52 protein-coding genes, 6 tRNA genes and 1 pseudogene (2 of these 59 only partly in view) are annotated in these 57,671 nt (G+C 52.0%); 22 read left to right on the forward strand and 37 right to left on the reverse strand.

Annotation, left to right across the window (positions count from 1 at the left end; genetic code table 11):
• The 10 genes from dacA to leuS form a co-directional block, all read right to left on the reverse strand.
• Nucleotides 1-776, reverse strand: partial view of a D-alanyl-D-alanine carboxypeptidase DacA gene (gene dacA, locus LOZ86_RS06435; RefSeq protein ID WP_039482846.1) — the 5' portion only. It extends 436 nt beyond the left edge of the window; the window shows 776 of its 1,212 coding nt (coding positions 1-776); it begins with the start codon at nt 774-776; its stop codon lies beyond the left edge, outside the window.
• A gap of 166 nt (nt 777-942) precedes the next feature.
• Nucleotides 943-2,064 carry an endolytic peptidoglycan transglycosylase RlpA gene (gene rlpA / locus LOZ86_RS06440; RefSeq protein WP_039512397.1) on the reverse strand — a complete coding sequence of 374 codons (1,122 nt, stop codon included), beginning with the start codon at nt 2,062-2,064 and terminating at the stop codon, nt 943-945.
• A gap of 13 nt (nt 2,065-2,077) precedes the next feature.
• Nucleotides 2,078-3,190 carry a peptidoglycan glycosyltransferase MrdB gene (mrdB, locus tag LOZ86_RS06445; RefSeq protein WP_039482841.1) on the reverse strand — a complete coding sequence of 371 codons (1,113 nt, stop codon included), beginning with the start codon at nt 3,188-3,190 and terminating at the stop codon, nt 2,078-2,080.
• A gap of 9 nt (nt 3,191-3,199) precedes the next feature.
• Nucleotides 3,200-5,104 (reverse strand): peptidoglycan DD-transpeptidase MrdA, encoded by a 1,905-nt coding sequence (mrdA, locus tag LOZ86_RS06450; RefSeq protein WP_039482839.1) that lies wholly within the window; start codon nt 5,102-5,104, stop codon nt 3,200-3,202.
• Nucleotides 5,105-5,137: 33 nt separating this feature from the next.
• Nucleotides 5,138-5,608, reverse strand: coding sequence for a 23S rRNA (pseudouridine(1915)-N(3))-methyltransferase RlmH (gene rlmH / locus LOZ86_RS06455; protein WP_005976291.1), 471 nt, complete (start codon nt 5,606-5,608; stop codon nt 5,138-5,140).
• A 1-nt stretch (nt 5,609) separates the two neighbouring features.
• Nucleotides 5,610-5,927 carry a ribosome silencing factor gene (rsfS, locus tag LOZ86_RS06460; RefSeq protein WP_039482837.1) on the reverse strand — a complete coding sequence of 106 codons (318 nt, stop codon included), beginning with the start codon at nt 5,925-5,927 and terminating at the stop codon, nt 5,610-5,612.
• A 194-nt stretch (nt 5,928-6,121) separates the two neighbouring features.
• Nucleotides 6,122-6,811 carry a nicotinate-nucleotide adenylyltransferase gene (gene nadD, locus LOZ86_RS06465; protein ID WP_039482834.1) on the reverse strand — a complete coding sequence of 230 codons (690 nt, stop codon included), beginning with the start codon at nt 6,809-6,811 and terminating at the stop codon, nt 6,122-6,124.
• On the reverse strand, nt 6,778-7,803 hold the full coding sequence (gene holA, locus LOZ86_RS06470; RefSeq protein ID WP_039482830.1) for a DNA polymerase III subunit delta: 1,026 nt from the start codon (nt 7,801-7,803) through the stop codon (nt 6,778-6,780). Before holA ends, nadD begins: the two co-directional genes overlap by 34 nt.
• A complete protein-coding gene (gene lptE / locus LOZ86_RS06475) occupies nt 7,800-8,354 on the reverse strand; it encodes an LPS assembly lipoprotein LptE (protein ID WP_039482829.1) in 555 nt (184 codons plus the stop codon). The genes holA and lptE overlap by 4 nt, the downstream gene beginning before the upstream one ends.
• Before the next feature lie 14 nt (nt 8,355-8,368).
• A complete protein-coding gene (gene leuS, locus LOZ86_RS06480; protein ID WP_230242972.1) occupies nt 8,369-10,951 on the reverse strand; it encodes a leucine--tRNA ligase in 2,583 nt (860 codons plus the stop codon).
• A gap of 309 nt (nt 10,952-11,260) precedes the next feature.
• Between leuS and LOZ86_RS06485 the strand changes: the two genes are divergently transcribed.
• Complete coding sequence (locus LOZ86_RS06485) at nt 11,261-11,743, forward strand: zinc ribbon-containing protein (protein WP_010298779.1); 483 nt, start codon at nt 11,261-11,263, stop codon at nt 11,741-11,743.
• Between the two features lie 153 nt (nt 11,744-11,896).
• Here LOZ86_RS06485 and LOZ86_RS06490 read toward each other — a convergent pair whose 3' ends face one another.
• From LOZ86_RS06490 to miaB, 9 genes are all read right to left on the reverse strand, one after another.
• On the reverse strand, nt 11,897-12,622 hold the full coding sequence (locus LOZ86_RS06490) for an amino acid ABC transporter ATP-binding protein (protein ID WP_039482825.1): 726 nt from the start codon (nt 12,620-12,622) through the stop codon (nt 11,897-11,899).
• Nucleotides 12,622-13,296: a glutamate/aspartate ABC transporter permease GltK gene (gene gltK, locus LOZ86_RS06495; protein ID WP_039482823.1), complete on the reverse strand. Its 675-nt coding sequence runs from the start codon at nt 13,294-13,296 to the stop codon at nt 12,622-12,624. Before gltK ends, LOZ86_RS06490 begins: the two co-directional genes overlap by 1 nt.
• A 3-nt stretch (nt 13,297-13,299) precedes the next feature.
• The gene (locus LOZ86_RS06500) at nt 13,300-14,040 is read right to left on the reverse strand and encodes an amino acid ABC transporter permease (RefSeq protein ID WP_010285409.1); all 741 of its coding nucleotides are present in this window, start codon (nt 14,038-14,040) and stop codon (nt 13,300-13,302) included.
• Nucleotides 14,041-14,258: 218 nt separating this feature from the next.
• On the reverse strand, nt 14,259-15,155 hold the full coding sequence (locus LOZ86_RS06505; protein WP_039482821.1) for an amino acid ABC transporter substrate-binding protein: 897 nt from the start codon (nt 15,153-15,155) through the stop codon (nt 14,259-14,261).
• A gap of 407 nt (nt 15,156-15,562) precedes the next feature.
• Complete coding sequence (gene lnt / locus LOZ86_RS06510) at nt 15,563-17,092, reverse strand: apolipoprotein N-acyltransferase (RefSeq protein WP_039482818.1); 1,530 nt, start codon at nt 17,090-17,092, stop codon at nt 15,563-15,565.
• 7 nt (nt 17,093-17,099) lie between these two features.
• Nucleotides 17,100-17,978, reverse strand: a complete 879-nt coding sequence (gene corC, locus LOZ86_RS06515; RefSeq protein WP_010298789.1) for a CNNM family magnesium/cobalt transport protein CorC — start codon at nt 17,976-17,978, stop codon at nt 17,100-17,102.
• Nucleotides 17,979-18,102: 124 nt separating this feature from the next.
• Complete coding sequence (gene ybeY, locus LOZ86_RS06520; RefSeq protein ID WP_039482815.1) at nt 18,103-18,582, reverse strand: rRNA maturation RNase YbeY; 480 nt, start codon at nt 18,580-18,582, stop codon at nt 18,103-18,105.
• A complete protein-coding gene (locus tag LOZ86_RS06525; RefSeq protein WP_039482812.1) occupies nt 18,579-19,637 on the reverse strand; it encodes a PhoH family protein in 1,059 nt (352 codons plus the stop codon). Before LOZ86_RS06525 ends, ybeY begins: the two co-directional genes overlap by 4 nt.
• 333 nt (nt 19,638-19,970) lie before the next feature.
• Entirely contained in the window at nt 19,971-21,395 is a 1,425-nt protein-coding gene (gene miaB / locus LOZ86_RS06530; protein ID WP_039482809.1) for a tRNA (N6-isopentenyl adenosine(37)-C2)-methylthiotransferase MiaB, read from the reverse strand.
• 227 nt (nt 21,396-21,622) lie between these two features.
• On the opposite strand from miaB, the gene ubiF reads away from it, so the two are divergent.
• Complete coding sequence (gene ubiF, locus LOZ86_RS06535) at nt 21,623-22,789, forward strand: 3-demethoxyubiquinol 3-hydroxylase (RefSeq protein ID WP_230242973.1); 1,167 nt, start codon at nt 21,623-21,625, stop codon at nt 22,787-22,789.
• Nucleotides 22,790-22,811: 22 nt separating this feature from the next.
• Here ubiF and LOZ86_RS06540 read toward each other — a convergent pair whose 3' ends face one another.
• The 11 genes from LOZ86_RS06540 to nagB form a co-directional block, all read right to left on the reverse strand.
• Nucleotides 22,812-23,408, reverse strand: coding sequence for a hypothetical protein (locus LOZ86_RS06540; protein WP_039482805.1), 597 nt, complete (start codon nt 23,406-23,408; stop codon nt 22,812-22,814).
• 134 nt (nt 23,409-23,542) lie between these two features.
• A tRNA-Gln gene (locus LOZ86_RS06545) sits at nt 23,543-23,617 on the reverse strand.
• 6 nt (nt 23,618-23,623) lie between these two features.
• Nucleotides 23,624-23,700 (reverse strand) — tRNA-Met (locus tag LOZ86_RS06550).
• A gap of 53 nt (nt 23,701-23,753) precedes the next feature.
• Nucleotides 23,754-23,828, reverse strand: a tRNA-Gln gene (locus tag LOZ86_RS06555).
• A 35-nt stretch (nt 23,829-23,863) separates the two neighbouring features.
• A tRNA-Gln gene (locus tag LOZ86_RS06560) sits at nt 23,864-23,938 on the reverse strand.
• A 56-nt stretch (nt 23,939-23,994) separates the two neighbouring features.
• Nucleotides 23,995-24,079 (reverse strand) — tRNA-Leu (locus LOZ86_RS06565).
• Between the two features lie 8 nt (nt 24,080-24,087).
• A tRNA-Met gene (locus LOZ86_RS06570) sits at nt 24,088-24,164 on the reverse strand.
• A 219-nt stretch (nt 24,165-24,383) separates the two neighbouring features.
• Entirely contained in the window at nt 24,384-26,048 is a 1,665-nt protein-coding gene (gene asnB / locus LOZ86_RS06575) for an asparagine synthase B (RefSeq protein WP_039482803.1), read from the reverse strand.
• A gap of 203 nt (nt 26,049-26,251) precedes the next feature.
• Complete coding sequence (gene nagC / locus LOZ86_RS06580; RefSeq protein ID WP_039482800.1) at nt 26,252-27,475, reverse strand: DNA-binding transcriptional regulator NagC; 1,224 nt, start codon at nt 27,473-27,475, stop codon at nt 26,252-26,254.
• A 96-nt stretch (nt 27,476-27,571) separates the two neighbouring features.
• Nucleotides 27,572-28,717, reverse strand: coding sequence for an N-acetylglucosamine-6-phosphate deacetylase (gene nagA / locus LOZ86_RS06585; RefSeq protein WP_230243153.1), 1,146 nt, complete (start codon nt 28,715-28,717; stop codon nt 27,572-27,574).
• An 18-nt stretch (nt 28,718-28,735) separates the two neighbouring features.
• A complete protein-coding gene (gene nagB, locus LOZ86_RS06590) occupies nt 28,736-29,536 on the reverse strand; it encodes a glucosamine-6-phosphate deaminase (protein WP_039482795.1) in 801 nt (266 codons plus the stop codon).
• A gap of 343 nt (nt 29,537-29,879) precedes the next feature.
• On the opposite strand from nagB, the gene nagE reads away from it, so the two are divergent.
• Together nagE and glnS are read left to right on the forward strand one after the other, a co-directional pair.
• A complete protein-coding gene (gene nagE / locus LOZ86_RS06595) occupies nt 29,880-31,376 on the forward strand; it encodes an N-acetylglucosamine-specific PTS transporter subunit IIBC (RefSeq protein ID WP_230242974.1) in 1,497 nt (498 codons plus the stop codon).
• 190 nt (nt 31,377-31,566) lie between these two features.
• Nucleotides 31,567-33,225 carry a glutamine--tRNA ligase gene (gene glnS, locus LOZ86_RS06600; protein ID WP_039482790.1) on the forward strand — a complete coding sequence of 553 codons (1,659 nt, stop codon included), beginning with the start codon at nt 31,567-31,569 and terminating at the stop codon, nt 33,223-33,225.
• Between the two features lie 63 nt (nt 33,226-33,288).
• Here the strand turns inward: glnS and fur are convergent, their stop codons facing one another.
• Together fur and fldA are read right to left on the reverse strand one after the other, a co-directional pair.
• Nucleotides 33,289-33,738: a ferric iron uptake transcriptional regulator gene (gene fur / locus LOZ86_RS06605; protein WP_230242976.1), complete on the reverse strand. Its 450-nt coding sequence runs from the start codon at nt 33,736-33,738 to the stop codon at nt 33,289-33,291.
• 329 nt (nt 33,739-34,067) lie between these two features.
• Nucleotides 34,068-34,595: a flavodoxin FldA gene (fldA, locus tag LOZ86_RS06610; protein ID WP_010285453.1), complete on the reverse strand. Its 528-nt coding sequence runs from the start codon at nt 34,593-34,595 to the stop codon at nt 34,068-34,070.
• An 887-nt stretch (nt 34,596-35,482) separates the two neighbouring features.
• Between fldA and LOZ86_RS06615 the strand changes: the two genes are divergently transcribed.
• Nucleotides 35,483-37,150: a methyl-accepting chemotaxis protein gene (locus LOZ86_RS06615; protein WP_039482787.1), complete on the forward strand. Its 1,668-nt coding sequence runs from the start codon at nt 35,483-35,485 to the stop codon at nt 37,148-37,150.
• 164 nt (nt 37,151-37,314) lie between these two features.
• Here LOZ86_RS06615 and ybfE read toward each other — a convergent pair whose 3' ends face one another.
• Both ybfE and ybfF read right to left on the reverse strand, forming a co-directional pair.
• On the reverse strand, nt 37,315-37,596 hold the full coding sequence (gene ybfE, locus LOZ86_RS06620) for a LexA regulated protein (RefSeq protein ID WP_010285457.1): 282 nt from the start codon (nt 37,594-37,596) through the stop codon (nt 37,315-37,317).
• A 289-nt stretch (nt 37,597-37,885) separates the two neighbouring features.
• Complete coding sequence (gene ybfF, locus LOZ86_RS06625) at nt 37,886-38,653, reverse strand: esterase (RefSeq protein ID WP_039482784.1); 768 nt, start codon at nt 38,651-38,653, stop codon at nt 37,886-37,888.
• Nucleotides 38,654-39,051: 398 nt separating this feature from the next.
• Here ybfF and seqA point away from each other — a divergent pair, with 398 nt between their 5' ends.
• On the forward strand, nt 39,052-39,591 hold the full coding sequence (seqA, locus tag LOZ86_RS06630; protein ID WP_039482782.1) for a replication initiation negative regulator SeqA: 540 nt from the start codon (nt 39,052-39,054) through the stop codon (nt 39,589-39,591).
• A gap of 47 nt (nt 39,592-39,638) precedes the next feature.
• On the forward strand, nt 39,639-41,282 hold the full coding sequence (gene pgm / locus LOZ86_RS06635) for a phosphoglucomutase (alpha-D-glucose-1,6-bisphosphate-dependent) (RefSeq protein WP_039319251.1): 1,644 nt from the start codon (nt 39,639-39,641) through the stop codon (nt 41,280-41,282).
• A 202-nt stretch (nt 41,283-41,484) separates the two neighbouring features.
• Here pgm and LOZ86_RS06640 read toward each other — a convergent pair whose 3' ends face one another.
• On the reverse strand, nt 41,485-41,913 hold the full coding sequence (locus LOZ86_RS06640) for an EamA family transporter (RefSeq protein ID WP_010309405.1): 429 nt from the start codon (nt 41,911-41,913) through the stop codon (nt 41,485-41,487).
• 82 nt (nt 41,914-41,995) lie between these two features.
• Nucleotides 41,996-42,145: pseudogene (locus LOZ86_RS06645) on the reverse strand (winged helix-turn-helix domain-containing protein); the annotation flags it as partial.
• A 265-nt stretch (nt 42,146-42,410) separates the two neighbouring features.
• On the opposite strand from LOZ86_RS06645, the gene LOZ86_RS06650 reads away from it, so the two are divergent.
• The 10 genes from LOZ86_RS06650 to LOZ86_RS06695 all read left to right on the forward strand — a co-directional run bounded on the left by LOZ86_RS06650 (nt 42,411) and on the right by LOZ86_RS06695 (nt 50,516).
• Nucleotides 42,411-42,617, forward strand: a complete 207-nt coding sequence (locus LOZ86_RS06650) for a YbfA family protein (RefSeq protein ID WP_039482777.1) — start codon at nt 42,411-42,413, stop codon at nt 42,615-42,617.
• 272 nt (nt 42,618-42,889) lie between these two features.
• Nucleotides 42,890-43,849 carry a YbgA family protein gene (locus LOZ86_RS06655; protein ID WP_039482775.1) on the forward strand — a complete coding sequence of 320 codons (960 nt, stop codon included), beginning with the start codon at nt 42,890-42,892 and terminating at the stop codon, nt 43,847-43,849.
• A gap of 21 nt (nt 43,850-43,870) precedes the next feature.
• Nucleotides 43,871-45,349 (forward strand): deoxyribodipyrimidine photo-lyase, encoded by a 1,479-nt coding sequence (gene phrB, locus LOZ86_RS06660; RefSeq protein ID WP_230242977.1) that lies wholly within the window; start codon nt 43,871-43,873, stop codon nt 45,347-45,349.
• Nucleotides 45,342-46,085: a type 2 GTP cyclohydrolase I gene (locus LOZ86_RS06665; protein WP_039482768.1), complete on the forward strand. Its 744-nt coding sequence runs from the start codon at nt 45,342-45,344 to the stop codon at nt 46,083-46,085. Before phrB ends, LOZ86_RS06665 begins: the two co-directional genes overlap by 8 nt.
• Nucleotides 46,086-46,241: 156 nt before the next feature.
• Complete coding sequence (pxpB, locus tag LOZ86_RS06670) at nt 46,242-46,898, forward strand: 5-oxoprolinase subunit PxpB (protein ID WP_039482765.1); 657 nt, start codon at nt 46,242-46,244, stop codon at nt 46,896-46,898.
• Nucleotides 46,892-47,836, forward strand: a complete 945-nt coding sequence (gene pxpC, locus LOZ86_RS06675) for a 5-oxoprolinase subunit PxpC (RefSeq protein WP_039482763.1) — start codon at nt 46,892-46,894, stop codon at nt 47,834-47,836. Before pxpB ends, pxpC begins: the two co-directional genes overlap by 7 nt.
• A complete protein-coding gene (pxpA, locus tag LOZ86_RS06680) occupies nt 47,826-48,563 on the forward strand; it encodes a 5-oxoprolinase subunit PxpA (protein WP_039482761.1) in 738 nt (245 codons plus the stop codon). Before pxpC ends, pxpA begins: the two co-directional genes overlap by 11 nt.
• Nucleotides 48,564-48,592: 29 nt before the next feature.
• Nucleotides 48,593-49,240 (forward strand): pyroglutamyl-peptidase I, encoded by a 648-nt coding sequence (pcp, locus tag LOZ86_RS06685; protein WP_095698879.1) that lies wholly within the window; start codon nt 48,593-48,595, stop codon nt 49,238-49,240.
• A 43-nt stretch (nt 49,241-49,283) separates the two neighbouring features.
• A complete protein-coding gene (nei, locus tag LOZ86_RS06690) occupies nt 49,284-50,075 on the forward strand; it encodes an endonuclease VIII (RefSeq protein ID WP_039482757.1) in 792 nt (263 codons plus the stop codon).
• Between the two features lie 15 nt (nt 50,076-50,090).
• Complete coding sequence (locus LOZ86_RS06695; RefSeq protein ID WP_039482756.1) at nt 50,091-50,516, forward strand: bleomycin resistance protein; 426 nt, start codon at nt 50,091-50,093, stop codon at nt 50,514-50,516.
• A gap of 57 nt (nt 50,517-50,573) precedes the next feature.
• Here LOZ86_RS06695 and LOZ86_RS06700 read toward each other — a convergent pair whose 3' ends face one another.
• Nucleotides 50,574-51,860, reverse strand: coding sequence for a citrate synthase (locus LOZ86_RS06700; RefSeq protein WP_230242980.1), 1,287 nt, complete (start codon nt 51,858-51,860; stop codon nt 50,574-50,576).
• A gap of 652 nt (nt 51,861-52,512) precedes the next feature.
• On the opposite strand from LOZ86_RS06700, the gene sdhC reads away from it, so the two are divergent.
• The 5 genes from sdhC to sucA all read left to right on the forward strand — a co-directional run.
• Nucleotides 52,513-52,902 carry a succinate dehydrogenase cytochrome b556 subunit gene (gene sdhC, locus LOZ86_RS06705; RefSeq protein WP_039275597.1) on the forward strand — a complete coding sequence of 130 codons (390 nt, stop codon included), beginning with the start codon at nt 52,513-52,515 and terminating at the stop codon, nt 52,900-52,902.
• Nucleotides 52,896-53,243 carry a succinate dehydrogenase membrane anchor subunit gene (sdhD, locus tag LOZ86_RS06710; RefSeq protein ID WP_010284997.1) on the forward strand — a complete coding sequence of 116 codons (348 nt, stop codon included), beginning with the start codon at nt 52,896-52,898 and terminating at the stop codon, nt 53,241-53,243. The genes sdhC and sdhD overlap by 7 nt, the downstream gene beginning before the upstream one ends.
• The gene (gene sdhA, locus LOZ86_RS06715; protein WP_039482751.1) at nt 53,243-55,009 is read left to right on the forward strand and encodes a succinate dehydrogenase flavoprotein subunit; all 1,767 of its coding nucleotides are present in this window, start codon (nt 53,243-53,245) and stop codon (nt 55,007-55,009) included. Before sdhD ends, sdhA begins: the two co-directional genes overlap by 1 nt.
• A 16-nt stretch (nt 55,010-55,025) precedes the next feature.
• Nucleotides 55,026-55,742 (forward strand): succinate dehydrogenase iron-sulfur subunit, encoded by a 717-nt coding sequence (locus LOZ86_RS06720; RefSeq protein WP_039482749.1) that lies wholly within the window; start codon nt 55,026-55,028, stop codon nt 55,740-55,742.
• Between the two features lie 275 nt (nt 55,743-56,017).
• On the forward strand, nt 56,018-57,671 hold the 5' portion of the coding sequence (gene sucA, locus LOZ86_RS06725; protein ID WP_039482747.1) for a 2-oxoglutarate dehydrogenase E1 component. It continues 1,154 nt past the right edge of the window; the window shows 1,654 of its 2,808 coding nt (coding positions 1-1,654); it begins with the start codon at nt 56,018-56,020; its stop codon lies beyond the right edge, outside the window.

Genomic DNA, 57,671 nt, shown 5'->3' on the forward strand with positions numbered 1-57,671 from the left:
TCTGTTGCCGAGGCGACCAGATTAAAGCCGGCTGACGACGTATGGCCCGTTTTGATGCCGTCAACATTCAGGCTGGAATCCCACAGCAAACCGTTACGGTTAGGCTGGCGAATATTGTTGAACGTGAACTCTTTCTCTTTGTAGGTCGCGTACTCTTCTGGCACATCGCGGATCAGCGCCTGACCGATCAGGGCCATATCGCGTGCCGAACTGAACTGGCCCGGAGCATCAAGACCGTGCACGGTTTCAAAATTGGTATTTTTCAGCCCCAGCGCTTTCACGTAACCGTTCATCAGGTTAACGAAAGCATCCTGACTGCCGGCAACATAGTCGGCCATCGCGACGCAGGCATCGTTACCGGATTGCAGGATAATACCGCGGTTTAACTGGGAGACAGGAACGCGGTCGCCCGGCTTCAGGAACATCAGGGAAGAGCCCTGGAAGGTTGGGTTGCCTGTTGCCCAGGCATCTTTACCGACGGTAACGATGTCGTTCGGGCTGATTTTTCCTGATTTAATGGACTGACCAATCACGTAGCTGGTCATCATTTTCGTTAAGCTGGCCGGATCGCGGCGCGTGTCGGCATTCATTTCCGCCAACACTTTCCCAGAGTTGTAATCAATCAGGATGTAGGATTCAGCATCGATTTGCGGGACGCCAGGGATCATCGTTTTAAGATTGATATCTTCGGCATAGGCAAAGGAAGAGGCACTAATGGCGAGCAGTGCGCCAAGCGCAGTACGTTTAGTAAAACGAGACGTGTTTACAGTATTCATGATTGGAACAACAACATCCGTGGGTATGAGTTAAAAAACGAGCCACACTATAGCAGATGGGAAATAGGCAGGCATCAGACATTACGTTACGTGATTTTGCAAAAGGGCGGTATGTTCAATGCCATAGCCGCCGTTTTCGCTGAGTGAGTCTGCCGATTATCCGTTACTAGAGGGTGCTGGGTGCGGCGGTAATAAACGACTGCTGCTGAGCTTCGACTGACAAACGTTGTTGAAGTTCAGCGGCTTGCTGACGATTCTGGAATGGCCCCAGTTGGATGCGATACAGGCCGCCGCTCGCGCTGACTTTTCCGGCCACGCGGAAGCGTTCGCTCAGGCTGCGCTGCCAGGTTTGCGCGCGCTGCTGATCGCTCAATGCACCGACCTGAACCACATAGCGACCCGTGGCAGATGGCGTTGCAGCAGCGGGAGCGGCAACTGTTGCCGCTGGCGCGACGTTCATTGGCGCAGCGGATGACGATGTTGCCGCCGCCGTTGGCGTCACCGTGGACTCAACCACGCCAGTGCGCAGCGCGGATGGTGCTCCCAGAAAACCACCGCTGTGCGACGGCGCGCTGCTCTGTGGCTGCGTGCTATCTGTTGGCGTGCTCAGGTTGCTATTGCTGATTGGGCGTACGGCGCTGTTGGGCGTTGGCGACGTTGTTTCCATCATCGGTGTGCCCAGCCCGCTGGCGCCGAAGCTCGGGCGTTCCGGTAGGGAGAAGCTTTGCTTGGCGACGGTGGTGCCCACGGTTCCGGGACCGGAGAGCGTGCCATCTGGCGCGACGTTGATGAAATCTACTTTTACTTTGGTATTGTTCGAAATGTTCAGCCGATCGCCTGCGGCCTTCGACAGATCGATAATTCTGCCCGGCGTATACGGCCCGCGATCGTTCACGCGTACAACCAGACGGCGGCCGTTACTCAGGTTGGTCACGCGGACATAGCTTGGCAGCGGCAGCGTTGGGTGGGCGGCGGTTATCGCATTAGGATCAAACGTCTCGCCGATTGACGTGCGGTTGCCGCTGGCTTCTTCGCCGTACCACGTCGCTAAACCTGTCTCGCTAAAATTTTGCGGGTTTTTGACAATTTTATAGCTCTTGCCTTTGATGCTGTAGTCTTGCTGCGTGCCCTGATTGTAGGGTTCATAACGTGGTTCTGCGCCACCGATTTCTTCCGTCGGTCCGCTGTAAACCTGAGTCACAGGCGGCGCAGGCTGCCGCTGTTCCGTTGTGGTACAGGCCGCAAGCGCCAGAGTTGCTACGCCGACCCAAAGCCAATCCTTACGCATTGCTCACCTCGTGTTATAAATTCTTAGATAGCAGTTTGCGGTGAGTATGTATCGACATGACGATACCGAACCCCGCCATTAAGACGACCAGCGCCGACCCACCGTAGCTGACTAACGGCAGCGGCACGCCAACAACGGGAAGTATACCGCTGACCATCCCGATATTGACGAACACATAGAAAAACAGAATCAACATCAGCCCGCCGACCATCACCCGGCCGAACGAGGTTTGCGCATTCGCGGCAATGACCAGACCGCGCATGATCATGAACAGATACATGGCGAGCAGAATCAATACGCCAATTAACCCAAGCTCTTCTGACAGTACGGCAAAGATAAAGTCGGTGTGGCGCTCTGGAAGAAACTCTAACTGAGACTGTGTGCCATGCAGCCAGCCTTTCCCAGACAGACCGCCTGAGCCTATCGCAATTTTCGACTGAATAATATGGTACCCGGCCCCGAGCGGATCGCTTTCTGGATCGAGCAGCATCATGACCCTGGCGCGCTGATAGTCATGCATCAGGAAAAACCAGAGTATAGGAATAAAAGCGGCGAGTAGCAGGACGGCGATGCCAATTAAGCGCCAGCTCATACCCGCGAGGAAAAGCACAAATAGCCCTGATAGCGCGACCAGAATCGAGGTGCCTAAGTCGGGCTGTGCGGCAACCAACAGCGTAGGGACAAAAATCAGCACCAGCGCGATTGCCGTATTTTTTAGCGACGGTGGGCACATATCACGGTTGATAAAACGCGCGACCATCAGCGGTACGGCGATTTTGGCAATTTCTGACGGCTGAAAACGGATAAAACCCAGATCCAGCCAGCGCTGCGCGCCTTTACTGATTTGCCCAAAAATATCCACGATGAGCAGTAAAATCACGCATACGATGTAGAGGTAGGGAGCCCAGCCTTCATACACGCGCGGGGGAATTTGCGCCATCACGATCATTACCGTAAACCCCAGCACGATTTGAACGACTTTTCGCTCCATCATGCCGACGTCTTGCCCGCTGGCGCTCCATAAGACAAATAGACTATAGCCTAGCAGTGCCAGGATGCAGAGAAGAAACGGGAGATCGATGTGGATTTTCGCCCAGAACGATCCCTTTTGTTGGCTATCGGTCATGACTGTCTGTTACTCACTCTCGCTACCCGGTGGCGCAGGAGGCGCACTGGGTAAATCGGTATTGTTATCACCTAGCAGAATATGATCAAGGATCTGGCGGGTGATGGTGCTAACGGTCGGGCCTGCGCCACCGTTTTCCAGAATAATCGACATCGCTACTTTAGGGTCTTTATACGGGGCAAACGCAACCATTAATTTATGGTCACGCAGATGTTCTGCGATCTTGTGCGCATTATAGGTTTCGTTTTCTTTCAGGCCGAAAACCTGTGCCGTACCGGATTTTGCCGCAATTTTATAAGGCGCATCATCGAAACTTTTGTGGGCGGTGCCGTTAGGGCGGTTAGCCACGCCATACATACCGTCCTTCGCCACTTCCCAATAGCCAGAGTGGATGTTGCCAATTTGCTGATTCTCGGTCTGGCGGAAAGGCACAATCTTGCCATTTTCCCGCGAGCTATAAAGCAGGTGAGGCGTTTTGACCTGGCCGTCGTTGATCAGCGTCACCAGTGCCTTATTCATTTGGATAGGCGTTGCGGTCCAATAACCTTGACCAATTCCGACCGGAATCGTATCCCCTTGATACCAAGGCTTTTTGAACCGGCCTAATTTCCACTCGCGCGTTGGCATATTGCCTTTGCTTTCTTCCGAAATATCGATACCGGTTCTCTCGCCGTAACCAAATTTGGTCATCCATTCGGACAGGCGATCGATGCCCATGTCATAAGCGACCTGATAGAAGAAGGTATCCGCGGACTCTTCCAGTGACTTGGTGAGATTAAGGCGGCCATGTCCCCATTTTTTCCAGTCGCGGAAGCGTTTCTCGGAACCGGGTAATTGCCACCAGCCGGGATCGAACAGGCTGGTATTAGTGGTGATCACGCCCGCCGTCAGGGCGGAAACCGCGATGTAAGGTTTAACGGTGGAGGCGGGGGGATAAATCCCCTGTGTTGCGCGATTGATCAGCGGACGATCGGGGTCGCTTTGTAGTTTTGCGTAATTTTTGGTGGAAATCCCGTCGACGAAGAGGTTGGGATCGTAACTGGGGGTGGAAACCATCGCCAGAATACCGCCGTCGCGTGGATCGGTGACAATCACGGCGGCACGACTGCCTTCCAGCAGTTTCTCGATGTAGATTTGCAGGCTCAGATCCAGCGTCAGATAAATATCACGTCCAGCCTGCGGTGGCTGTTCGTGGAGCTGGCGGATCACGCGGCCACGGTTGTTAACTTCAACTTCTTCATAGCCAGGCTTGCCGTGCAGCAGATCTTCGTAATGACGTTCAATACCTAGCTTACCGATGTCACGCGTGGCGGCGTAATCGGCAATCTTTTCTTCTTTGGTCAGCCGTTCTACTTCTTTATCGGTGATTTTGGAAACATAACCCGTGACGTGCGTCAGGGCAGAGCCGTAAGGATAATAGCGGCGCTGGTAGCCTTTAACTTCAACACCGGGGAAACGGTATTGGTTGACGGCAAAACGGGCAACCTGAATCTCATCCAGCCCGCTTTTTACGGGGATGGAAGTAAAACGGCGTGAACGCTTACGCTCTTTTTCAAAGTTTTCCAGATCGCTATCGGTCAGGTCGACGACGGGGCGCAGGGCTTCGAGCGTATCTTTAAGGTTGTCGACTTTGTCGGGTACCAGTTCTAACTGATAGATAGTGCGATTCAACGCCAGCGGAGTGCCGTTACGGTCATAGATGATGCCGCGACTCGGCGCGATAGGAACCAGCTTGATGCGGTTCTCATTAGAGCGTGTGCGGTAGTCATCAACGCGCACAATTTGCAGATGATAAAGATTAGCGACTAATACACCGGAAAGCAGCAAAATGCCCAGAAATGCGACCAAAGCACGACGCACAAACAGAGCGGACTCAGCCGTATAATCACGAAAGGGTTTACGTTCTACTTTCATCCAGCGTTATTTCACAAGTTTCATCGTATCGTCTTACTCCCGATGGTAAGGGTGATTAGTCGTAATGCTCCATGCACGGTACAGGCTCTCCGCCACCAGTACACGAACGAGCGGATGCGGCAGCGTTAATGGCGAGAGTGACCAGCTTTGTTCCGCTGCGGCTTTGCATTCTGGGGAAAGCCCTTCAGGCCCACCAATCAGCAGGCTGACGTCGCGCCCGTCCTGTTTCCAGCGCTCCAGCTGTTGTGCCAACTGCGGCGTCTCCCAGCGAGTCCCTGGAATATCCAGCGTCACAATGCGGTTGCCTTTGCCCACCGCTGCTAGCATCTGTTCGCCTTCGCGCTCCAGAATGCGTTTGATGTCCGCATTTTTACCCCGTTTCCCCGCCGGAATTTCGAGTAATTCGAAAGGCATGTCCTTTGGGAAACGGCGCAAATAATCGGTGAAACCAGTCTGCACCCAGTCAGGCATTTTGGTGCCAACGGCGACCAGTTGCAGTTTCATGCTAGCCCCACAGTTTTTCCAGTTCGTACAACTGGCGGCTTTCTTCTTGCATGACATGAACCATCACGTCACCCAAATCGACCACAACCCAATCTGAGGCGTTTTCACCTTCGACACCGAGTGGGATCAAACCCGCGGCGCGTGAGGATTGTACGACGTGATCGGCAATGGAGGCGACATGACGTGTAGAAGTACCCGTACAGATAACCATGTAATCGGTGATGCTGGACTTACCCTGGACGTTGAGTGCAACGATATCCTGAGCTTTTAAGTCATCGACCTTATCAATAACGAAGTCTTGGAGTGCTTGGCCTTGCAAAGGTTCCCCCTCAATGGCGTTTTGTCAGTAACTGACGAACGCGTGCGGCGCTGAATTGTTTAGGAAAAACGTGAATCACCGAGTCATTGCCGAAAATTTTCGCTTTTCCCAGTGATTGAAACCAGCCGCGGAGTATATCACGCACTTTTGTCGAGTGGTACAAAGCCCGTGGCTGATGGACGGGAAAACCTGCGCTATTGGTACAGGCCGTGTTCGTTGATGTAACGGAGTACGGCGGGAGGTAATAAATCGTGACAGTCCAGACCTTGCTGTCGACGTTGGCGAATGTCCGTTGCGGAAATGGTGACTAGCGGCGTGTCTGCTAAAAAAATCCGCCCATGCGGTTGCTGATGCAGATCGTTCGGTGTGTGCGTCAGATGATCGTCCAGCCACTGTTGTAATTCGGGCGTTTCCAGCGTTGAGCGATATCCGGGCCGAGCGCATACCAGCAAATGACAAACGTTGAGTAGGTCCTGCCAGCGGTGCCAATGGTGTAGCGTTAGCAACGAGTCCTGCCCGATGATAAAGCCCAGCGGCGCATCACCGCCTTTTTCAGCCCGAAATGCCTCCAATGTATCAATGGTGTAGGAGGGCGTTTGCCGTTGTAGCTCACGATCGTCCACGGTAAATAGCGGGTTGCCTTCGATGGCCAGCTCAGCCATATGGAAACGCTGCCGGGAACTGGCTTCGGGCTGCTGCCGATGTGGCGGAACATTATTGGGCATCAGGACGACCTGAGTCAGCCCCACAAGCTTTGCCAGTGCTGTTACTGGCTGAAGGTGACCGTAATGAATCGGGTCAAACGTGCCGCCAAAAAACGCGGTCAGCGATGGCGCTGCGGGTGAGGTATTCAGATGAATGCCTCCGGCAAGGCTTTGCCGCATAGCAGCATGGCAAGCGATTCAAGTTCAGACCAAACGGACTGACCATAGTCTTGCTTTAAGGTTATTTCTACCTGCGTCAGCAATCGGACGGCCTGCTGTAGCTGCTGAAGAGAGAGCCGCTGTAATGCCTGAGTGAGCAGGTCACGTCGGTTTTGCCACACTTTTTGCTGGTCGAATAGCGTACGCAGCGGCGTGTCTGACATGCGCCGTTTCAGCGCCAGAAGCTGTAGCAGTTCACGCTGTAGCGTGCGTAGCAAAATGACAGGTTCGCAATCTTCCTGTTTTAGCTGCTGCAAAATGTGCCAGGCGCGTTTGCCTTTTCCTGCCAGCAGCGCATCAAGCCAATGGAACGGTGTGAAGTGGGCTGCATCATTGACTGCGCTTTCCACTCGCGGCAGAGTCAGCTTGCCATCGGGATAAAGCAGCGCTAACCGCTCTAACGCCTGAGACAGCGCGAGAAGGTTGCCTTCATAGCAATAGCAAATGAGCTGCGTGGCCTGTTCATCCAGCGTCAACTTCATGGCTTTCGCACGCTGAGCAACCCAGCGAGGGAGCTGTGCCTGTTCTGGCGTCAGACAATTGATATAGACGCTGTCTTGCGCCAGCGCTTTAAACCAGACGCTGTTTTCCTGCGCTTTGGTCAGCTTATGACCGCGCAGAATCAGCAAAATATCGGGGTGCAATAATCCAGAGAGCTTAACCAGATTTTCACCCATCGCGGCGTTTGGGCCGTTTTCCGGCAAAACCAGTAAGAGCGATTGGCGTGAGGCGAACAGGCTGAGCGCCTGACAGGTGCTGAAAATCGCATCCCAGTCGGTATGAAGATCCAGGATGAAGCTGAAATGCTCGCTGAATTCGTGCTGTTGAGCGACCCGTTTGATGCTGTCGAGACTTTCCTGCAGCAAGAGCGGGTCTGAACCAAAGACCAAATAACAACCGCGCAGCCCCTCATGGAGCTGCGCGGTGAGTTGTTCGGGGTAAAGCCGAATCATGAACGCGTGGCGGCAGTCGTTGAATTGGTGGACTGCAGCCGATTTTTGACTTCCTGACTACCATTGATGGTCAGCAATTTTCGCACCAACTGCTGGGCAGCCTGCTCACGCATTTCCTGACGAACGATGTCCTGCTCGGCATCTTTCGCCAGAGCCGCCAGCGGGTTATCAAAGAACGTGCGGAACACCGTCACGCTGAGCGGATAAATATCTTCACCCGGCATCAGCACCTGCGCTTGCAACGTTAGCACCATCTGGTACTCCGCTGTTTTACCGTCCTGAAAAATAGAGACGGTATCGCGCGTTTCGTTTGAGCCCAGTACCCGCAGAGACGGGATATCCTGACGCGCCGCATCATCAACGATTTTCACATCACTGAGACGGAGCTGCTCACGTACCGCACGCGTTAGCGGACCATAAGGATCGCTGCTGTCGAGCACCAGTGTTTGTAACTGCGCAGGCACTTGTGTCGTGCCGCGCAGATGAAAACCGCAGCCAGCGGTGATTAACACCGCTAACCCCAGCAACAACGTGAATAGACGATGTCGCACAGTTCCTCCTTGCCTTAACCTACAACCAGGTTAAGCAGTTTGCCAGGGACATAAATCACTTTACGAACCGTGACGCCGTCCAGATATTTCGCGACCAGCGGTTCCTGTGCAGCGCGTTCGCGAACCTGTTCTTCGCTTGCGTCAGCAGCAACGGTGATTTTACCACGTACTTTACCGTTAACCTGAACAACGACCAGCTTGGAATCTTCAACCATTGCGCTTTCATCTGCAACCGGCCACGGCGCCGTATCGACGTCGCCTTCACCTTGCAGTGCCTGCCACAGCGTGAAGCAGACGTGCGGCGTGAACGGATACAGCATACGAACGACGGCCAGCAGCGTTTCCTGCGTCAGCGCGCGATCTTGATCGCTATCCTGCGGCGCTTTTGCCAGCTTGTTCATCAGTTCCATGATGGCAGCGATCGCGGTGTTGAAGGTCTGGCGACGGCCGATATCATCGGTCACTTTAGCGATCGTTTTGTGCAGATCGCGGCGCAGTGATTTCTGATCTTCCGTCAGTGTAGCGATATCCAGAGCTGTTACCGCACCTTTCTCTGTATGCTCGAAGGCTTGTCTCCAGACGCGTTTCAGGAAGCGGTTTGCGCCTTCTACGCCGGATTCCTGCCATTCCAGCGTCATTTCTGCCGGAGAAGCAAACATCATGAACAGACGAACGGTATCTGCACCGTATTTCTCTACCATGACCTGTGGGTCGATGCCGTTGTTTTTAGACTTCGACATTTTGCTCATGCCCGCGTAAACCACGTCACGGCCTTCGTTATCGACGGCTTTGACGATGCGTCCTTTCTCATCACGATCAACGGTCACGTCGGTCGGAGAAACCCAGATGCGCTCGCCGTTATTACCGAGATAATAGAAGGCATCAGCCAGCACCATGCCCTGACACAGCAGGCGTTTGGCGGGTTCATCAGACGTAACCAGACCCGCATCGCGCATCAGTTTGTGGAAGAAGCGGAAATACATCAGGTGCATGATGGCGTGTTCGATACCACCAACGTATTGGTCAACGGGCAGCCAGTAGTTGGCGGCAGCCGGATCCAGCATTCCCTGATCGTACTGCGGGCAGGTGTAGCGCGCGTAGTACCAGGATGATTCCATAAAGGTGTCGAATGTGTCGGTTTCACGCAGTGCTGGCTGACCGTTAACGGTCGTCTTCGCCCATTCAGGGTTCGATTTCAGCGGGCTGGTGATGCCGTCCATCACGACATCTTCCGGCAGGATTACCGGCAGTTGATCTTCTGGCGTTGGGACGACGGTGCCGTCTTCCAGCGTCACCATTGGGATTGGTGCGCCCCAGTAACGCTGACGGGAGACACCCCAATCGCGCAGGCGATAGTTGACTTTACGCTCGCCGATGCCTTTTTCTACCAGCTTATCGGCAATGGCGTTGAACCCGGCTTCGAAATCCAGACCGTCAAACTCACCAGAGTTGAACAGGCTACCTTTTTCCGTCATTGCTTGAGCAGACAGATCGGGCTCGCTGCCGTCGGCATTCAGAATAACCGGCTTGATGGACAGATCGTATTTGGTGGCAAATTCCCAGTCGCGCTGGTCGTGGCCCGGAACGGCCATGACTGCGCCTGTACCGTATTCCATCAGGACGAAGTTGGCGACCCAGATAGCGACTTTCTCACCGTTTAGCGGGTGAATCGCATACAGGCCAGTGGCCATGCCTTTTTTCTCCATCGTCGCCATATCGGCTTCGGCAACTTTGGTATTACGGCATTCTGCAATGAAATCGGCCAGCGCTGGGTTGGTTGCAGCTGCTTGTGCTGCAAGAGGGTGACCGGCGGCAACAGCAACGTAGGTCACGCCCATGAACGTATCCGGGCGCGTGGTGTAAACGCTCAGTTTCTCGTCACTGTCCGCCACATCAAAGGTGATTTCCACACCTTCAGAACGGCCGATCCAGTTACGTTGCATGGTTTTGACCTGCTCAGGCCAGCTTTCCAGCGTATCCAGATCGTTCAGCAGTTGGTCTGCGTAAGCGGTGATTTTGATAAACCACTGTGGAATTTCTTTGCGTTCGACTTTGGTATCGCAACGCCAGCAGCAGCCATCGATAACCTGTTCGTTCGCCAGTACGGTCTGGTCGTTTGGACACCAGTTAACGGCGGAGGTTTTTTTATAAACCAGGCCTTTCTCGTACAGCTTGGTGAAGAACCACTGTTCCCAGCGGTAGTAGTCTGGTTTACAGGTCGCGACTTCACGATCCCAGTCATAGCCAAAGCCCAGCAGTTTGAGCTGGTTTTTCATGTAGTCGATGTTGGCGTAGGTCCAGGGGGCCGGCGCGGTGTTGTTTTTAACCGCTGCGCCTTCTGCTGGCAGACCAAAGGCATCCCAACCGATCGGTTGCAGAACGTTTTTGCCCAGCATGCGCTGATAGCGGGAGATCACGTCGCCGATGGTGTAGTTACGGACGTGCCCCAGATGTAGTCGGCCAGAAGGGTAAGGCAGCATGGAAAGGCAATAGTATTTTTCCTTGCCGGGCTGTTCGGTGACTTTAAAGGTCTGCTTCTCTTGCCAGTGAAGCTGGACGTCCGCTTCTATCTCTTCTGGGCGGTATTGCTCTTGCATGGCTGCCAAGGGTCCTGTTTAGTGAAGAATCGCTACGTGAGTAGCCTCTTCCGATTCATAACAAAAGATCCGCATAGCATAGCCGTAAGCGGCGCGTGCAACAACACCCAGCGCCCGACTGAGGAATATTTCTGATCTGTGAGCGACATACTGCGAGGCGTTGCGCAAATTGGCGACAATTTATCAGGCGTACCGAAAAAATAATCTAAGATAGAGAGAGATAGGTAACGTATCGGTTTTGGCCAGATGTGCCAGACAGCGAATAGGCGTTCTTTATCACCCTTCAACCCGCTTAATTCAGGAGGAAGCATGAATAAACTAGCCCGCTATTATCGCGAGTTAATGGCTTCAGTGACGGCTCGGCTGAACAATGGTGAACGCGATCTCGACAGTCTGGTGCTGAGCGCCCGCAAAACTTTGCAGGAAAGTTCGGAGCTGACGCAAAAAGAAATAGAGCAGGTGATTCAGGCCGTTCAGCGCGATCTGGAAGAGTTTGCCCGCAGCTATAACGAAAGTCAGGATGAGTTTACCGACAGCGTCTTTATGCGAGTCATCAAGGAAAGTCTGTGGCAGGAACTGGCGGATATTACGGATAAAACGCAGTTGGAGTGGCGTGAGATTTTCAAAGATGTGAATCATCACGGGGTGTACCACAGCGGTGAAGTGGTGGGTCTCGGTAATCTGGTGTGTGAGAACTGCCATCACCATATTGCGTTCTACACGCCGGAGGTTTTGCCACTCTGCCCGAAATGCTCACATGACCTGTTCCACCGCCAACCGTTTCAGCCGTAGGGCTGTTGGGAGTATTGAGCGGTGGTAATGGATAGATCGTAAAGACGCTGCAAGTACATCCCTGTAAGCTCGAGCCGCGCCATCCCTGGCGCGGACGCTTTACTCTTCTATTCCATTACCACCGTTCTAGTCCTGCAAAGTAAGTCGCGGATATTAATGCAGGATTTTCGCCAGGAAGTCTTTCGCGCGTTCGGACTGTGGATTATTGAAGAAATCATCCTTGCGGGTGTCTTCAACGATTTTTCCCTCATCCATAAAAATCACGCGGTGCGCCACTTTACGGGCAAAGCCCATTTCATGCGTGACCACCATCATGGTCATGCCTTCCTGCGCCAATTCAACCATAACGTCCAGCACTTCGTTGATCATCTCTGGATCAAGTGCGGATGTCGGTTCGTCAAATAACATCGCGATAGGATCCATGCACAGCGCGCGGGCGATGGCGACACGCTGTTGCTGACCGCCGGAAAGCTGCCCTGGGAATTTGTTGGCGTGTGCTGACAGCCCAACGCGCTCCAGAAGCTTCTGTGCTTTGGCTTTGGCGTCTTCACGCTTACGTTTCAGCACTTTCACCTGCGCCAGCGTCAGGTTCTCGATAATCGACAGGTGTGGGAACAGTTCAAAGTGCTGGAACACCATCCCGACTTTGGAACGCAACTGAGCCAGATTGGTTTTTTTATCGTTAACGGCGGTGCCATTGACGGTAATTTCACCTTTTTGAATCGGTTCCAGACCGTTTACGGTTTTGATCAGGGTTGATTTGCCAGAGCCAGAAGGTCCGCAGACGACCACAACTTCACCTTTTTTTACTTCTGTGGAGCAGTCGGCTAGCACCTGAAATTGGCCGTACCATTTAGAAACATTTTTCAGGGAAATCATCAAACCGTCCTTTTTTTCAGGTAACTGACCAGCATTGAGGCAGTAATGCTGAAGAGAAAATAAATGAACCCGGCAAACAGGATCATTTCAACTTGTGTTCCGTCACGCTCGCCGATGGTTGAGGCGGTACGGAAGAAATCAGCGAGGCTGAGCACGTAAACCAGTGAGGTATCCTGGAACAGAACAATCCCCTGCGTCAGCAGCAATGGCACCATGGCGCGGAATGCCTGCGGCAGAATAATCAGCTTCATGGATTGCCAGTGCGTCATGCCTAATGCTAGCGCCGCGGAGGATTGACCACGTGACACGCTGAGAATACCTGCACGAATGATTTCCGAATAATAGGCTGCTTCGAACAGCGAGAAGGCTACCATAGCTGAAATCAGTCGAATATCGGTTTTCGGCGATAGCCCAAGCACATTTTGTAATAAGCTAGGAACCACCAGATAGAACCACAGCAGCACCATGACCAGTGGAACGGAGCGGAACAGGTTCACATACAGTTTGGCAAACCAACTAACGGCCTTTATCGGCGACAGGCGCATCACCGCCAGAATCGTGCCCCAGACAATCCCGAATACCACTGCTGTCAGCGTAATTTTGAGTGTGACGACCATCCCCTGAATCAGGTACGGCATGCTTGGCCCAATTGAGCTCCAGTCAAATTCATGCATGATTTATTTGCTCCCCATATTGCCCGGCAAACGGGTTTTTCGCTCAACGACCTGCATAATCAACATAATGATGGCATTGATGCCAACGTACGCCAGCGTGATAGCGGTAAAGGATTCATATGCGTGGGCGGAGTAGTCCAGCAGTTTCCCTGCCTGTGCCGCCATATCCACCAGACCAATCGTGGACGCGATAGCTGAGTTTTTTACCAGATTCAGCATCTCTGACGTCAGCGGCGGAACAATCACGCGATACGCATTCGGCAGTAATACATAGCGGTAGGTTTGCGGCAGTGTCAGGCCCATTGCCAGACCCGCAGCTTTTTGTCCGCGTGGTAAAGACTGAATCCCCGCACGAACCTGCTCACAAACGCGTGCTGCGGTGAAGAGCCCCAGACAAATCATCGATGACAGGAAGAATTGAATATTCGGGTCTAACTCGGCTTTAAACCACATTCCGATGTTGACGGGAAGCAGTTCAGGAACCACCAGATACCAGGTAAAGAACTGGACAATCAGTGGGACGTTGCGAAATAGTTCGACGTAGCAGGTGCCAATACCCGCAAGAAAACGATTTGGGACGGTACGCAGGATTCCAAATAAAGAACCAATGAGAAAGGCGATAATCCAGGCACAGATAGATAATGTCACAGTGACTTGCAGACCGGACAAAATCCACCCGAGGTAGGTTGTGTTGCCGAAGGGGGCGGCTTGTAGAAATATGCCCCAGTTCCAATCTATTGACATAACGAACTCCGGTAAAAAAAGGGTAGCGAAGCTACCCTGAAGATTGATGAGCGGCCATATTCCCGTTCTGTTTCAAACTACAGGCGTATTGTTTATTTTCCTGTTTATCGAAATTTCTCGGGCAACATGTGATGGGGAACGACCATCACATGCCTGTCTGTCCTGCCACGAATCAGCAATCAGAGGGCAGATAGCTCTGCCCTTATTCTCATTATTAATTAGTTTAGTGCTTTGTCATTTGGCGCTTTGAACAGCGCTTTCATTTCGTCTGACAGTGCAAAGTTCAGGTTAAGATCTTTTGGTGGGATCGGTTGTTTGAACCAGCGATCGAACCATTTTTCAGCTTCACCGGAGGTTTGAACTTCAGCGATGGTGTCATCAACCAGTTTCTTGAATTGTGGATCGTCTTTACGCAGCATACAGCCGTAAGCTTCTTCAGACTGTGCTTTGCCGACGATATCCCACTGATCGGCGTTTTTCGCTTTCGCACGTTCGCCCGCCAGCAGTGCATCATCCATCATAAAGGCGACAGCACGGCCGCTTTCCAGCGTACGGAAGGAGTCACCGTGGTCTTTCGCACTGATGATACGCATCTTCAGCTGTTTTTCTTCATTCAGCTTGTTCAGCAGAACTTCAGAGGTGGTGCCGGAAGTCACGACGACGGTTTTACCCGCCAGATCTGGGAAGTCTTTTACGCCGGAATCTTTTTTGGTTAACAGACGTGTACCAACCACGAAAATGGTGTTAGAGAACGCGGCTTGTTTCTGTCGTTCCAGGTTGTTAGTCGTTGAACCACATTCAAGATCAAAGGTACCGTTCTGCAACAGCGGGATGCGATTCTGAGAGGTGATAGGGAGTAACTTGACCTGCAGGTTAGGCGCATCCAGTTTTTTCTTAATCGCTTCGACAATTTTGTCAGAGTAGGCTTGAGAGTAGCCGACCACTTTTTGCGTGTTGTCATAGTAAGAAAAAGGCACGGACGATTCGCGGTGTCCAATGACGATCACGCCATTATCTTTGACCTTTTTCAATGTACCGGCCAGATCTTCAGCCTGAGCTACGCTGGCGGCGGTGCCAAGCAGAAGCAGTGATAATGCCAGTTTACGCATTTGCATGTTCTAACTCCTTTGCTGTCGTTATATACCCGTCATCTTCAAGTTAACATTGTCTTCAAGCTAACATCGTATTGCTGTATCACTCATAAGGCTTTGCGGCTTCTCTGTGATAACGCTGCACCGTTAAAGCGCGAAGTTACTGTCTATACAGTTAAAAAGTAGCTGATTGTAAATAGATTGAAATAGAAATGTTTGTTTTTTGCGATATCCGCCGCACCAAATAACAGCAATGTCAGAGGGTGGCACCAATTCGGTGCATTGCTTGCCCCAATAGAGCGCTTTACGTCGGCGTAATATCCAAAAAAATACAGAAACAACCCTTTACAGGGTAATAAGAGGCAAATACCGTGCCATAAATAAAAAAAGGCATGCAAAAGCATGCCCTTAGGGAAGTGAGGAGGGGCCAGTTATCGGCGACGCAAGCCGAAGAAACCGGCAACAATGCCGCCCAGTAGCGTAATGATCCAGAGCGGCCAGGAACCGAAGCGCGCATAAGGCGTTATCCCGGTTGCCGGCACAACCTGCGTGTCCAGCACCGCACGCGTAAACTGCGGCAGACTGGCGCTGACATTGCCATCAGGGGTAATCACCGCTGTGACGCCGTTATTAGTGCTACGAACCAGCGGACGCCCTAATTCCAGCGCGCGCATGCGTGCCATCTGGAAGTGTTGCCACGGGCCGATTGAATGGCCAAACCAGGCATCGTTCGAAATGGTCAGTAGCATATCGGTGTCTGGCCGGAAGTTATCACGCAGCTGTTGGCCTAAGATAATTTCATAACAAATAGCGGCGTTGAGCTTGAAGCCATGAACAGAAAGCTGTGGCTGAACGTAGTCTCCCCGGCTAAATGACGACATCGGGAGATCGAAGAACGGCGCGAGTGGGCGTAACAACGTTTCCAGAGGGACAAATTCGCCAAAAGGTACCAGATGGTTTTTGTTGTAACGGTTCGTTGTGGGGTAGTGATAAGGATCTTTGTCGCCCAAAACGATCACCGAGTTATAAAAATCGGTTTTATTACCTTCACGCCGGATATCGACGATACCTGTAATCAGGCTGCTATTACGGCTACGCAGGATATCGTCAATCTGCTTCAGATAGGCACCCTGACGGCTTTCAATATCGGGAATCGCCGTTTCTGGCCAGATAACGATGGGGGCCTTGTCCATATAGGGCAGGCTGTTATCCAGATAGATTTTCAGCGTGTTCAACAGCTCATCTTGTTCCCACTTCATGGCCTGTGGGATGTTGCCCTGTACCAGTGCGACATTGACGGCACGTTCAGGTTGCAGGGTATACCACTGCACGTTGCGCAGCGGCCATGATAAAACGAAAACGCCGATGGCAATGGCTGCCGGTGCGATTTTTCGTTGGTTGATGGCATAAACGAGTAGCCCGCTTAGGCTCATCAATAGGAAGGTAATGGTGTCGATACCCAGAATAGGCGCGATACCTTTGAGCGGGCCGTCAATTTGGCTGTAGCCGAATTGCAACCACGGAAAACCGGTGAGCACCCAGCCGCGTAGAAATTCGGTTAACTGCCAGAGCACGGGGGCGGCAAACGCCAGACGCCACAGCGTTGTTTTCGGCCACAGGCGTGAGAGCAAGGCAGAAAACAGCAGAGGGTAGAGCGACAAATAGGCGGCGAGCAGAATGACCAGCGCAATATTGACAGGGCCCGGCATTCCGCCAAACTGCGCGATGCTGACGTAAACCCAGTTAACGCCGCTACCGAACAGACCCAATCCCCAGCAAAATCCTATCCAGGCTGACTGACGACTCGTACGGTTGAGCGTCAGTGCCTGTAAACCCATGAGCGAGATAATTGCCGCAGGCCAGAAATCAAAGGGAGAAAATGCCAGCGTGCCACAGGCACCAAATAAGAGCGCCAGCAGGGCTTTAACCTGCTGGCGTTGTAGAAAAGAAGCGACAACCATTGCCAAATTATTCTTCCAATTTTGGTTGAGGGGCATTGTCAGGGATTCTGACATGAACCTGAATAATACGGCGGCTGTCCGCCATCGCAACTTTAAACAGGTAACCTTCTATGTCGATGGTTTCACCACGGGCAGGAAGATGGCCGAAAGACTGCATAACTAAGCCGCCAATGGTATCGACTTCGTCATCGCTGAACCGTGTACCGAAAGCCTCGTTAAAATCTTCGATATCGGTTAAAGCTCGAACGGTGTAGGTCTGGCGATTAAGCTGACGAATATCTCTGTCTTCTTCATCGTCGTATTCGTCTTCAATTTCGCCGACAATCAGCTCAAGAATATCTTCAATCGTGACCAGGCCGGATACGCCACCAAATTCATCGATGACAATCGCCATGTGATAGCGCAGCGAGCGGAACTCATTCAGCATTCTATCAACGCGTTTACTTTCCGGCACAACCACGGCGGAACGCAGAACTTTATCCATACTGAAGGGCTCGGAATCGCTGCGCATAAACGGCAGCAAATCCTTCGCCATCAGGATGCCTTCAATGTGGTCTTTATCTTCGCTAATCACGGGGAAGCGAGAGTGGGCGGATTCGATAATCACGTCCAGACACTCTTCCAGCGTTTGATCGCGCTTGAGCGTAATCATCTGCGAGCGAGGGATCATGATGTCGCGTACACGCTGGTCGGCGATATCCATGACGCCTTCGAGCATATCTCGCGTTTCAGGATCGATCAGGTCATTCTGTTCGGAATCACGAATCAGAGTGAGTAAACCGTTACGATCTTTTGGCTCGCCGTGAAAAAGCTGATTAAGAATAAGAGAAAAGAAGCCCTTTTTGGGACTGGGTGCATCGCTGTTTTGAGAATGGTCGTCGCTCATGCGTTTTAATTAACATCACTCTTGTTAAGGGATTATTGCCAGCCGTTGGAATCGACACAGCGGCCAGATTAGGATTAGTACCCGATATCTTCCCGATCTCGGGTTATACAAAATGTATTTCTATTTATTCGGTGAGGCCATCTTTTTCTGCAAGGTAAGGATCGGCATAGCCCATACTTTGCATAATCTCGGTTTCCAGCGCTTCCATTTCTTCGGCTTCGCTGTCTTCGATATGGTCATACCCTAGCAGATGCAGGCTACCATGGACAACCATGTGCGCCCAGTGCTCTTCTACGGTTTTTTCCTGCTCTGCGGCTTCACGCTCGACAACCTGACGGCAGATGATTAAATCGCCAAGCAAAGGAAGCTCAACCTCAGGCGGTGCCTCGAAAGGAAACGATAGCACGTTGGTCGGTTTGTCTTTCCCGCGATAGGTGTTATTCAAGTCGCGGCTCTCTGCCTCATCCACGATACGGATCGTGACTTCAGAGACTTCCTGAAACTGCGGCAGAACGCCTTCCAGCCAGCGCTGAAAGTTTTTTTCTTCCGGTAACCCTTGGGCTTGCTCGCTGGCGATTTGTAAATCCAGAATCACCTGACTCATTTTTGCTCCTGATCTGATGCCGTAGCCTGTGCTTCACGCTTACGCTGTTCTGCTAAGGCGTCTTTACGTTTCTGTTCGGCATTTTCCCACGCTTCATAGGCATTCACAATCCGCGCGACCACTGGATGGCGCACCACATCTTCGCTGTGGAAAAAGTTAAAGCTGATCTCTTCCACATCGGCCAGCACTTCTATTGCGTGGCGTAAGCCGGATTTCAGATTCTTCGGCAGGTCGATCTGCGTGACGTCACCGGTAATGACCGCTTTTGAGTTGAACCCGATGCGTGTCAGGAACATCTTCATCTGTTCAATGGTGGTGTTCTGGCTTTCATCCAGAATGATAAAAGCATCGTTCAGCGTTCGGCCACGCATGTAAGCCAGTGGCGCAACTTCAATCACGTTGCGTTCGATGAGCTTCTCGACGCGCTCAAAGCCCAGCATTTCAAACAGGGCATCATAAAGCGGGCGCAGATAAGGATCGACTTTCTGGCTCAGATCGCCGGGCAGGAAGCCCAGCTTCTCACCAGCTTCGACCGCTGGGCGCGTTAACAGAATACGGCGAATATCCTGACGCTCCAATGCATCCACGGCGGCAGCGACGGCTAAGTAGGTTTTCCCCGTTCCTGCAGGGCCAACGCCGAACGTGATGTCGTGATCGAGGATATTGGCAACATACTGAGCCTGATTTGGCGTGCGCGGTTTGATTACGCCGCGTTTGGTGCGGATATTGACCACTTTGCCATAGTCAGGAACGTGTTCCGCAGACTGTTCCAGCACGCGAGATTCTTTAATCGCCAGGTGAATTTGCTCAGGATCGATATCACCGATGACGCCACGTACTGGGGCCGTATCGACATACAGACGTTGCAGGATATCGGCGGCAGCTTGCGTCAGCAGGTTTTTTCCAACCAATTTGAATTGATTATCCCGGCGATTGATCTCGATACCTAAACGACGCTCTAACTGTTTAATATTGTCATCAAACGGACCGCAAAGGCTGAGCAGACGCTGGTTATCCGCAGGTTCAAGGGCAATTTCTTTTGTCGTTACGTTCAAATTATTCCTCTTGAGCGTTACTGTGCTGGCGCTATTTCTGCCCGCACAAAATGAACAGTTGTCAGACGGCCTGATGTATCCGCCATATGAATGAATTATTCATCGTGAATGCCCGATGGTGCAAGTCACAATCATGATATTGGGATGCTGCCTCGCAAAAGCAAATGTAAGCGGCATGCAATTGAAGTGGATAGCCTGCCATAAAAAACGCAGGAGCGTTTTTCAACGTTGCATCGCAGCAACGGCCCGAAGGGGGGCAGACTGGGATAGTCTGCCATAAAAAATGGGTGGCAAAGCCACCCATCATCGCGCAGAGGCTGGAATAAGTGTCAGTTACGGCTGATAGAACCCGACACCGATCTCATTCTCTTTGCGGGTACGCGCAATCACGGAAGAGGGGGATTCATGTACGCGCAGATCCATTTGATCTTCGGTACGCACCACGATGCCGCGCAGCGAGTTGGTATAAACATCAACGATTTCCACATCGACGAATTTACCGATCATATCCGGCGTGCCTTCGAAGTTGACGACACGGTTGTTTTCCGTGCGGCCAGACAGTTCCATCACGCTCTTACGCGAGGTGCCTTCCACCAGAATACGCTGGACGGTACCCAACATAAGGCGGCTAAACCGCATTGCCTGCTGGGTGATGCGCTCTTGCAGAAGATACAGACGCTGTTTTTTCTCTTCTTCCGGCACGTCATCGACCATGTCCGCAGCCGGTGTTCCCGGACGGGCGGAGTAGACGAAGCTGTAGCTCATATCGAAATTCACATCGGTAATCAGCTTCATCGTTTGTTCAAAGTCAGCCTGCGTTTCACCAGGGAAACCGACGATAAAGTCAGAACTGATCAGAATGCCTGGACGCGCGTTGTGCAGCTTACGGATGATGGCTTTGTATTCCAGCGCGGTATGGCGGCGTTTCATCATCGTCAGCACGCGGTCAGAGCCGCTTTGTACTGGCAAATGCAGGAAGCTGACCAGTTCCGGCGTATCTTCATAGACGCTGATAATATCGTCTGTGAATTCAATCGGATGGCTGGTGGTGAAGCGAACACGGTCGATCCCGTCAATAGCGGCAACCAGACGCAGCAGCTCAGCAAAGGAGCAGATTTCACCGTCATAGGTTTCGCCGCGGTAGGCGTTGACGTTCTGTCCTAAAAGGTTAACTTCACGCACGCCTTGTGCGGCCAGTTGAGCGATTTCGAACAACACATCATCGCACGGGCGGCTGACTTCTTCGCCGCGGGTATAAGGCACAACGCAGAATGTACAATATTTATTACAGCCTTCCATGATGGAGACGAAGGCCGTTGGCCCATCGGCGCGTGGTTCTGGCAGGCGGTCGAATTTTTCGATTTCAGGGAAACTGATATCCACGATGGGGCTACGAGTGCCCTGAACGTGATTAATCATTTCCGGCAGGCGGTGTAAGGTTTGCGGGCCAAAAATAACGTCAACGTAGTGCGCACGTTCACGAATATGCGCGCCTTCCTGTGAGGCGACACAGCCACCAACACCAATAATCAGGTTCGGATTGAGATCTTTCAGCGTTTTCCAACGGCCAAGTTGATGGAAGACCTTTTCCTGCGCCTTTTCACGGATCGAGCAGGTATTGAGCAGCAGGACATCGGCTTCTTCAGCGATTTCAGTTAGCTCATAGCCGTGCGTACTTCCCAGTAAATCAGCCATCTTTGATGAATCGTACTCATTCATCTGACAGCCCCAGGTTTTAATATGCAGTTTTTTTATCATCGACTTACCATTACTCAGTGCGGATAAGAAAGATTCCCCTCATTTGGGGTGGGTATTGTAATCGCTCGCCGACGTTGTGACCAGCGCCGGAAACCTCGCTGGTTTGATAACCCCTTACTTTCTATAAAAATGCGGCTTTTCTGAAAAGTTACCCGCAAATCCAGTACACTATTTTCATGCATTTTTACTGGTGTGAATAAACCAGAACCAGAGAGGATAAAGCCAATATGCATTACGATGCGATTGTGGTTGGCGGTGGCATGGTCGGCGCGGCCGCGGCGCTTGGGCTGGCACAGCAAGGATTTCAGGTTGCAGTGGTTGAGCAGGACATGCCGATACCGTTTGATGCCGCCAGTCCACCTGATTTACGGATCTCGGCGATTGGCTATGCGTCGGTTGCGCTATTGAAAGAACTGGGCGCATGGCAGCGGGTGCAGCAGATGCGCAGCGCGCCTTATCGCCGCCTGGAAACCTGGGAATGGGCGAATGCCAGAGTCGTTTTTGATGCTGCTGACATTCACCTGCCCGAACTGGGTTTTATGGTGGAAAACCGCGTGCTGCAATTGGCGCTCTGGGACAGTTTGCAGGAAGAGGAACGCTGTCACTGTTATTGCCTGGCTACGCCACAGAACCTGCAACGCACCGATGATGGCTGGTGCTTACAGCTTGCCGAGGGGCAGCAACTGACGGCTGCGCTGGTGGTGGGAGCTGATGGCGCGAATTCTCAGGTTCGCCAGTGGGCGGGGATTGGTATCAACGGCTGGCAGTACCGTCAGTCTTGTATGTTGATCGGCGTTGAGACCTCGCAACCCCAGCAGGATGTGACCTGGCAGCAGTTCACGCCGAGCGGCCCGCGTGCATTTTTACCGCTGTTTGATCAGTGGGGATCGCTGGTGTGGTATGACAGCCCGCAGCGTATTCGTCAGCTTCAGGCGATGCCGCTTGCACAGTTGGATAAAGAAATTGCGGCTGCGTTTCCTGAACGATTGGGCGCGGTTAAGGCGCTCTCTGCGGGATCATTCCCGTTGGTTAGACGCCATGCGCAAACCTATATCAAGCCAGGCTTGGTGCTATTGGGTGATGCCGCGCATACCATCAATCCGCTGGCGGGGCAGGGGGTGAATCTGGGATATCGCGACGTTGAGGCGCTACTGGATGTGTTAATTAATGCGCGTAATGCAGGGGAAGAATGGGCTTCTGAGCGCGTGTTACGCCGCTATCAGTGCCGCCGTATGCCGGATAATCTGATGATGCAAAGCGGGATGGATCTCTTCTATAACGCGTTCAGTAATGCGCTACCACCGCTGAGCTTTGCTCGCAATATGGCGCTGATGGTCGCGCAGCGCGCTGGCGTGTTAAAACAGCGCGCATTGAAATATGCCATTGGTGTCTGATGAGTAATGAGGACGCCGCCCGCTACAGCACAGGCTCGGCGGTGAAGATAATATCGGTGTCCTCATTAGTTGTTGCCATAAAGCGAACATGTCCTATCTGCCTAACGCCTTTACCTGAGGCCTGACTATCCTGAAGCAGGCCGAACATCATCTCGGTCATTTCAGGGCTTTCGAGACTATTTTCACCTGACAACGCCCCGCCCAATAGTGCAGAAAACGCGGCAGTAACGATTTGCAGATTCTGTCTTGTTGCATCGGGGGATTCTGACGCGGCGTTGAGTATCACAAGTCCATTAAGCTGTTGGCTTTTACTCTCTACCGACCCAATTAACCCGACGTGCTCATTAAAAATGTGCTGAAAATCATCGACGGACGTTCCCTTTTCCAACTTAACGGTCAATTCTAGAGGGATATTGAGTTTCTTCAGATTGGCATTCATCCGGTCAGCGAACGTTTGCGAAGACATCTTAAAAGAAGGGACGCTAGCAGCATCAGTCGGTGTGATGAAACAAAACAGCAACGCCACGCTGAGTAGCAGTTTGCCTAACTGCGCACGTATCACGGATTGCCGCAATTGGCTGAAACCATGAATAACAGAGGATGTCGATAAAACCTTCATGCCCGCCCTTTTGAGAAAATCGAATGATTGGTTTGCATATGTTAGCACCGGATGATGTTAATACCAGACATAACAAAACGGGGCGACATCTTTCGACTGTCGCCCCGTTTCTTTGCTGTTTTACCAGCTTTATTTGGCTGGGGTACGAGGATTCGAACCTCGGAATGCCGGAATCAGAATCCGGTGCCTTACCGCTTGGCGATACCCCAAAAATATGGTGGCTACGACGGGAATCGAACCTGTGACCCCAGCATTATGAGTGCTGTGCTCTAACCAGCTGAGCTACGTAGCCAAATGTACTGCTAATGTTACTTCACTTCAACAAATCTTCTACTATCAAGTAGATGGCTGGGGTACCTGGATTCGAACCAGGGAATGCTGGTATCAAAAACCAGTGCCTTACCGCTTGGCGATACCCCAACAGGACAACGAATTTTTCAGCATATGTTTTGAAATGGCTGGGGTACCTGGATTCGAACCAGGGAATGCCGGTATCAAAAACCGGTGCCTTACCGCTTGGCGATACCCCAATCACTACAAAACACTAACAAGCTTCGAAAAGCGATGCCAGACCGAGAAGATGATATGGTGCGGGAGGCGAGACTTGAACTCGCACACCTTGCGGCGCCAGAACCTAAATCTGGTGCGTCTACCAATTTCGCCACTCCCGCAAAAAAGATGGTGGCTACGACGGGAATCGAACCTGTGACCCCAGCATTATGAGTGCTGTGCTCTAACCAGCTGAGCTACGTAGCCATCTTTTCCGCGTCACCTTCATCGGCGTTGCGGGGCGCATTATGCGTAGTTGGCCTAATTGCGTCAACTAGTTTTTTCCCGAAAAGTGCCGTCAATGTATCGTTTGTTTGGGTTGTGAACAGTATGGTGAGAAAAACGCCAAAAAGCACACATTCCCAAGCAATTAAGCGTACAAAAACGGGCCATAAAAGGCCCGTTGACTGAAGAAGTTAAATCGAATTATTTGTAGGCTGACTGGTGTACGCCAACCGCGCGGCCTGATGGATCATCCAGTTTCTTGAAAGATTCATCCCACTCAATCGCTTTAGCAGACGAACAGGCGACTGATGGGCCACCTGGTACGCATTCTGCTGCGCTTGGAACCGGGAACAGCTCTTCGAAGATTTCACGGTACAGGTAGCCTTCTTTGGAGCCCGGCGTGTTGTACGGGAAGCGGAAGCGTGCTGTTTCTAACTGTTGATCGGTAACCTGCTGAGCCGCCACTTCTTTCAGTGTGTCGATCCAGCTGTAGCCCACGCCGTCAGAGAACTGCTCTTTCTGACGCCATGCAACGCTGTGCGGTAGGTAGGATTCAAAGCATTCGCGCAGGATGTGTTTTTCCATCTTGCCGTTGCCACACATTTTGTCGCGCGGGTTGATGCGCATCGCGACATCGAGGAAGTTTTTGTCCAGGAACGGTACGCGAGCTTCCACGCCCCAGGCTGACATTGCTTTGTTCGCGCGGGCGCAGTCGTACTGGTGCAGTGCCAGCAGCTTACGCACAGTTTCTTCATGCAATTCTTTGGCGTTTGGCGCTTTATGGAAGTAGAGGTAGCCGCCGAACACTTCGTCAGAGCCTTCGCCAGATAGCACCATCTTGATGCCCATCGCTTTGATTTTACGGGACATCAGGTACATCGGCGTTGAGGCACGAATCGTGGTGACGTCATAGGTTTCGATGTGATAAATCACATCGCGAATCGCATCCAGCCCTTCCTGCACGGTGAAGTGAATTTCGTGGTGCACGGTACCTAAATGGTTAGCGACTTCCTGCGCGGCTTTCAAATCCGGTGCACCTTCCAAACCGACGGCGAAAGAGTGCAACTGAGGCCACCAGGCTTCACTGCGCGCGTCATCTTCTACGCGACGTGCCGCATATTTTTTGGTGATCGCAGAGATAACGGAGGAATCCAGGCCGCCAGAGAGCAATACGCCGTAGGGCACGTCAGACATCAGGTGGCTTTTCACGGCTTCTTCCAGCGCATCGTGCAGCGCTTCTTTATCCGTTTCGTTGTCTTTTACTGCATCGTAATCAAACCAGTCACGCTGGTAATACTCGCGAATTTCGCCGTCTTTGCTCCACAGGTAACTGCCAGCCGGGAATTCTTTGATGGTGCGGCAAACCGGCACCAGCGCTTTCATTTCAGAAGCGACGTAGAGATTGCCGTGCTCATCGTAACCCATATACAGCGGGATGATGCCGAGGTGGTCACGGCCAATCAGGTAGGCGTCTTTTTCGCTGTCATACAGGGCAAAGGCGAACATGCCGCGCAGTTCATCCAGGAATTCCGGGCCTTTTTCCTGATACAGCGCCAGAATCACTTCGCAGTCAGAGCCAGTCTGGAACGCGTAACGGTCACCGTATTGCTGACGCAATGCCTGATGGTTATAAATTTCACCGTTAACGGCCAGAATGTGGGTGCGCTCGGCGTTGTAAAGCGGCTGTGCGCCCGTGTTGACGTCAACGATAGACAGACGTTCGTGAGCCAGAATCGCTTTGTCGCTGGCATAAACGCCGGACCAGTCTGGCCCGCGGTGACGCATCAAACGGGATAACTCCAGCGCTTTCTTACGCAGTTCAACAGGATCGCTTTTCAGATCAAGCACACCAAAAATAGAACACATACATGACTCCCAGTAATGACAGATTCGAACTCAGTGCCATTGATTTAGCATCAAAGTGCCATAGTAATTCAATATTATTTAATGAAAAAAGCTATCGACGTGGTGTTTCGTTAATTTATTCGGTTTTTTGGTGGTGATTCGTCAAATTCATAGAAGGGAAAGGCCGGATTTTTAGGGATTACATAATCCGGCCAGAAAGGGAATCAGGCGTTTTCGAGCAATTGCTGTAGCAACACGCCATTTAGCATCGCCCGTTTGACTAAGGCGAACGCGCTGATAGCGGAAAGATGGTTGAGGCTGGAGATCTCAATCGGCAGGTTATGACGAAATTCTTTCAACACCTGCGCGTTGATGCAGCGTTGGATCGCAGGAAGCAGCGTTTTTTCCGCTTCGGTGATTTCACCGGCAATCACCACTTTCTGAGGATTGAACAGGTTGATTGCGATGGACAGCGCTTTGCCAAGATTGAGCCCGGCCTGTTCGATGACTTCACGGGCGAGGGCATCACCGCGGTTTGCTGCTTTGCAAATCGCAGAAATCGTACAGTTATCGGTAGAAAGCTTGCTGGGGTAGCCCTGACCCAGCAGGTGTTGTACGCGTTGTTCAATGGCGGCGTTGGCGACGACGGTTTCCAGACAGCCAAAATTGCCGCAGTGGCAGCGATCGCCAAGTGGATCGATCTGAATATGGCCGATCTCGCCCACGTTGCCGTTACTGCCGAGAAAAATTTGCCCGTTGACGAGAATACCCGCGCCTGTGCCGCGATGGACGCGTACCAGAATAGAATCCAGTGAGTCGTGGGTGGCACCGAAATAGTGTTCTGCCAGCGCCAGGCTGCGGATGTCGTGTCCGACAAAGCTGGTAACGTTGAAGTAACGTTGCAGATTTTCGACCAGTTGCCAGTTATTCACGCTGATATGTGGCATATAGCGGACGATGCCCGCAACCGGATCAACCAGCCCCGGCAGCACAACCGAGATCGCAATGAGCTCGCGAATACGGCGCTGATGGCTGGCGATAAAGCCGCTGATAACGTGAAAGAGCGCGGCTTCTAGCGCCTCCTGCGTTTTTTCTTGCAGATCGTAGTGCGCTTCCTCCAGCGCTTTTCCCTGCAAATCGTACAGCGCAATGGTGACGTCATAGCGACCAAGGCGTACCGCTATGGTGTGGAAAGGGCGGTTTTCGGTGATAATCGAAATGGCGCGTCTGCCGCCGGTGGAGGCTTGTTGATCGACTTCTTTGATGAGCCCACGTTCCAGAAGCTGGCGGGTGATTTTGGTAACGCTGGCGGGGGCAAGCTGGCTCTCTTCTGCTATCTGAATGCGTGAGATCGGACCCTGTTGGTCAATCAGGCGGTAAACCACCGCACTGTTTAATTGCTTAACCAGATCGACATTCCCTATCTGCGCTTGTCCGCCTGTGGTCATTAAGAAGTTACTCGCTTAGGTTTAACTCAACGTGGGGTAAACCTTATCTCAGTTTACCCCAACGTATATCCGCTTTACCCCAAGGCGTTTCTCGTTTTATCCCCAAACAGGATTACCGTTAACAAACGTCTTGAGAATGTGATAGTCACGGTCAAAGACGGTCAGGTTGGCCACTTTACCGCTTTCAATACTGCCTAACTGCTTATCTATGCCGATGGCACGGGCGGGATAGAGCGTTGCCATCCGAATCGCTTCATCCAGCACGATGCCCGCGTGTTCGACGCTATTACGTACGGCTTCGATCATGGTCAGTGCAGAACCGCTCAGGGTGCCGTGTTCATCGACACAAATACCATCACGGTAGTATATGGTTTTACCAGCAAAAATGAACTGGTCAATATCCGCACCGGCCGGTGCCGTGGCGTCGGTAACCAGCACCAGCTTATCGCCTTTGATACGTTTACTGTTGCGAATATTGGCCCAGTCAACGTGTCGTCCATCCGCGATAATACCGCAATAGACTTCTGGGGCGTCGTAAATCGCACCGACCAATCCGGGTTCGCGACCAGTCAGATACGGCATGGCGTTGAACAGGTGGGTAGCGAAACGAATACCCGCAGCAAAACCCAGCTTAGCCTGTTCCCAGGTGGCGTTGGAATGCCCCGCGGACACGATAATGCCCGCAGTCGTTAGCTGACGGATAACCGACGGTTCGACTTCTTCCGGTGCCAGCGTGACTTTCGTAATGGCATCCGCGTTGGCGCACAGGAAGTCGACGAGCTCCTGCGTGGGTTTGCGAATAAAGGCAGGGTCATGCGTGCCTTTCTTGAGTACATTCAGCCACGGACCTTCGAGATGCAGCCCAAGCGCCTGATGCTTATTCTGCGCTAGCCAGTCTCTCATCACATCGATGCTGTGCTTCATAAATGCATCGCTGGAGGTAATCAGCGTAGGTAAAAAACTGGTACAGCCTGAACGCTCGTTTGCCTGCTGCATGATCTCCAGCGTCTTGACGGAGATCGTGTCCAGCGAGTCGTTGAACTGCACGCCGCCGCAGCCGTTCAACTGGAGATCGATAAAACCCGGGGCGAGGAAAGCACCGCTCAGGTCGTGTTGTTCAATGCCGGCAGGAAGCTCGGCAAGTGGGCAGACTCGCTCGATCAGCCCATCGGCAATCACGACCGCGTGATTGTCCAGAATTTGGTGGCCGGTGAAGATCCGGCTAGGGGTTAACGCGTACATCATCGACTCCCGCATTGGTTAGAGGTTTTTCATACTTTCCGTTTCTAATTCACGGAAGTATTTAACGGTTTTTACCTTCAGCTCCATTGTTGAAGGCTCGTCACAAACCATGATGGCTTTGGCGTGAAGTTGCAGACAGCTGATGGTCCACATATGGTTAACGTTGCCTTCTACCGCAGCCTGTAGCGCCTGCGCCTTGTTGCGACCGGTCACCAGAATCATCACTTCTTCGGCATCCAGCAGCGTGCCGACGCCCACGGTCAGGGCAAATTTAGGCACCAGACTGACGTCCCCGCCGAAGAAACGGGAGTTGGCGATACGGGTTTCTTCTGTCAGCGTTTTGATGCGGGTACGGGAAGCCAGAGAGGAAGCGGGTTCATTGAAGGCGATATGTCCATCATTGCCCACGCCGCCCATGAAAAGATGAATTTTCCCGTAGGACTTTATTTTCTCTTCATAACGGCGACATTCTGCTGTGGTGTCTTCTGCGTTGCCGTTCAACAGGTTAATGTTTTCACGCGGAATATCAACGTGATTGAAGAAATTCTGGTGCATGAAGGTATGATAGCTTTCTGGATGTTCGGTTGGCAGGCCAACATATTCATCCATATTGAAGGTGATGACGTGTTTGAAGCTCACCAGTCCCGCTTTGTGCATGGCGACCAGCGATTTGTAAGCCTCCAGCGGTGAGCTGCCTGTCGGCAATCCCAGAATAAAAGGGCGCTCTGCACTGGGCTTGAAAGCGTTAATTTTCTCAACGATGTGGCGGGCGGCCCATTTTCCGACGTCGGCGGCGGTGGTTAAAGGAATGAGTCTCATCGGCGCTCTCCTGATTTTTTAGTGGAATTAAATACGTTATTGCGCAAATCGCGCCAGTTGCGCGTTTTGTCTATGCATTAAAATTAGTCTACTCCGTTTTTTTTAATCTTGAAATAAGTTGGGGTTTTATTCAGGTATAAACTTTTTGTATGCAGTTTTTTGGTGATTTTTATCACATAATTACGGGGTTTAATTTGTGTGGCGAATTATTTTTCTTACACTCCCCCTAAGAACCACCGCTGCCACGTTTTTTCGACAGCGGCGTTCTTCGGCAGTGAAATTTATTGGCAGGTTTGTTTGCCCCACAACATTTCATTACCTCGCAAAGGTAAGAGAGGGAAAAGTGAGTACTCTGAGCTATTTACAAAAAGTCGGTCGGGCATTGATGGTGCCTGTCGCGACGCTGCCTGCTGCCGCTATCCTGATGGGGATAGGCTACTGGATTGATCCGGTTGGCTGGGGAAGCGAGAACGCGTTGGCGGCACTCCTCATCAAATCGGGTGAGGCGATTATCGGGCACATGGCTGTGCTGTTTGCCGTTGGTGTCGCGTACGGTATGTCGAAAGATAAAGATGGTGCGGCAGCATTGACCGGCTTTGTCGGTTATCTGGTGCTGACCACGCTGTGTTCACCAGCCGTTGTTGCCATGATCCAACGGATCCCTGTTGAACAGGTGCCCGCGGCGTTTGGCAAGATTGAAAACCAGTTCATCGGGATTCTGGTCGGTGTCATGTCCGCCGAACTGTATAACCGCTTTAGTCAGGTTGAGTTGCCTAAGGCGCTGTCGTTCTTCAGTGGACGCCGGTTAGTCCCGATTCTGGTTTCTTTCCTGATGATTCTGGTGGCGTTCATTTTAATGTACGTCTGGCCAGTGATTTACAATGCGCTGGTGTCGTTTGGTGAACACATTCAACAGCTGGGTTCGGTTGGCGCTGGGGTTTATGCCTTCTTTAACCGTTTGCTGATTCCTGTTGGATTGCACCATGCGCTGAATTCCGTGTTCTGGTTTGATGTCGCGGGTATCAACGATATTCCTAACTTCCTGGCCGGCCAACAGTCTATCGACTCTGGCAAAGCTGTGGTGGGGATCACCGGACGTTATCAGGCGGGCTTCTTCCCGATTATGATGTTCGGCCTGCCGGGCGCTGCGCTGGCGATTTACCACTGCGCGCGCCCTGAGAACAAAAGCAAAGTGGCTGGGATTATGCTGGCGGCGGCATTTGCCTCCTTCTTTACCGGGATCACCGAGCCGCTGGAATTCTCCTTCATGTTTGTTGCACCGGTGCTGTATTTCCTGCATGCGTTGCTGACTGGTTTTTCCGTCTTTATCGCGGCCAGCATGCATTGGATTGCTGGTTTTGGTTTCAGTGCGGGTCTGGTCGATATGGTGCTGTCCTCACGTAACCCGTTGGCTACTCAGTGGTACATGCTGCTTGCTCAGGGGCTGGTATTCTTCGTTATTTACTATGTGGTGTTCCGCTTTACCATCACTCGCTTCAATCTGTTAACGCCAGGGCGTGAACTGGCTGTGAGCGGTAGCGAAGCCGATGGCTATGACGTGAGTACTGCGTCTGCGGGCGATAAATCAAGCGATACAGCAGCGTTGGCGCGGGGCTATTTGCAGGCGCTTGGTGGAAAAGCCAATCTGACGGGTATTGATGCCTGTATCACACGTCTGCGTTTGAACGTGGCTGATTCCTCACTGGTTGATGATGCACAGGCAAAACGTCTTGGTGCGGCGGGCGTTATTCGTCTGAATAAGCAGAGTGTACAGATTGTGGTGGGTACGCAGGCTGAATTGATCGCGACCGCGCTGAAAGCGGAGTATGACAAGATATAGTATGGCAAGGCGTAATATGGCGGTGTTAATCGTTTAACGCTGTGTTATATCGATGAAATGAATGGGGCGAGATAGCAATCTCGCCCTTTTTTTTCGTTATGAATAATTAAATGAAACTAACGGTTGTTTCCCAGCGTAGCTTGTTGGATCATTGTCGGTTATACGTCGTTTTAGCATTGAGGAATGAAGAATGAGTGAGGCTGAAGCCCGCCCAACCAACTTTATCCGTCAGATTATCGATGAAGATCTGGCGTCCGGTAAGCATGATCATATTCAGACGCGTTTCCCGCCAGAGCCGAACGGCTATCTGCATATTGGGCATGCAAAGTCTATTTGCCTGAATTTTGGTATCGCGCGTGACTATCAGGGGCAATGCAACCTGCGTTTTGACGATACTAATCCGGTAAAAGAAGACATCGAATACGTTGAGTCGATCAAACGTGACGTCGAGTGGCTGGGGTTTTCATGGAGCGGCGACGTTCGCTATTCTTCTGATTATTTCGCTCAACTGCACGCTTATGCGGTTGAGCTGATCGGTAAAGGGCTGGCTTACGTTGATGAACTGACGCCTGAGCAGATTCGCGAATACCGCGGTACGCTGACGGCACCGGGCAAAAACAGCCCATACCGCGATCGTACCGTGCAGGAAAACCTGTCGCTGTTTGAAAAAATGCGTAACGGTGGATTTGCGGAAGGTACAGCCTGTCTGCGTGCAAAAATCGATATGGCATCGTCCTTTATCGTGATGCGCGATCCGGTGTTGTATCGCATTAAATTTGCTGATCATCACCAGACGGGCAACAAGTGGTGCATCTACCCGATGTATGACTTCACCCACTGCATTTCCGATGCGCTGGAAGGGATCACACATTCGCTGTGTACGCTGGAATTCCAGGATAACCGCCGTCTGTATGACTGGGTGCTGGATAACATCACCATTCCTTGCCATCCGCGTCAGTACGAGTTCTCCCGTCTGAATCTCGAATACGCGATTATGTCCAAGCGTAAGCTGAATCAGTTGGTGGTGGAAAACGTCGTTGAAGGATGGGACGATCCGCGTATGCCGACCATCTCTGGTCTGCGTCGTCGTGGTTATAGCTCAGCCTCTATCCGTGAATTCTGTGTGCGCATCGGCGTAACGAAGCAGGACAACAACGTGGAAATGGCCGCGCTTGAGTCTTGCATCCGTGACGATCTGAATGAGAACGCTCCACGTGCCATGGCGGTGCTGGATCCGGTCAAAGTCGTGATCGAGAATCTGTCAGCCGAGCACGAAGAGTTTGTCGCGATGCCAAACCATCCGAACAAGCCAGAAATGGGTTCACGTCAGGTCGCATTCAGTCGCGAAGTTTACATCGATCGTGCTGACTTCCGTGAAGAAGCCAACAAACAGTACAAGCGTCTGGTGCTGGGTAAAGAAGTGCGCCTGCGTAATGCTTATGTGATCAAAGCAGAGCGCATTGAGAAAGACGAGCAGGGCGTTATCACTACGATTTACTGTAGCTATGATGCGGAAACGCTGAGCAAAGATCCGGCTGACGGCCGTAAAGTGAAAGGCGTTATCCACTGGGTTTCTGCGGCACACGCGGTACCAGCTGAATTCCGCTTGTACGATCGCCTGTTCAGTGTGGCTAATCCGGGTGCGGCAGAAGACTTCCTGTCGACGATTAATCCAGATTCACTGAAAATTACGCAAGGTTTTGTGGAAGCGAGCCTGGCGCAGGTAGAAGTAGAGAAAGCGTATCAGTTTGAGCGCGAAGGTTATTTCTGTGCTGACCGTGTTTACTCCAGTGCAGAACATCTGGTGTTTAACCGTACGGTTGGACTACGCGATACCTGGGTAGGCTAAGGCCACCAGTAAGAAGACAAAAATAAAACCGCCTAGGCGGTTTTATTTTTTCATGCGGTCGATTTATCGTGTGGAATCGTGCAGGGTTTCATCCTCTCGGCAATCCCCTTCACTGCAATGCCCAAAGAGATACAGACTGTGGTTGGACAGTTTGATGCCGTGTCTTTCTGCGATCTCGCGCTGACGTGCTTCGATATATTCATCGCGGAATTCAATGACTTTGCCACAGTCGAGGCAAATTAAGTGATCGTGATGATGCTGCTGCGTCAATTCAAAGACGGATTTGCCACCTTCGAAGTTATGACGGGTTACGATACCCGCATCATCAAACTGGTTGAGTACGCGATAGACGGTAGCAAGACCAATCTCTTCGCCCATATCAATCAGTTTCTTATATAAATCTTCCGCACTGACGTGATGGCAGACAGGGTCCTGTAACACTTCCAGTATTTTCAGTCTTGGAAGAGTGACTTTCAGGCCGGCCTTCTTTAATGCGGTATTGTTGTCAGTCATGCGGGTTTAATCCTGTTGCTTACTTATCAATGGAGGCTGCCTAGCCTATGACATCGGTCGGCTCAAAAAATGCAAAAGCGTCTCAATTATAGAACCGCGCATACAAAATGAAAACAAGCGAATGTTAACAATATTGTCCCCATTCACACTATTGGTATACAACGCAATTCGTTGTTGATGAATGAGGAAATGATGATGCACATACAAAGCCGATGGGATTATTGTACAGGTTTACTGATAGAAGTTAAAAAAATGTATCAATTATTATGAAAGGTTTTACCTATCAATGCTGTTTTGGCTCTGATAGGGATTATCAGAGCCAAAATGGCTTAACCAACCAGTTCTTTCAGGTTCAGCTCATCACTGATCTGTTTCACCCACGTTGTTACGCGTTCGCTGGTCAGTTCAGGCTGACGGTCTTCATCGATAGCCAAGCCGATGAAGTGATTGTCGTCGGCGAGTCCTTTAGAGGCTTCAAAGTAATAGCCCTCTGTTGGCCAGTGACCGACAATCGTCGCGCCGCGCGGCTCAATAATGTCACGGATGGTGCCCATGGCATCACAGAAGTATTCTGCATAGTCTTCCTGGTCGCCGCAGCCAAACAGGGCAACCAATTTTCCTGTGAAATCCACTTCTTCCAGCGACGGGAAGAAGTCATCCCAATCGCACTGCGCTTCACCGTAATACCAGGTTGGAATACCGAGCAGCAGAATATCGAAACCTTCGAGGTCTTCTTTGCTGCTTTTGGCGATGTCATGAACATCAGCGACGTTGGTGCCTAACTGCTGTTGAATCGTTTTGGCGATGTTTTCTGTGTTGCCAGTATCACTGCCAAAGAATATTCCGATGAGTGCCATGAATTGAATAACCTCTTGATTCCTAATGGTATGGTGTAATATTTCACCCACTTATCTGTTAATAATAACAGACACTCACATCGGGAGAAACTCGTATCGGTAAGGATGCGTAAATCAAGAGTGTGTGAAATGCGAGGTAAGTAAGAAAACGAAACGTATCTCTGCTTGATGCTAAATTCCCCATAATGAATAGGGATTATGTTATTGTCTGAGACTCAGTACACATTCCCTTAATAGCGTTATGGTTATTTATTTGTAACGGCGTTTCATTTTTTATGAATGTATTTTTTATTTTATGGTTTGTTTCTATTGTAATTAAAAGCAGGCTTTTGTTTGTGAAGAATAAAAATAACGTAACGGTACATTGTTATTCGTGGGAATTAAAATACGCACAAAAGATAATGTTTTTATAAAATTTAAAATCTGTAACATTTTGCGGGAATATTCTTAGCAAATGGAAATAAGAACTATAACCATTTGCAGCTGAAACGATGCAAATCTATAAAAGGTAGTTTTATTCTTTTGATGTTAAAGAATAAAATGAAATGTCATTCAAACTACTTTGTCACCTAGTAGCCTGTCCATGTTAACGCCCGCAGGACGTGGGCTGGCGGCACATTCTCTTGCAAGCCTATGATTAAATGACTTATATCTATAAAAATAGGTAGGCTTATTCTCAGTATGAAAAATTATATTAATAAATATAGCGAGAACGCTAAATATTCTCTGTATTTAGCCGATGAGTTAGCGTGGTTTTTGAGTTTTCAACTCGGTGAAATGTGAACGCTAGGGAGAAGTGACCTGTTTCATGGTGTGAATTTTCTGATTCATATCGGTTGATTAGCGATAAAAATCTTTTTAACCATTTTCCTGATTTGGAGTGAGCTATGAAACTTATAAAAAATATTGCCATCAGAACCGCGATGCTATGGGTTCTGGGCACTTTTTGTGTTCTTTGGGGTGGCGTATCGATATATACCATGTTCTCTTTTAAAGAGATGACGGCGACCTCGAAAACCAGCACTTTGCTGGTTCAGAACATGAATTTTATCAACCAGGGCAACGATCAATATTTCCGTATGGTAACCCGTCTTGCACGTGCGGTTGACGCTCGTCGCAGCGGTGATAATGCCACCGCAGATAAAGAGCAGGCTTCTGCACTGGTCGCGCTGGATAAACTGAAATCTGATTTGGTGGCGTTTAATGCTATCGATCATGCGGGTCTGGATGCTGCGCTGGTACAGGCCGTTAGCCGTGACTGGAATAACCTGGTGACTCAGGGCGTTGAACCGCTTTACCAGAAGGCCGTTGCCAACGCGCTGGATGACTACCAAGAGCAGGCCAAAAACGTTGTGCCGCCATTGAGCCGTCAGTTTGGCGTCTCCCTCTCCGCATTCAGTAACGCCAGCGCAGAGAAATTCGATGCCGCAGGTGTCCGTTTTGAACAAATCACCACGATTGGACAGAACATTTTGCTGAGCGGGTTGATTATCGGCCTGATCATGCTGTTCCTGACCGACCGCTATCTGGTGGTGTGTCTGGTTCGTCCGTTAAACGATCTGCGCTATCACTTTAGCGTGATTGCTTCCGGCCACTTGGGCAAACCGATTCTGGACTTTGGTAATAACTGTGTCGGTCGACTGTTCCCACTGCTGCGTGAAATGCAGGGGAGTTTGGCCAGCACGGTTAGCACGATCAGAAACAGCACGGATTCCATCTATCAGGGCGCTTCTGAGATTGCCGCAGGCAACAACGATCTGTCTTCACGTACCGAAGAGCAAGCTTCCGCTCTGGAAGAAACCGCAGCGAGCATGGAGCAACTGACGGCAACGGTGAAACAGAACGCCGAAAACGCCAACCATGCCAGCCAACTGGCATTACAAGCCTCGACAACGGCGAAGAAGGGCGGTGAAATCGTTGAGAATGTGGTGAAAACCATGGCGGAAATCTCCGGCAGCTCGAGAAAAATCGCAGAGATCACCACTGTGATTAACGGCATCGCGTTCCAGACCAACATTCTGGCGCTGAACGCGGCGGTAGAAGCGGCACGTGCGGGTGAACAAGGCCGCGGGTTTGCCGTGGTGGCGGGCGAAGTCCGCAGTCTGGCGCAGCGCAGTGCGCAGGCAGCGAAAGAGATTGAAGGGCTGATTTCTGAGTCTGTTCGCTGTGTGGATACCGGCTCCAATCTGGTTAGCGACGCGGGTGACACCATGCAGGATATCGTTCGTGCGGTGACTAACGTGACGGATATCATGGGTGAAATTGCGTCGGCATCGGAAGAACAAAGCAAAGGGATTGCGCAGGTTGGTCAGGCCGTGGCGGAAATGGACAGCGTAACGCAGCAAAACGCCGCGTTGGTTGAACAGGCCTCGTCAGCAGCTTTGTCGCTGGAAGAGCAGGCGGCGTTGTTGAACCAGACTGTGTCGCTGTTCCAACTGTCCGATACGCAGTCAGGACTGCAAGTGGCGGCAAAACCGGTGCTGAAAACGCCGGTGATTGCCCCGCGTGCGGGCAAAGCGCTACCGCCCAGTAACGACAATTGGGAAAAATTCTAAGCGTCGTTTTAATCTGAGAGAGCGTGTGTAATCTTGGATGAATGTTCAGGCGGCGTCAGAAATGGCGCCGCACAAGATGTGAATGCTTAAGTGATTCAAATAAAAGGTTATTCAAATACAAAGTTATTTAAATACTACGTTATATAAATATCAGGTTACGTCGATCAGGATTGCTGTTCGGCCAACTGCGCCAGCAGCATCTCCTCAATCAATTCACTGCGGCTAATGTTCCGCTCTTCAGCAAGGCTGTTCAGGATATCGACGGCGTCGCTGTTAATCTTTAATTCAACACGGCGCAACCCACGAACTTTATCGCGACGTAGTTGATTACGCTTGTTAATTCTTAGTTGTTCGTCACGCGTGAGCGGGTTGGTCTTGGGGCGGCCCGGACGACGCTCATCTGCGAACAGATCCAGTGTGGTGCGATCCGTTTGTTCTTTTGCCATAAGTAATATACTGCAAGGTATTCGGACCAAAATACACGGCGCTGTCCGTCTTGTTCTACAGATAAAATCGATGCCTATTCTCACCCTGCTACAGGATTGTCAGGTGGCGGTTTTCTATCTGTGAAACATGTTGGGAAGTGATGCGTGCATTTTGATGAAGTGGTTACAATGCTTGTGGCTGAATCAGCCGTCCCTCTACTGCGGGCGCCATCATACCCTAGCCGCACTGGCTGCGACAACGGTTAACTGCCGCCGTTATCATGAATCCGCCAGTGTCGGTATCGTCTGGTTAATTCGTGTCCAGAAAACGGTGGATAGCGCGCAAAACCGCATCGGGTTTTTCTGAGTGAACCCAGTGACCTGCGCCGCTGATCACATGCGCACGCGCCGCCGGGAACTGGCGAAGCAGTGAATCGCGGTAGGAATCGTCCAGATAGGGAGAATCGCCGCCGCGAATGAACAGAATTGGCCCTTGCCAGGCCGGAACCTCTTGCCAGCCAACGATGTTTTCGTACTCATCCCACAGCACTGGCACGTTAAAACGCCACTCTCCTTGTTGGAAGGATTTCAGCAAAAACTGAATCACACCGTCTTCCTTTATATGTTGGCGCATGAGTGCTGTTGCTTCGGCGCGTGATGTCACGCCCGCTTCCGTTACGGCACGCAGTGCGGCAAAGATAGTGTCGTGGCGGCGCACCTGATAATCCACCGGTGCGATATCAATGGCGACCAGCTTGTCCAACCGTTCGGGAATGAGTGCGCTGAGCGCCATGGCGACTTTTCCGCCCATCGAATGCCCAATAACAATAGCGCGTTCGATGTTCAGTTCATCGAGTAATGCCAGCACATCTTGCGCCATCGCGGGGTAGTTCATCTGCGATGAACGTGGCGACAAACCGTGATTGCGTAAATCGATTTGCAGAATGTCACGCGTGTTTTGCAAATCTCGGCCCAATACGCCAAGGTTATCTAATGTGCCAAACAGGCCATGAATCAGGATGACAGGAAGTTTATCTGTGGGTTGGTGCGCATTTTGCCAGCGATGATTCAATTTCATGGTGAAGTTCATTCAGAGAGACATGGGGTTAGGGTATCATGACTTTAGAATCAATGTTGTCACCGAAGGAATCGATACATACCCTAAATAATTCGAGTTTCAGGCAGGCGGCAAGCGAGGGAGTCCCGATGAGCTTACTCAAGTAAGTGATTCGGGTGAGTAAGCGCAGCCAACGTACATGCAACTTGAAGTATGACGGGGATAGCACTTGAAGAGATGTGAAAGGCATTGGGGCATAGTCTGACTTTTGCTATTGTCCCACTATGCCGCTGTTCGATAATGTTTGAACGCCTGTATAATCCTTTTGATTTGAGTCATCTACCCATAGATGTCGGGTTACAGAAGGGGAACGTCTCTGTAATTTGCATGATAATGGGTAAAAACAGCACTGGATAAAGATGAAAACTATTGAAGTCGACGAAGAGCTTTATCGTTATATTGCCAGCCACACACAGCATATTGGTGAGAGCGCATCAGATATTTTACGGCGCATGCTGAAATTTACCGCCGGGCAGCCTGTCGCAACGCCTGCGGTAGCGGCTGCCGCAACAACGACGACGTCTCAGCCTGCCGCTGCACCGAGCCCGCGCGATCGGGTACGAACCCTGCGTGAGCTGCTGCTGTCGGATGAATACGCTGAACAGAATAAAGCCATTAATCGCTTTATGCTGGTTTTGTCCACGCTGTATACCTTATCGCCGCAGGAATTTGCTGCCGCGACAGAATCTCTTCATGGCCGCACACGCGTCTATTTTGCGGGCGACCAGCAAACCTTGCTTCAGCATGGCACACACACCAAGCCCAAACATATTCCGGGCACGCCATACTGGGTGATCACCAACACGAATACCGGTCGTAAACGCAGCATGGTTGAACACATCATGCTGGCAATGCAGTTCCCCGCAGAACTGACAGAAAAAGTGTGCGGCACTATCTAACTATTTATCAACCATCTATCTAACCACAGCGTTAGGGAGAAGCGCCAATGGCTAATCACCCAAGGGCCGGACAGCCTGCCCAGCAGAGCGATTTGATTAATGTGGCACAGTTAACGTCACAATATTATGTGCTGCGTCCGGAAGTCGGCAACACAGCGCACGCGGTGAAATTTGGTACGTCTGGCCATCGCGGTAGCGCGGGGCGTCATAGCTTTAATGAACCGCACATTCTGGCGATTGCGCAGGCGATTGCTGAAGAGCGTAAAAAGCAAGGTATCAGCGGCCCGTGCTATGTCGGTAAAGATACGCACGCGCTCTCCGAGCCGGCGTTTATCTCTGTGCTGGAAGTGTTGGCTGCCAACGGCGTGGATGTGATCGTGCAGTTGGATAATGGTTTTACGCCAACGCCTGCGGTGTCTAACGCGATTCTGGTTCACAATCGTCAGGGCGGTGCGCTGGCGGACGGCATTGTGATTACGCCGTCCCACAACCCGCCGGAAGATGGCGGGATCAAATATAATCCGCCGAACGGTGGCCCGGCAGATACCAACCTCACTAGCGTCATTGAGACGCGTGCGAACGCGTTGCTGGCAGATGAACTGCGTGACGTGAAGCGTATTACGCTGGATCAAGCGTTGAACAGCGGACACGTCCATGAACAGGATCTGGTTCAGGCCTATGTAGAAGGGCTGGCTAGCGTTGTGGATATGGCGGCGATCCAACGCGCCGGTCTGAAGCTGGGTGTCGACCCGCTGGGTGGTTCCGGAATTGCCTACTGGCAGCGAATTGCAGAGCACTACAAGCTGGATCTGACGCTGGTGAACGATGCCGTCGATCAGACATTCCGCTTTATGTCGCTGGATCACGACGGCGTGATCCGCATGGACTGCTCGTCAGAATTCGCGATGGCTGGGTTGCTGGCGCTGCGTGACAAATTCGATCTGGCGTTTGCCAACGATCCTGACTATGACCGCCACGGTATTGTCACGCCTTCTGGGCTGATGAACCCGAACCACTATCTGGCGGTGGCGATCAACTACCTGTTCCAGCATCGTCCACAGTGGGGACAGTCTGTTGCTGTCGGCAAAACGCTGGTATCCAGTGCGATGATCGATCGCGTCGTGGCTGATTTGGGCCGTAAGCTGGTGGAAGTACCGGTTGGCTTCAAATGGTTCGTTGACGGCCTGTATGACGGCAGCTTTGGCTTCGGCGGTGAAGAGAGCGCAGGGGCGTCTTTCCTGCGTTTCGACGGCACGCCGTGGTCGACGGACAAAGACGGCATCATTCTATGTTTGCTGGCGGCGGAAATTACGGCCGTGACGGGTAAAAACCCGCAGCAGCACTATGATGAGCTGGCACAGCGCTTTGGTGCGCCGAGCTACAACCGTATCCAGGCTTCCGCGACGCATGCGCAAAAAGCCGTGCTGTCCAAGCTGTCGCCTGAACAGGTATCAGCCAGCACGCTGGCGGGCGATCCGATTACGGCACGCCTGACCGCTGCACCGGGCAACGGGGCATCGATTGGTGGCCTGAAAGTGATGACGGAGAACGGCTGGTTTGCTGCACGTCCTTCTGGCACGGAAGAAGCCTACAAGATCTACTGTGAAAGTTTCCTCGGGGCGGAACACCGCGAGCGAATTGAGAAAGAAGCGGTAGAGATTGTCAGTGCGGTACTCGCAACGGCTAAATAAGTGAAAAGGCGCTGCTTGCAGCGCCTCAGACGATTAACAAACCGATTTGCAGAACGAGAACGGTGGTAACGGAATAGAAGAGTAAAGCGTTTGCGCCAGGGATGGCGCAAGCCGAGCGCACAGGGAGGTGTTTACAGCGTCTTTACGATCTATCCGCTACCACCGCTCAGCGGACTTTATCAGCAACCGCCGCAGAACGCCTTTATCCCAATGCGACAAGCAGTGCTCCCACGGAAATCAGCGCCACGCCAGCTCCCGCCATCAGCGAAATTTTTTCTCCCAGCAGTATGACCGCCAGCACGACAGCGAAGACCACGCTGAGCTTATCGATCGGCGCGACCTGTGCGACGTTACCGTTCTTCAATGCGACAAAGTAAAATAGCCACGACAGCGCACCTGCGACGCCGCTGAGCACAATAAACAACAGCGCTTTCTTATTGGCGACGACCTCACCGACCAGCGCCAGTTTGCCTTGTGCGACCACCACTCCCACCAGAAAAAGTGCCATGATGACGGCACGAATCGCGGTCGCCGTATTGGCGTCCAAATTTTGCAGACCGATCTTGCCAAATATCGCGACCATCGCGGCGCACACAGCAGACAGCAAGGCGTAAATTAACCAACTACTCATGACGGCGTATTCCTGAAGAAAAGACAGGTGCGTACCACGGGAGAGGTTCTCCACGGACGTTGCCTGATACAGGAAGATGATTTTACGGCATAAAACGATAGCCGATAGAGGTTTCAGTCAAGAGATGGCGCGGTCTTGCCGGATCGCTTTCCAGCTTCTGGCGCAGGTACCCCATATAAATACACAGATAGTGGCTGTGCTCGACGGCGTTCGGCCCCCAGACCTGCGTCAGAGCGGTGAGAAGCGGGTACTGAAGAAAGGGAATGAAGTGATCCAATCTAAAACCATAAATTAACTAATGGTAAGTTTGTTTTTAACGTTACTGTAACTTAATAACATGATGACGAAAAAATTGGCGATTATTTCATCTTTTACTGGTCAGATGAGTAGTAAACTTTCAGAAAAGGCGGTAAAATTTTAACCAATGTCACAGTTCTTATTTTATCGTTATGAAAAGCGCCGCTGAACAAAGGTGCTTATCCCAGAGGAGGATCGTTATGTCGCTTTATACTGCTTATCCCTTGCACCGTATTCTCCTGCGTCGCGCTGCCGTGATTGCTATCGGCGTGCTGGCGTTACCGGTGATGCTGTTCCGCCGCGATCGGACTCGTTTTTACAGCTATTTACATCGCGTCTGGCTGAAAACCAGCGATAAACCCGTCTGGATGGCGCAGTCCGAAGCTGCCGCCTGCGATTTTTATTAAGGCCAGCTCGTAAGGTCTCTCGTGTTTATCTGCCATCCTCGGCAGATAAACATGAAAAATGAACCGGTGAAGTATCGGTTTAAGGTTGTTTTGACGCGGTTTACCCTTTTCCCTTCCCGCATGCTCTTCCGTTATTTCTCCCCAATCTCATGATTTATTACTTTATTCTTCGCTGTAACTGCACAGAATCGTGGTGAAATCCGCTATGCTGGTCAGAGGGTTTGCAGAATGCCATCAAGGCAAACCATATATGACAAGCGTAAGGATAAATCATGACGCTCGAACTCATCCCTGTTGGTATCAGCGCCTGTTTGCTCGGTAATCCCGTGCGATTTGATGGCGGACACAAGCGTTTGACGTTTGCCGCAGAACAACTGGCTCCCTATTTTCGTTTTGAACCGGTCTGCCCGGAAATGGCGATTGGTTTACCGGTGCCGCGTCCGGCCCTCAGGCTGGTGCGAGAAGGGGAAAGCCAGATCACGATGCGTGCCAGCAATGGTTCGCCGCTGGATGTTACCCAGCAGATGACGGCGTTTTCCGCTGACAAAGTCAGCCAGCTTCAGCACTTATGCGGTTATATCGTCTGCGCCAAATCGCCAAGTTGCGGTATGGAGCGCGTGAAGGTTTACGATGAAGCGCAAAAGGATGCGCGTAAAAGTGGTATCGGCCTGTTTACGCAGGAGCTGATGCGGCAAATGCCCTGGCTACCGGTTGAGGAAGACGGGCGCCTGCAAGATCCCGGCTTGCGGGAAAATTTCATTGAGCGCGTTTATGCGTTACACGAGCTGAATCAGCTATGGCAAAACGGGCTGAGCCGTGGCGCGCTGATTGCCTTTCATAGCCGCTATAAACTCCTGCTGTTGGCGCATTCCCAGCCGGAGTACCGCGAACTGGGGCCGTTTGTTGCGGGGATCGATAAGTGGGAATCGCTGGAAGACTACATCGTTGAATACCGGAAGCGGTTGATGAAGCTGTTGTCGAAGCCTGCAACGCGTCGCAACCACACCAATGTGCTGATGCACGTGCAGGGCTACTTCCGACGCCAGCTCAATTCTCAGCAGCGACAGGAACTGGCGCAGCTCATTGATCGCTATCGACAGGGCTTGCAGCCGCTACTGGCACCTATCACGTTGCTAAAACATTACATGGCGGAATACCCCGATGCGTATCTGGCTCAGCAGCGTTACTTTGAGCCTTACCCCGAGGCATTACGCCTGCGTTACGGACACTAGTTTGACCGCCCGAGGAATGTCATGACCACGCATGCAGTTACACATGTAGTCTGGCTACGCAACGACCTGCGCGTTACCGATAATCTGGCGCTGTACGCGGCCTGTCAGGATCCGAACGCCACCGTGCTGGCCGTCTTTATCGCCACGCCTGCGCAGTGGGAAAAGCACGATATGGCACCGCGTCAGGCGGCCTTTCTGCTGGAGAACCTGACGCTGGTGCAGCAGGCGCTGGCCGAGAAAGGTATCCCGCTGCATTACCATGAATGTGCTGACTTTGCGGCGTCGGTTGACTGGCTGGTACAGTTTTGTGCGCAGCAGCAGGCTACCGATCTTTTCTACCATTACCAGTATGAAATCAACGAGCGACTGCGTGATAAGCAGGTGAAAGATCGGCTGGCCGATAGCGTGGTTTGTCACGGTTATCATGACAGCCTGTTGTTACCGCCGGGTAGTGTGCTGACGGGTAACGGTGAGATGTATAAAGTGTTTACGCCCTTTCGTCAGGCCTTTATCAAACGCCTGCTGGAGTCGGATACGACGTGCGTACCGGCACCAGACGCGCGCGGTGAGCCGATCAATAACACCGTGGAACTGGCACCGTTCAGCTACCCGCAGCGCGAGGTGGATAGCGATGATTTCCCCAGCGGCGAACGCGCGGCATTACAGCAGTTGCGCCGTTTTTGCCGCGAGCAGGTGCAGGATTATGACCAACAGCGGGATTTTCCGGCGCTGCCCGGCACCAGCAAGCTTTCTCCGTATCTGGCGCTTGGGGTCGTATCGCCGCGCCAATGCTTTAACCGTCTGCGTGCCGAATGCCCGGATATGCTGGAACGGCGTGAAGGCGGAGCGTTTACCTGGTTTAACGAGCTGGTCTGGCGTGAGTTTTACCGCCACCTGATTGTGTCCTGGCCGCAGCTGTGTAAACACCGACCGTTCACCGCGTGGACGCAGTGGGTGAAATGGCGGGAATCACCGGAGGATCTAGCCGCCTGGCAGCAGGGGAAAACGGGCTACCCGATCGTGGATGCAGCGATGCGTCAACTGAATGAAACGGGATGGATGCACAATCGCCTGCGTATGATTTGTGCCAGTTTTCTCGTCAAAGATTTACTGATCGACTGGCGCGAAGGCGAACGCTACTTTATGTCGCAACTGCTGGATGGCGATCTGGCGGCGAATAACGGCGGCTGGCAGTGGGCGGCGTCGACCGGCACCGATGCGGCACCTTATTTTCGTATTTTTAACCCGACAACGCAGGGCGAGCGCTTCGACCCTGACGGTCGGTTTATTCGTCACTGGCTGCCCGAACTAGCTGCCGTGCCGGATAAAGATATTCATCAGCCCCAGCGCTGGGCTGACAAACACCACCATCAGCTGAATTATCCGCTGCCCATCGTCGACCATAAAACCGCGCGTCAGAATACGCTGGCGGCGTTTGAGGCGGCTAAAAATATCGGTATGGCGGATAACGATCGAAAAGAGAACAGTAAGTATGCGTAATGTGGAATTGGAAAGAATCATTAACGAGAAACTGAGTACGGCGACGTTTCAGGACTATGCACCGAACGGTTTACAGGTTGAGGGGCGTGCGGACGTAAAACGCATTGTGACGGGCGTAACCGCCTCACAGGCGCTGCTGGATGCGGCGGTAGAAAAGCAGGCCGATGCGATTCTGGTTCATCACGGCTACTTCTGGAAAAACGAACCGCAGATTGTCTGTGGTATGAAGCGTAACCGACTGAAAACGCTGTTGCTCAATGATATCAACCTGTACAGCTATCACTTGCCGTTGGATGCACACCCGGAACTGGGGAATAACGCCCAACTGGCGGCGCTGCTGGAGATTCAGGTGCAGGGCGCGATCGAGCCGCTGGTGCCGTATGGCGAACTGGCGCAGCCTATGACGGCAGACGCTTTTTGCCGCCGTGTAGAAAAACGGCTGGGGCGTAGCGTGCTGCATTGTGGGGATAATGCACCGCAACAGATACAGCGCGTGGCTTGGTGTACCGGCGGCGGTCAGGGCTTTATTGAACAAGCGGCCCGCTTCGGGGTCGATGCGTTTATTACCGGTGAAGTGTCTGAGCAAACGATTCATATCGCACGCGAAATGGGGCTGCACTTCTTTGCTGCCGGACACCATGCCACCGAACGCGGCGGTATCAAAGCGTTGGGCGAATGGCTGGCGGCACAGTATGGTTTTGATGTGACATTTATTGATATTCCTAACCCTGCGTGAGGGGTTGAAAGTCGCGGTATCGCACAGGAATGATGTCACATTTTGGATATTGGCATCGTTGTTGCTTCGTTGTTGAGAAGAAAATATATCGGTAAGCAACGCTAATCATTTAGCCATGTTCACCATAACGGATAAAACGCGATTCAGGAGGAAAGATTGCAACGAGCACGGTGTTATCTTCTGGGCGAGAGGGCTGTCGTTCTGGAACTGGAACCGCCAATGTCGCTGGAGAGCCAGCAGCGGATATGGGGGCTTGCCGAGCGCCTGAATCATCATGAAGAGGTGCTGGAAGCGATTCCGGGCATGAACAATCTAACGGTGCTGTTGGCGCATCCGCAGCAGGTGGCGCTGGATGCGATTGAACGCTTGCAGCGCTGGTGGGAAGAGAGTGAATCTCTGGTGTTTGACCCACGCGATATCGATATTCCCGTTGTGTATGGCGGTGAGGCGGGGCCAGATCTGGCGGAAGTTGCCGCGCACAGTGGCCTGACAGTGAGCCAGGTTGTGGAAGCACATGCGGCCGCACAGTATGTGGTCTATTTTTTGGGCTTCCAGCCGGGCTTCGCCTATCTCGGCGGATTAAATGAAAAACTACACATGCCGCGTCGCGCCGAACCACGCCTGCGCGTGCCGGCGGGATCGGTCGGGATTGGTGGCGCGCAGACAGGGATTTATCCGCTGGCGACGCCGGGCGGTTGGCAGTTGATTGGCCGCACTTCGCTGAAATTGTTTAATCCAAAAACGATGCCGCCAACGCTATTGCGTCCTGGCGATAACGTTCGGTTTCTGCCGCAGAAGGAGGGCGTATGCTGAAGGTTATCCATGCTGGATTGCATACTTCGGTGCAGGACGGCGGTCGCGTCGGCTTTCGTCGTTTGGGTATCAGCCAGTCAGGCGCGCTCGATCTGCCTGCTCTGACAATGGCGAACCTGCTGGTTGGCAACGCGGAGAATGCTGCCGCGCTGGAAATTACGCTGGGCAAGTTTACCGCAACATTCACCACCGCCTGCTGGGTGGCGCTGACTGGTGCGGACTGCCATGCCGACCTGGATGGCAAACCGCTCTGGACCGGCTGGCGTTTCGCCGTGAAGCCGGGGCAAACGTTGAAAATGCGCATGCCGCGTAATGGAATGCGCAGCTATCTGGCCCTGTCCGGTGGTGTGGGTGTGCCGGAAGTTCTCGGGTCACGCAGTACCGATTTGAAAGCCGGTTTTGGGGGCTTTGACGGACGCTTGCTGATGGATGGCGATGAACTTCCGCTAGGAACGCCGACTCGTGAACTGACGCGAGAAGTCGGTATCAAGCAGCTGTTGTTCGGCAACCGCGTGCGGGCATTACCGGGGCCGGAGTATCAGGAATTCAGTGAGGAGATGCAGGAGCTGTTCTGGCGAACTTCCTGGCAACTGAGCCCGCAAAGTAACCGCATGGGTTACCGTTTGCTGGGTGCTGAGCTACAGCGCGCCGCATTGCCGGGTAGCAAACCGCGCGAGCTGCCATCGCATGGGCTGCTGCCGGGCGTCGTGCAGGCTCCGCACAATGGTCACCCTATCGTACTGCTGGCGGATGCGCAGACAACTGGCGGTTACCCGCGTATTGCGACGGTGATCGAAGCCGATTTATTCCATTTAGCGCAAATCCGGCTCGGTGAACCGATACATTTTATTCACTGTACGCAGGCACAGGCGCAAAAAGCGGCCGAAGAACAGCGGCGCTACCTCGAACAACTGGCGTGGAGGCTGCATGATTATTGATCTGAATGCCGATCTGGGTGAGGGGGGCGAGCATGACGAAGCGCTGCTGAAGCTGGTGACGTCAGCCAATATTGCCTGCGGGTTTCATGCTGGTGATGCGCAAACCATGCGTCAGTCAGTGCGTTGGGGTATCGGTTATAGGGTCGCGCTTGGCGCACACCCGAGTTTTCCCGATCGTGAAAATTTTGGCCGCAAGGCAATGAATGTGCCTGCGGAAATTGTCTTTGCCCAGATGGTGTATCAGCTTGGCGCGCTCAGTGCGATTGTCGCTGCTGAAGGGGGCACGCTGTCGCACGTTAAGCCTCACGGTATGCTTTACAATCAGGCGGCATGCGAACCGGCGCTGGCCGATGCGATAGCCAAGGCGGTGAAGGTGGTGAATCCGGCGTTGCGCTTAGTCGGTCTGGCGGGAAGCGAGTTAATTCGTGCTGGGCAGCGGCTGGGGCTGGAGACGCGTCAGGAAGTGTTCGCCGACCGCTGCTATCTGCCTGACGGAACGCTGGTGCCGCGCACTCAGGCGGGAGCCTTGATTAACAGCGATGAACTGGCGCTGGCGCAGACGCTGGAGATGATTCAACGCCAGCGGGTCAGAGCGATTGACGGTTCCTGGGTGAACGTGCAGGCGGATACCGTGTGTATTCACGGTGATGGACAACACGCGCTGTTGTTTGCCCGCAAATTGCGTAACTGTTTTAGCCAGCATCAGATCGCGGTTGCTGCGGCATAATCATTATTTTTGTATGACGGAGATAACCGATGAAAACCGTTTTGATCACGGCGTTTGAACCTTTTGAGGGGGAAGCGATTAATCCCTCATGGGAAGCGGTAAAAGGACTTCATCAGCGAGAAATTGGCGGTGCGCGCGTGGTGGCCTGCCGTTTATCTTGCGTCTTCGATCTGTCACTGGAACAGCTTTACCGCGCGATAGCCGAATGGCAGCCGGAAGTGGTGATCGCGGTAGGGCAGGCGGGCGGCCGTGCTGATATTTCTGTCGAACGCGTGGCGATTAATATTAATGACGCCCGCATTGCGGATAACCGAGGCAACCAACCGATTGATACGCCAGTGGTGGAAAAGGGGCCGGCGGCATATTTCTCGACGCTGCCGGTGAAAGCGCTGGTGCAGGCATTGCGTGCAGCGGGCATTCCAGCGTCAGTGTCGCAAACCGCAGGGACGTTTGTCTGCAACCATGTGATGTACGGGCTTTTACACCAGTTGCATCAGCAGGGCGATGTGGTTCGCGGCGGATTCGTTCACATTCCCTATTCGCCGGAGCAGGCCGCGCGACACCCTGGTGAACCGAGCATGCCTACGCCGTTAGTCACGGCAGCGCTGGAGGTGATGATCAAGCAGTCGCTGGTGCAGCAGGTTGATGTGGCGATTACTGGCGGTGCTCTGCACTAGTTTGGTTAATCGCGTAATACGTCTGAATTTCAGGGAGTAAGGTATGCCGGAAGGACCGGAAATTCGCCGAGCGGCCGATAAGCTGGTTGAGGCCGTCGTGGGAAAAACGCTGACGCGTGTTTGGTTTGCGTTTCCAGAACTGAAGCCATACGAGGCAGAATTGGTCGGGCAGCAGGTCAGGCAGATTGAAACGCGAGGGAAGGCGCTACTGACCTATTTTAGCAACGATCGGGTGCTATATAGCCACAATCAACTGTATGGCGTGTGGCGAGTTGTGCATGCCGGTGAGTCGCCAGAAACGAAGCGGGATTTGCGCGTCCGGCTGGAAACGCAGGATCGCGCCATTCTGCTTTACAGTGCGTCCGATATTGAAATGCTGACGCCGGAGACGCTCTCGACGCATCCTTTCCTGCAACGTATTGGCCCTGATGTCTTGGATCTCTCACTGACGCCGGAACAGGTATGTGAGCGTCTGTTATTACCGCGTTTTCGCCGTCGCCAGTTCAGTGGGCTGCTGCTGGATCAGGCTTTTCTCGCTGGGTTGGGGAATTATCTGCGCGTCGAGATTCTCTGGCAGGCACAGCTTGCACCGCAACACACGGCAGCACAGTTGAATGAGGAACAGTTGCAGACATTAAGTCGAGCGCTGCTGGAGATTCCCCGTTTGTCCTACAACACGCGCGGCAGCGTTGATGAGAATCGGCATCACGGGGCGATTTTTTCGTTCAAAGTTTTCCATCGAGAAGGGGAACGCTGCGAGCGCTGCGGTGGGATCGTTGAAAGAACGATGCTGTCATCACGCCCGTTTTATTGGTGCCCGCACTGCCAGAAGTAATAATGTGAGTGATTTATGCGCAAGATGAATACGTTAATTCCAGAAATGATTGTCTCTGACTTACAAAAGAGTCTGGCGTTTTATTGCCACGTTTTGGGATTTCAGATTGAGTACGACAGGCCTGAAGATAAGTTCGCGTTCCTTTCTTTTCATGGGAGCCAACTGATGCTGGAACAGGATTATTTAACCGAATCGCCCTGGCGTGTGGAGCCTTTAGAACCGCCGTTTGGACGTGGTATGAATTTATCGATTGAGTGCCCGGATGCTCAGGCGCTGGCGGCGACGATTGAACGTGCGGGTTATACGCTACGTAGACCCGTAGAAACGTGCTGGTATCGCGATCATGAGGTGTACCACGGGGAAAGTAATTTTCTGGTACAGGATCCAGATGGCTATTTATTGCGATTCACGCAAAGTTTAGGTTGTAAGTCATCCCTTTAGTACCGTTATAAAAAAGGCCGGATGTGATATCCGGCCTTTTTGCATGTACTGAATGGATTAATCGTGTTTCAGATTGGATGCAAAGTCACGTTTGTCGTAGCCGGTATACAGCTGACGTGGACGGGCAATCTTGATGCCGTCGGCGTGCATTTCGCTCCAATGCGCAATCCAGCCCACGGTACGCGCCATCGCAAAGATAACGGTAAACATGGAAGACGGAATACCCATCGCTTTCAGGATGATGCCTGAGTAGAAGTCGACGTTCGGGTACAGTTTCTTCTCAATGAAGTACGGGTCGTTCAGCGCGATATGCTCCAGCTCCATCGCCACTTCCAGCAGGTCGTCTTTTCTGCCCAGCTCTTTCAGCACTTCATGGCAGGTTTCACGCATGACGGTAGCGCGCGGGTCGTGGTTTTTGTACACACGGTGACCGAAGCCCATCAGGCGGAAGGAGTCGTTCTTGTCTTTTGCACGTTCGATAAACGCAGGGATGTGCTCCACGCTGCTGATTTCTTCCAGCATACGCAGGCAGGCTTCGTTCGCGCCGCCGTGCGCCGGTCCCCACAGCGAGGCGATCCCCGCGGCGATACAGGCAAACGGATTCGCACCAGACGAACCAGCAGTACGCACGGTAGACGTCGAGGCGTTTTGTTCGTGATCGGCATGCAGAATCAGGATACGGTCCATGGCACGTTCCAGCACTGGATTCACGACGTAATCTTCGCAAGGCGTAGAGAACATCATGTGCAGGAAGTTACCCGCGTAGGACAGGTTGTTTTTCGGATAAACAAACGGCTGGCCCAGTGAATATTTGTAGCACATCGCGGCAACGGTTGGCATTTTGGACAGCAGGCGGTAGGCCGCGATTTCGCGGTGGCGCTCAATGTTAATGTCCAGTGAATCGTGATAGAACGCCGCCAGTGCACCGGTGACGCCGCACAAGACGGCCATTGGATGTGAATCGCGACGGAAACCGTGGAACAGACGAGTAATCTGCTCATGGATCATGGTGTGACGCGTCACGGTGGTCTTGAAGGTTTCATACTGTTCTACCGTCGGGACTTCACCGAACAGCAGGATGTAACAAACTTCAAGATAATTCGATTTTTCAGCCAGTTGGGCAATCGGGAAGCCACGGTGTAGCAAGATGCCTTCGTCGCCGTCGATATAGGTAATCTTGGATTCGCAAGATGCGGTAGAGGTAAAGCCGGGGTCAAACGTGAAGTAACCTTTAGAACCGAGGGGACGAATATCAATCTCATCATACCCCAATGTACCTGATAGGACATTTAGCTCAATTGGATCTTTACCCTCTAGAGTAAGAGTTGCTTTCTTATCAGCCATTTACAGTCTCCTTAGCGCTTTAATTTTAAATATTTTCACTGAAGAAATACCGTCATGCCTGTGCACCGGGCAGATAATGACCGGTGAAACTCTGTCGTGACACAGTCGTCAAATAGGATACAGAGTAAGGCGGATAGCCGCATTCAGGATGAAAAATTCGTTCTCCAGGTAATTAACGATATTCAGATAAATGAGTGGTGCTCTGAATAGATTGTAGTCATTACCTATGACTTTTACGTGGACTCTCTTCACTGTTACATAAGTTACGCCAGTGTGGAAGTGTCGCCGTCGTGCTTTAACACATCATAAGGAATTCAATCCCCTAGTTGTAATTGAAATGTTGAAGTTTTGTCAAATTAGATAATTAATTTTATATAAATTGTGAAGTTCGTGATCTAAATCACTGTTCGGGGCAAATGTCACCAAACAGTTTGTATGGGAATTGTAATGGGAATGTGAAGTACCTATACTGCCGACAGGTCTCCGGAATCACCCTGCAGTAGGAGCACCCAGTATGAAAGGATCATGCGCTGTTTAGACACCGGAATGTCGATGTTTGAGCGCGTATCATAAACCCACTTTCCAGGGCTGTAACTTTCATGCTGTCTGACCTCACATCAGGCCCGGAGGAAGAAACAATAATAAAAGCTGTGTGGGCAAATCCGTGAAAAAACAAAGACCTGTCAATCTGGAATTGCAGACGATCCAGTTTCCCGTTACTGCGATAGCATCTATTCTTCACCGCGTCTCCGGCGTTATCACCTTTGTCGCTGTCGGTATTTTACTGTGGCTGTTAGGCACTTCTCTTTCTTCAGAGGAAGGGTTCCTGCGCGCTGCGGAAATTATGGATAGCTTCATCGTCAAGTTTATCGTTTGGGGCATCCTCGTCGCGTTGGCTTATCACATTGTTGGTGGTATACGTCACCTGTTGATGGATTTTGGTTATATAGAAGAAGACCTTGCCGCAGGTAAGCGTTCTGCAAATATCTCCTTTATTATTACTGTCGTGCTTTCAATTCTGGCTGGAGTCCTCGTATGGTAAGCAATGCTTCTGCGTTAGGACGCAATGGCGTACACGATTGGTTACTGATTCGCGCTTCTGCCATCGTCATTGTTCTGTATGTAATTTATATTATTGGTTTTATTGCTACGGCTGGCGACATCACGTATGAAATCTGGCGTGGTTTCTTCGCGATGGCTCTCACCAAAGTATTCACACTGCTAACGTTATTTTCCATTCTGGTTCATGCCTGGATAGGGATGTGGCAAGTGCTGACCGACTACATTAAACCGCTGGCCTTACGCCTGACTTTACAGTTGGCGATTGTCGTAGCGCTGTTGGTGTACGTCATTTATGGAACTATTGTGGTGTGGGGTGCGTGATGAATTTGCCAGTCAGAGAATTTGATGCAGTTGTTGTGGGTGCGGGTGGCGCAGGTATGCGCGCCGCGCTGCAAATTTCCCAAATGGGCCTGTCCTGTGCCCTGTTATCGAAAGTGTTCCCAACCCGTTCCCATACTGTGTCTGCGCAGGGCGGTATTACCGTTGCGCTGGGCAACACCCATGAGGACAACTGGGAATGGCACATGTACGACACCGTAAAAGGGTCGGACTACATTGGCGATCAGGACGCGATTGAATATATGTGTAAAACCGGCCCGGAAGCGATTCTGGAACTGGAACACATGGGATTACCGTTCTCCCGTCTGGATGATGGCAGCATTTATCAGCGTCCGTTCGGTGGTCAATCCAAGAATTTTGGCGGCGAGCAGGCTGCGCGTACCGCAGCTGCGGCTGACCGTACTGGTCATGCACTGCTGCATACGCTGTATCAGCAGAACTTGAAAAATCACACCACTATCTTCTCCGAATGGTACGCCCTCGATCTGGTGAAGAATCAGGATGGTGCGGTTGTCGGCTGTACGGCGATCTGTATCGAAACCGGTGAAGTGGTCTATTTCAAAGCGAAAGCGACCGTGCTGGCAACTGGCGGCGCAGGCCGTATTTACCAGTCCACCACCAACGCACACATTAATACCGGTGACGGTGTGGGCATGGCACTGCGTGCGGGCGTTCCGTTGCAGGACATGGAAATGTGGCAGTTCCACCCGACCGGTATTGCTGGTGCGGGTGTGCTGGTGACAGAAGGCTGCCGTGGTGAAGGCGGCTATCTGCTGAACAAGCACGGTGAACGCTTCATGGAACGTTATGCGCCAAACGCGAAAGATCTGGCTGGCCGTGACGTTGTTGCCCGTTCCATTATGATCGAAATTCGTGAAGGCCGTGGCTGTGAAGGTCCGTGGGGACCACACGCCAAGCTGAAATTAGATCATCTGGGTAAAGATGTTCTGGAATCCCGTCTGCCGGGCATTCTGGAGCTGTCCCGCACATTTGCTCACGTCGATCCGGTGAAAGAGCCGATTCCTGTTATCCCAACCTGCCACTACATGATGGGCGGTATTCCGACCAAAGTGAGCGGTCAGGCGTTGACGGTGAATGAGAAAGGCGAAGATGTGGTGATTCCAGGGCTGTTTGCCGTGGGTGAAATTGCCTGCGTCTCGGTTCATGGTGCTAACCGTCTGGGCGGTAACTCGCTGCTCGATCTGGTGGTATTCGGTCGCTCAGCGGGTATTCACCTGCAAGAGTCGTTGAACGAGCAGGGCGAAAGCCGTGATGCCAGCGAATCCGATATTGAAGCCTCTCTCGATCGTCTGAACCGCTGGAACAATACCCGTTCAGGGGAAGATCCGGTTGAAATCCGCAAGGCGCTGCAATCCTGCATGCAGAATAACTTCTCGGTCTTCCGCGAAGGCGATGCGATGGCGAAAGGGTTGGAAGAGCTGAAAGTGATTCGTGAACGCCTGAAAAATGCGCGTTTGGATGACACATCAAGCGAGTTCAACACCCAGCGTATCGAGTGTCTGGAGCTGGATAACCTGATGGAGACCGCGTACGCGACAGCGGTATCGGCTAACTTCCGTACCGAAAGCCGTGGCGCGCACAGTCGCTTCGACTACCCAGAGCGCGACGATGAAAATTGGCTGTGCCATTCGTTGTATCTGCCGCAAACCGACAGCATGACGCGCCGTGAGGTGAACATGCAGCCTAAACTGCGTCCGGCGTTCCCGCCGAAAATACGTACTTATTAATTGCGGAGATCAAACGATGAAACTCGAATTTTCTATTTATCGTTACAACCCGGATGTTGATGATGCTCCGCGGATGCAGGATTATCAGTTAGAGGCAGAAGAAGGCCGCGACATGATGTTGCTGGATGCGCTGATGCTGCTGAAAGAACAGGATCCGACGCTCTCATTTCGTCGTTCCTGCCGTGAGGGCGTCTGTGGTTCTGACGGCGTTAACATGAACGGTAAAAACGGGCTGGCCTGTATTACGCCTGTTTCCGCGTTACAGCGTGGAAAAAGCAAAATTGTTATCCGTCCTTTACCGGGATTACCGGTTGTGCGTGATTTGGTAGTGGACATGGGGCAGTTCTATGCTCAATATGAGAAAATAAAGCCTTACCTGTTGAATAATGGGAAAAATCCGCCGGCGCGCGAACATCTGCAATCGCCAGAACAACGTGCCAAACTGGATGGGTTGTATGAATGCATCATGTGTGCCTGCTGTTCAACGTCTTGCCCATCGTTCTGGTGGAACCCGGACAAGTTTGTTGGGCCTGCGGGGCTGCTGGCGGCGTACCGTTTCCTGATTGACAGTCGTGATACGGAAAGTCAGCCACGATTGGACGATCTGGACGATGCGTTCAGCGTTTTTCGCTGCCACGGTATCATGAACTGCGTCAGCGTGTGTCCGAAAGGGCTGAACCCGACCAAGGCTATTGGTCATATTAAGTCGATGCTGTTGCACCGCAGCGCGTAACGGATAATCAGCACGTAACGTGTTATTGCATAAAGATTAAGTAGTAAAACATGTATCTCCCTCTGAAGTTGCTATTCTTCAGAGGGAGCGCAGGAAACCTTTAAAAACCGGCTTACGTGCCAGAACCGGTTTTTAAAGGTTCCTTAGGGGGGATGGATACCCTAAGCGCGTACCGAAGTACGACAAGTGAACCGTTTGTACGGCGAACGATATACGGACACTAATTACATGTTAACCACGGCGAAAACTGAAGCTTATTAGCTTAAGGGATCATGATGCAGAACGGCGCGATGAAGGCCTGGCTGGATTCCTCCTATTTGGCGGGTGCGAATCAGTCCTACATAGAGCAACTCTATGAAGATTTTTTAACCGATCCTGACTCGATCGAACATAGCTGGCGCTCGATCTTCCAGCAATTGCCTACGAGTGGGGTCAAACCGGATCAACTCCATTCCAAAACGCGTGAATATTTCCGCCGTCTGGCGAAAGACGCTTCGCGCTTTACCTCGTCAGTCACCGATCCCGATCTTGATGTCAAGCAGGTCAAGGTATTACAGCTGATCAATGCGTTCCGCTTCCGTGGGCATCAGCAAGCTAACCTGGACCCGATCTTCCTGCGTCCGCAGGAACCCGTTGCAGAATTGGATCTGGATTACCACAACCTGACGCAGGATGACCTACAGGAATCTTTCAACGTGGGGTCTTTCGCCATCGGCAAAGACACCATGAAGCTGGAAGATCTGTATGACGCGCTGAAACGCACCTATTGCGGTTCTATCGGTGCGGAATATATGCATATGACCAGCACGGAAGAGAAGCGTTGGATCCAGCAGCGTATCGAATCCGTAATGGGGCAGCCGTCATTCTCTCTGGAAGAGAAACGTCGTTTCCTGAAAGAGTTAACCGCAGCTGAAGGGCTGGAGCGGTATCTGGGTGCCAAATATCCTGGTGCCAAGCGTTTCTCGCTGGAAGGCGGTGATGCACTGGTTCCGATGCTGAAAGAGCTGATTCGCCATGCGGGTGCAAACGATACTCGCGAAGTGGTATTGGGGATGGCACACCGTGGCCGCCTCAACGTGCTAATCAACGTATTGGGCAAAAAATCTCAGGATCTGTTCGACGAGTTTGCCGGTAAGCATAAAGAACACTTGGGCACCGGTGACGTGAAATATCACCAGGGCTTCTCGTCTGAATTCGAGACTGCTGGCGGTTTGGTGCATTTGGCGCTGGCGTTCAACCCATCGCACCTGGAGATTGTCAGTCCTGTAGTGACGGGCTCGGTACGTGCACGTCTCGATCGTCTGAATAGCCAGAGTGGCCCACGTGTTCTGCCAATCACCATTCACGGCGATGCGGCTGTTAGTGGTCAGGGTGTGGTTCAGGAACTGTTGAATATGTCGACGGTGCGTGGCTACGAAGTTGGCGGCACGCTGCGTATTGTTATCAACAACCGTATCGGCTTCACCACGTCTAACCCGCTGGATATCCGTTCCACCGAGTACTGTACCGATATCGGTAAAATGGTGCAGGCACCGATTTTCCACGTTAACGCAGATGACCCGGAAGCGGTGGCATTTGTTACGCGTCTGGCGCTGGATTTCCGTAATACCTTCAAACGTGATGTGTTCATCGATCTGATTTGTTATCGCCGTCATGGTCATAACGAAGCTGACGAGCCAAGTGCAACGCAGCCGATGATGTACCAGAAGATCAAGAAACACCCGACGCCGCGTAAGGTATACGCCGATCGTCTGGAGCAGGAAAAATCCATTACGCAGGAAGATGCCACCGAAATGGTCAACCTGTACCGCGATGCGCTGGATGCCGGTGAATGCGTGGTGGAAGAATGGCGTCAGATGGATATGCAGTCCTTTACCTGGACGCCGTATCTGAACCATGAGTGGGATGAACCTTATCCGCATGCAACGG

This window comes from Pectobacterium parvum (assembly GCF_020971565.1).
GTDB classification, from domain to species: Bacteria; Pseudomonadota; Gammaproteobacteria; order Enterobacterales; family Enterobacteriaceae; genus Pectobacterium; species Pectobacterium polare.

Excerpts from the sequence above, each read along its gene's own strand:
- rlpA (WP_039512397.1), bottom strand. The coding sequence starts at position 2,064 with ATGCGTAAGGATTGGCTTTGGGTCGGCGTAGCAACTCTGGCGCTTGCG.
- mrdB (WP_039482841.1), bottom strand. The coding sequence starts at position 3,190 with ATGACCGATAGCCAACAAAAGGGATCGTTCTGGGCGAAAATCCACATC.
- mrdA (WP_039482839.1), bottom strand. The coding sequence starts at position 5,104 with ATGAAAGTAGAACGTAAACCCTTTCGTGATTATACGGCTGAGTCCGCT.
- rlmH (WP_005976291.1), bottom strand. The coding sequence starts at position 5,608 with ATGAAACTGCAACTGGTCGCCGTTGGCACCAAAATGCCTGACTGGGTG.
- nadD (WP_039482834.1), bottom strand. The coding sequence starts at position 6,811 with ATGCGGCAAAGCCTTGCCGGAGGCATTCATCTGAATACCTCACCCGCA.
- holA (WP_039482830.1), bottom strand. The coding sequence starts at position 7,803 with ATGATTCGGCTTTACCCCGAACAACTCACCGCGCAGCTCCATGAGGGG.
- leuS (WP_230242972.1), bottom strand. The coding sequence starts at position 10,951 with ATGCAAGAGCAATACCGCCCAGAAGAGATAGAAGCGGACGTCCAGCTT.
- LOZ86_RS06485 (WP_010298779.1), top strand. The coding sequence starts at position 11,261 with ATGAATAAACTAGCCCGCTATTATCGCGAGTTAATGGCTTCAGTGACG.
- LOZ86_RS06490 (WP_039482825.1), bottom strand. The coding sequence starts at position 12,622 with ATGATTTCCCTGAAAAATGTTTCTAAATGGTACGGCCAATTTCAGGTG.
- gltK (WP_039482823.1), bottom strand. The coding sequence starts at position 13,296 with ATGCATGAATTTGACTGGAGCTCAATTGGGCCAAGCATGCCGTACCTG.
- LOZ86_RS06500 (WP_010285409.1), bottom strand. The coding sequence starts at position 14,040 with ATGTCAATAGATTGGAACTGGGGCATATTTCTACAAGCCGCCCCCTTC.
- LOZ86_RS06505 (WP_039482821.1), bottom strand. The coding sequence starts at position 15,155 with ATGCAAATGCGTAAACTGGCATTATCACTGCTTCTGCTTGGCACCGCC.
- lnt (WP_039482818.1), bottom strand. The coding sequence starts at position 17,092 with ATGGTTGTCGCTTCTTTTCTACAACGCCAGCAGGTTAAAGCCCTGCTG.
- corC (WP_010298789.1), bottom strand. The coding sequence starts at position 17,978 with ATGAGCGACGACCATTCTCAAAACAGCGATGCACCCAGTCCCAAAAAG.
- ybeY (WP_039482815.1), bottom strand. The coding sequence starts at position 18,582 with ATGAGTCAGGTGATTCTGGATTTACAAATCGCCAGCGAGCAAGCCCAA.
- miaB (WP_039482809.1), bottom strand. The coding sequence starts at position 21,395 with ATGATAAAAAAACTGCATATTAAAACCTGGGGCTGTCAGATGAATGAG.
- ubiF (WP_230242973.1), top strand. The coding sequence starts at position 21,623 with ATGCATTACGATGCGATTGTGGTTGGCGGTGGCATGGTCGGCGCGGCC.
- LOZ86_RS06540 (WP_039482805.1), bottom strand. The coding sequence starts at position 23,408 with ATGAAGGTTTTATCGACATCCTCTGTTATTCATGGTTTCAGCCAATTG.
- asnB (WP_039482803.1), bottom strand. The coding sequence starts at position 26,048 with ATGTGTTCTATTTTTGGTGTGCTTGATCTGAAAAGCGATCCTGTTGAA.
- nagC (WP_039482800.1), bottom strand. The coding sequence starts at position 27,475 with ATGACCACAGGCGGACAAGCGCAGATAGGGAATGTCGATCTGGTTAAG.
- nagA (WP_230243153.1), bottom strand. The coding sequence starts at position 28,717 with ATGTACGCGTTAACCCCTAGCCGGATCTTCACCGGCCACCAAATTCTG.
- nagB (WP_039482795.1), bottom strand. The coding sequence starts at position 29,536 with ATGAGACTCATTCCTTTAACCACCGCCGCCGACGTCGGAAAATGGGCC.
- glnS (WP_039482790.1), top strand. The coding sequence starts at position 31,567 with ATGAGTGAGGCTGAAGCCCGCCCAACCAACTTTATCCGTCAGATTATC.
- fur (WP_230242976.1), bottom strand. The coding sequence starts at position 33,738 with ATGACTGACAACAATACCGCATTAAAGAAGGCCGGCCTGAAAGTCACT.
- fldA (WP_010285453.1), bottom strand. The coding sequence starts at position 34,595 with ATGGCACTCATCGGAATATTCTTTGGCAGTGATACTGGCAACACAGAA.
- LOZ86_RS06615 (WP_039482787.1), top strand. The coding sequence starts at position 35,483 with ATGAAACTTATAAAAAATATTGCCATCAGAACCGCGATGCTATGGGTT.
- ybfE (WP_010285457.1), bottom strand. The coding sequence starts at position 37,596 with ATGGCAAAAGAACAAACGGATCGCACCACACTGGATCTGTTCGCAGAT.
- ybfF (WP_039482784.1), bottom strand. The coding sequence starts at position 38,653 with ATGAAATTGAATCATCGCTGGCAAAATGCGCACCAACCCACAGATAAA.
- seqA (WP_039482782.1), top strand. The coding sequence starts at position 39,052 with ATGAAAACTATTGAAGTCGACGAAGAGCTTTATCGTTATATTGCCAGC.
- pgm (WP_039319251.1), top strand. The coding sequence starts at position 39,639 with ATGGCTAATCACCCAAGGGCCGGACAGCCTGCCCAGCAGAGCGATTTG.
- LOZ86_RS06640 (WP_010309405.1), bottom strand. The coding sequence starts at position 41,913 with ATGAGTAGTTGGTTAATTTACGCCTTGCTGTCTGCTGTGTGCGCCGCG.
- LOZ86_RS06650 (WP_039482777.1), top strand. The coding sequence starts at position 42,411 with ATGTCGCTTTATACTGCTTATCCCTTGCACCGTATTCTCCTGCGTCGC.
- LOZ86_RS06655 (WP_039482775.1), top strand. The coding sequence starts at position 42,890 with ATGACGCTCGAACTCATCCCTGTTGGTATCAGCGCCTGTTTGCTCGGT.
- phrB (WP_230242977.1), top strand. The coding sequence starts at position 43,871 with ATGACCACGCATGCAGTTACACATGTAGTCTGGCTACGCAACGACCTG.
- LOZ86_RS06665 (WP_039482768.1), top strand. The coding sequence starts at position 45,342 with ATGCGTAATGTGGAATTGGAAAGAATCATTAACGAGAAACTGAGTACG.
- pxpC (WP_039482763.1), top strand. The coding sequence starts at position 46,892 with ATGCTGAAGGTTATCCATGCTGGATTGCATACTTCGGTGCAGGACGGC.
- pxpA (WP_039482761.1), top strand. The coding sequence starts at position 47,826 with ATGATTATTGATCTGAATGCCGATCTGGGTGAGGGGGGCGAGCATGAC.
- pcp (WP_095698879.1), top strand. The coding sequence starts at position 48,593 with ATGAAAACCGTTTTGATCACGGCGTTTGAACCTTTTGAGGGGGAAGCG.
- nei (WP_039482757.1), top strand. The coding sequence starts at position 49,284 with ATGCCGGAAGGACCGGAAATTCGCCGAGCGGCCGATAAGCTGGTTGAG.
- LOZ86_RS06695 (WP_039482756.1), top strand. The coding sequence starts at position 50,091 with ATGCGCAAGATGAATACGTTAATTCCAGAAATGATTGTCTCTGACTTA.
- LOZ86_RS06700 (WP_230242980.1), bottom strand. The coding sequence starts at position 51,860 with ATGGCTGATAAGAAAGCAACTCTTACTCTAGAGGGTAAAGATCCAATT.
- sdhD (WP_010284997.1), top strand. The coding sequence starts at position 52,896 with ATGGTAAGCAATGCTTCTGCGTTAGGACGCAATGGCGTACACGATTGG.
- sdhA (WP_039482751.1), top strand. The coding sequence starts at position 53,243 with ATGAATTTGCCAGTCAGAGAATTTGATGCAGTTGTTGTGGGTGCGGGT.
- LOZ86_RS06720 (WP_039482749.1), top strand. The coding sequence starts at position 55,026 with ATGAAACTCGAATTTTCTATTTATCGTTACAACCCGGATGTTGATGAT.